Source organism: Kaistia sp. SLG-1, assembly GCF_059699055.1.
In genome coordinates, this window is the sequence record NZ_AP048544.1 from 5,137,647 (window position 1) to 5,193,737 (window position 56,091).

Sequence of the window (56,091 nt, forward strand, 5' to 3'; positions counted from 1 at the left end):
CAACCAGCGTCCGGTAGGCGATCTCGTGACGCTCCAGGACGCCGATACGCTGGATCTCCTGAGGAGCGCCACGCTTGGTCGGCGAGACCTCTTCCCGGTAGCGCTTGAGCAGATCCCCGAGCGTGGTGGACTCGAGGATCTTGGTGTCTGGAGCCAGGCCGTGCTTGTCGACCACGGCTTCCAGCGCGCGTGCCCAGGCTTCGGCCTCGGTCTTCGTATCGAAGCTCTTGGCGCGAGGCTTCGTGCCACGCCTGCGCACCTGAGCCTGCCATCTACCTCTGAGTTTCCGGATCGTCGCCACGTTGTGCTCCTGGTCATTGAGCACATTGCGTAGGACGCCCCCGGAGGCCGTCCAAGGCACATTCCGGAGGCTTGGCTGGGGATACAGGTCAGTCGACTATGCCCTTCAGAGCCGTATCAGCGCTGAAACGGAGAGACTCGATTTTGTCGCTGTCCAGCGGGTAGCAGATCGAGACGATCTTCATGCCATCCTGGATCGCGTCAGGCTGATTAGTCCGCATACTCTGGCAGTGCGACATGGACTGGACGAACGGCATCACCACGACCTGGGGTGCTCGTCCCTCAAAGACAAATACGCTGAGCAGCAAGGCATACATTGTAGCACTCTCCAGTTGCGAACCGACTGCCGGTTGCGCTTCCGAACGTGCTAGGACGGGGTTGGAGGGGTGCCAAGGACTGGTCCTCGCGGTCCACCTGCAGAACGAGAGCCATGAACTCCGACAAGCCGACCCTGACCCAGGTTCAGATCATCCAGTCGCTCGCTGAAGCTCTCTCCTGGTTCGAGAAGGAAATCAGCTGGGGTGTAAGTCCTGGCGAACTCAATCACCTGACCGGACGGATCGGCGAGCTCTACGCCGCCATGATCACGCGCGGGCAGATGGCCCTCGACACCAACCAGCACGGATATGATGTCGTATCCGCAGACAATGAACGGATATCGGTCAAGACGATCACGTCCTCGACCCATGTCAGCTTCAATCAGAACACCTTCCACCACGTCGACCGGATCATGGTGCTGCGGGTCAACGTTGACGACGAAAAGGGCGTCTCGGTCGAAGAGCTGCTCGACACCTCAGTCCTGGACGCCGCGCCGCTCCTACGCGCCCAGGGCGGCAAGCTCGTCTATCCGATCAGTAGCGGAAAAAAGGAACCGCGACCGGTTGAGGATCTGGAGATCACGGCTCGCGCCTCAATCGCCGATCTCGACATCGTCCAATACGAAAGTGGTGCGATCCGGATCTATCGCCATGGCGAGGCCGTGCCGGAAGCTGTGAAGACACTGCTGAGACCGATCGCGACGGAGATCGGCGTGGATCTGGTCAACTCGAAGGGCGGATTAAAGAACACGCAGCAGCTCGGTGCGGACGTCATTCGCACCATCAACGTGAGACGCGCCTCTCGATAGATTCACGGCCTAGGCCGCGATCTGCATCGCCATAAGGGCAACTTAGCTTGCGATCCCCGACAGCCGTGCAAGGATGCACAGGAGAAAACGCTGATACCGGGGGGAACAGCGAATGACACGGACGCTTGTGGAGTGCCTTAAGCTCTTCAACCGTAAGGAGCGCTATTGGCTCATACGCAATGCGCTGGGTGAGACGGGCCAGGAACTGCTCCTCTCAAAATCGTTCCGGCAGGAGCTCGGTCGAGCAACGAACACTGACATTCCCGCGGATGCCTGGTGGGCACTCGACTACCATATAGACTGGCTGTTCGGCGCTCTGCTTCTCGATAGCAAGGCCGATGGGACCGCATCGAAACCAATCGACAATCCCGATTGCCTGATCCGAGGGACTCAAGAGGACTTTGATTTCGTCGTTGCCTTCGACCGGACGATCATTCTTGTTGAAGCCAAGGGGGTCACAGGCTGGGATACTGAACAGATGTCCCGAAAGCGTGGACGGTTGAGCGAGTGGAAGGAGTTTTCGCCCACAGTGAAGAGTGGCAGCCGCGACGGCTACGTTCCGCCGCGCATCATCCTGGCCCTGACATCACCGAATTCCGATGGCAAAACTCGCGACCCCCGCAGGGATCCAGCTTTTTCGGACGAAGACGGCAAAAAACTCCCTCATGTGGATCTCGACTTATTCGGAGACCCGAAGCGTTTTTTGGCGCCTACACGTTGCAACCCGAAAGGGACAGCTTCTAGCAGTGACGGCCTTTGGCACGTGACACGTGCGAAGTAGCCGACCCAACCGACATCCAGAACCACCAAAGTGCCTCGGTCGTGGCCCTCGCGACATCCGCTTAACCAGGCGAACGCCAAAAGCCGCTCTGCGTATCTCGCAAACGGCCAAAAACCCAATAATATCAATTGTTTAAATGGCGGAGAGGGGGAGATTCGAACTCCCGATACCCTTGCGAGTATGCCGCATTTCGAGTGCGGTGCAATCGACCACTCTGCCACCTCTCCGCGGTGGCGCTCAATCGGCGCGATTGGCCTGATACATGGGTCGGCGGAGGATGACAAGGGGCTTCGAATCCTTTCCCACGTCTTGTGGATGAAGTTCGCCTCTCCCGTGGCGATCCGGCCACCAGGCCTGTCGATCGGGGCGACGGGAGCGCGAATGTGTTCCCCTCATGCCGCCCAGGCTTTCGCACGGGTGCCCGGCCCACGGGTGCCCGGCCCAAGAGGCCGCGGGGCCGACGCCTGCCGACAACACGGCGCTCCGAGCCAAGCGCCTCGCCTTCCCTCGGGAAGGCCTGAATGCCGTCGCCCTCCTGGCACCCGCCATGCCCGGCAGCACGGCAACCATCTTTGCCAGAGATCAGGAAGGATCGTAGAACGTCGCCAAGCGCCCCAGCGACGCCTCGATCCCGCTAGGCCGGGTTCAGCCTCCGGCCAGGACGAGACGCATGACGTTAGGGCACCCCGACAGCCCGGCAGATCGCCAAGCTCCCAACCTCCGTTGGTCTTCCGTTCAAATCGGGTTCCCACCCCCCCAAACGCGCAACGCGCCTTCCGCCCCGCGCGGGCTTTCCGATATCACCGAACTGCCGCCTGAGGACCGTCAATGCTTGCGCGCGACAAGGATTTTGGGGCGCGAAAGGGGCGGTTTCGCTTGACAGCGGGCGGGCTGTCCCTATAGATGCGGGCCGAATGGCGGCGCGGCTTTTGGGCTGCGCCATTTCCATTTCATGAAACCCTGACTGAAGAAGCCGATCCTCGAGGTCGAGCTGAACAACGGAAAGAACAATGTTCGCAGTCATTAAGACCGGTGGCAAGCAGTACCAGGTTGCCGCCAACGACCAGATCGAAGTCGAGCTTCTGACCGGCGCCCCCGGCGACCTGGTGACCTTCGAGGAGATCCTTCTCGTCGGCGGCGACAATGGCGTCACCGTCGGTGCCCCGCTCGTGGCCGGCGCCACGGTCTCGGGCGAGATCATCGAGCAGTTCCGCACGCGCAAGATCCTCGTCTTCAAGAAGCGTCGCCGCCAGAATTCGAAGCGCAGCCGCGGCCATCGCCAGAGCCTGACCCTCGTCCGGATCCACGAGATCCTGACCGACGGCGCCAAGGCTTCCGGCAAGAAGGCCACGAAGGCAAAGGCCAAGGTCGCAGCACCCGCGACCGACGTCGCGCCGGCAGCGCTCGCAGGCGGGCTCGACAGCTCCAACCTCTCGCTGATCTCGGGCATCGGCCCGACCATCGAGAAGAAGCTGCGCGCCGCCGGCATCACCTCCTGGGAGCAGATTGCTGCCTGGACCGATGCCGACATCGCCAAGTATGATGAAGAACTCGCCCTGCGTGGCCGGGTTGTTCGCGAAGAGTGGGTCCAGCAGGCCTCCGAGCTTCTCGCCGGCAAGCCGCCGCGCGCCAAGATCGACCAGGCTGAGCTGAAGTCTGGCGAAGATCGGTGAGCCGCGCTTCCTAGCGCGCCCCTAACAACGGATCAGGAGTTCGATCATGGCACACAAAAAGGCAGGCGGTTCCTCGCGCAACGGTCGCGATTCCGCGGGTCGCCGTCTCGGCGTCAAGAAGTTCGGCGGCGAAGCCGTCATTTCCGGCAACATCATCCTGCGCCAGCGCGGGACGCAATGGCATCCGGGCACCGGCGTTGGCCTCGGCAAGGATCACACGATCTTCGCCACCACGGACGGACACGTATCCTTCCGTAAGAAAGCCAACGGCCGTACCTACGTCTCCGTCGCCCCGGCGGCGCTGGAGGCTGCAGAATAACCGGCATTTCCAAGGAACGCCGGTGTCGCATCAGACCCGGCCGACCGAACGGCAAATGATCCGCAAGTGATCAAGGGGAGATGGGGCACCATCTCCCCTTTTTCTTTGGCCCGATGGGAGGCACCAATGCGGGACCATGATGCGGACGAGGCAAGCGAAGACGAAGAACGGAGCGTCCTGACGGCGCGGCTCATGCTCCGACGCCCCAGGACGGACGATGCGGCGATGCTCGCCGCGATGATCGACAATCCGCGCATCGCGAGCCATCTCGTGGCCGGCCCCCATCCCTTCATGCGCGCCGGGGCCGGCATCGTCGCCCATATCGCCGTGTCGCGGCGGACGGGCATGGTGATCGGCGCCGGCTGCCACCGGCCGAGCGCCACCCGGCCCGGCGGCCACGACCTCTCCTTCTTCGTCGCCGAGGAGCACTGGGGCCAGGGTTTCGGCACCGAGATCGCCCATGCGGCGGTCGACCACGCCTTCGAGGCGGGCGCCGTCGAGCGGCTCTGGTGCTCGGTCCGCGTCACCAACGGCCCGGCGCGACGGGTGGCTGCGAAATGCGGCTTCCAGTTCCGCGATACCGGCATGGTGCGGTCGCTCGCGGCGCGCGGCGCCGTGCCGGTCGAGCATTTCGTGCTCGAGCGCGGCATCTGGCAGAGCCTGAAATCCTGGGGCGCGACAGCCGCCCCCGACATGAGACGGACGAGCAACCCCGATCCGGGGAGGGCGAGCGATGATGACGATACGAGCCATGCTGCCTGAGAAGACGATCCAGACGGCCAACGTGTTGCTGCGCCCGCTCCGGCCCGGCGACGGCCCCGCCATCGTGTCCGGCCTCAGCGATTACGAGGTGACGCGCTGGCTGGCGCGCGTGCCCTATCCCTACAGCCTCGACGAGGCGCTGCGTTTCCTCGCCTGGGAACGGGCGCAGCGGCCGGTCAGCGCCGAGCAGGTCTACGCCATCGATCGCGGCGGCATGATCGGGCTGATCTCGCTGCGCGACGCCGGCCCGCGGCCCGTGCTCGGCTACTGGCTGGCGCGGGAGCACTGGGGCAATCGCTACATGAGCGAGGCGGCGGCGGCGCTCGTCGAGGATACCTTCGACGATCCCGACATAATCGAGATCCAGTCCGGCGTGTTCGAGGGCAACGAGCGCTCGCTCGCCATCCAGAAGCGGCTCGGATTCGAGATCATCGGTCGTTCGATCCAGCATAACCTTGCGCTCGGCCGCGATCTTGCGCATATCGACACAGCCCTGACGCGCGCGCGTCACTACGAGTTGAAAACATGAAATTTCTCGACGAAGCCAAGGTCTACATCCGCTCCGGCGACGGCGGCGCAGGCTGCGTCTCGTTTCGTCGGGAAAAGTTCATCGAGTTCGGCGGGCCGGATGGCGGCGACGGCGGCCGGGGCGGCGACGTCTGGGCCGAGTGCGTCGACGGCCTGAACACGCTGATCGACTATCGCTACCAGCAGCATTTCAAGGCCAAGGTCGGCGTGCACGGCATGGGGCGCAACCTCGCCGGCGGCAAGGGCGACGACGTCACGCTCAAGCTGCCCGTCGGCACGCAGATCTATGACGAGGACGGCGAGACGCTGATCGCCGACATGACGCGCATCGGCGAGCGCTTCCTGCTCGCCAAGGGCGGCAATGGCGGCTTCGGCAACGCCCATTTCAAGACCTCGACCAACCAGGCGCCGCGCCGGGCCAATCCCGGCCTCGAGGGGCTGGAGCGCTGGATCTGGCTGCGCCTGAAGCTGATCGCCGACGCCGGCCTGGTCGGCCTGCCGAACGCCGGCAAGTCGACCTTCCTCGCCGCCGTCACCGCCGCGAAGCCGAAGATCGCCGATTATCCCTTCACCACGCTGCATCCGAACCTCGGCGTCGTGCGCAGCGATGGCCGCGAATTCGTGCTCGCCGACATTCCCGGCCTGATCGAGGGCGCGCATGAGGGCATCGGCCTCGGCGTCCGCTTCCTCGGCCATGTCGAGCGCTGCCGCGTGCTGCTGCATCTGGTCGACGGCACGCAGGAAGATCCGGCCGAGGCCTATCGCGTCGTGCGCGGCGAGCTCGACGCCTATGGCGACGTGCTGGCCGAGAAGCGCGAAGTGGTGGCGCTCTCCAAGGCGGACTCCATTCCGGAAGACCAGCTCGACCGGGTGAAGCGCGAGCTGGCCAAGGCCTGCGGGCAGACGCCGCTCGTCCTTTCCGCCGCCACCCGCGTCGGCATGGAAGGCGCGCTGCGCACGATCGGGCGCATCATCGACGAGGGCAAGCTGGAAGACCCGAACCTGCATCCGAGCGCCAAGGACGAGCCCTGGCGACCGTGAAGCTCAATCGCCTTACCGCATTGAGCCTTGCAACGGGGGACCGCCCCCATCGGATCGAAGAGCACAGACACCATGAGCAGGATCGCGGAACAGACCGCCGACATCGCGGCTAAGCTCAAGCCGGAGAATTTTCGCCGCATCGTCGTCAAGGTCGGTTCGGCGCTGCTGGTCGACCGGACGACCGGCAGATTGCGCGAGGACTGGCTGTCGGCCTTCGTCGACGACGTCGCGGCGCTGGCGTCGGGCGGCCGCGAGGTGCTGCTGGTCTCGTCCGGCGCCATCGCGCTCGGCCGCGGCGTGCTCGGCCTGCCCAAGGGCGCGCTGAAGCTCGAGGAGAGCCAGGCGGCGGCCGCCGTCGGCCAGATCGCGCTGGCGCGGGCCTATTCCGAGATGCTCGGCCGGCATGATCTGAAGGCCGGGCAGATCCTGCTGACGCTCGGCGATACCGAGGAGCGGCGGCGCTATCTGAACGCCCGCTCGACCATCGGCACGCTGCTGAAGCTCGGCGCGATCCCGGTGATCAACGAGAACGATACGGTCGCGACCAGCGAGATCCGCTATGGCGACAATGATCGCCTCGCCGCCCGCGTCGCCTCGATGATGGGCGCCGACCTGCTGGTGCTGCTCTCCGACATCGATGGGCTCTACACAGCGCCGCCGCACACCGATCCCAACGCCACCTTCATTCCCGTCGTCGAGCGCATCACGGCGGAGATCGAGGCGATGGCCGGCGGCGCCGGCTCTGAATTCTCGCGCGGCGGCATGAAGACCAAGGTCGAGGCGGCGAAGATCGCCACCGTCGCCGGCGCTGCCATGCTGATCGCGCTCGGCAAGCCGCTGAACCCGTTGAAGCGCATTGCCGACGGCGCGCAGGCGACCTGGTTCCTGCCCGAGGTAAACCCGGTCACCGCGCGGAAGAAGTGGATCTCCGGCCATCTGGAGACGCGCGGCGTGCTGGTGATCGACGACGGCGCGATCCGGGCGCTGCGCTCGGGCAAGAGCCTGCTGCCGGCCGGTGTGCGCCGGGTCGAGGGCCGGTTCCAGCGCGGCGACGCGATCATCGTGCAGGGGCCGAGCGGCGAGGAGATCGCGCGCGGCCTCGTCGCCTATGACGCGGCCGACGCCGAGCGGATCGCCGGCCGCAATACCAAGGAAATCGAAACGATTCTCGGCTTTGCTGGGCGCGCCGCGATGGTCCATCGCGACGACATGGCGCTCCGCGGCGAATAGGATAGCAAGATGACCACATCCCTCCTCCGCGACAGCGAGACCGATACGGTCGAAGCCGTGATGCTGGATATCGGCCGCCGCGCCCGCGCCGCCGCCCGCCGCCTGGCGCTGGCGCCGACGGCGCAGAAGAACGCCGCGCTGACCGCCATGGCAGCGGCCATCCGCGCCCGGGCCGGCGACATCCTCGCCGCCAACGCCAAGGATGTCGCGGCGATGCAGACGGAAGGCGCGCTCGCCTCCTTCCTCGACCGCCTCACCCTGACGCCGGCCCGGATCGAGGGCATCGCGGCGGCGATCGACGAGATCGCCACCCTGCCCGACCCCGTCGGCACGGTGATCTCCGCCTGGGACCGGCCGAATGGCCTGCATCTCGAGCGCGTCCGCACGCCGCTCGGCGTCATCGGCGTCATCTATGAGAGCCGTCCCAACGTCACAGCCGACGCCGGCGCGCTCTGCCTCAAGGCCGGCAATGTCGTGATCCTGCGCGGCGGCTCGGATTCGTTCCATTCGTCGACCGCCATCCACGCCGCGCTGGCCGAGGGCCTGGTCGCCGCGGGCCTCCCCGCCGACGCCATCCAGATCGTGCCGACCCGCGATCGCGCCGCCGTCGGCGCCATGCTGTCCGGCCTCGACGGCGCCATCGACGTGATCGTGCCGCGCGGTGGCAAGAGTTTGGTCGCCCGCGTCCAGGAAGAGGCGCGCGTGCCGGTCTTCGCCCATCTCGAGGCGATCGTGCATCTCTATGTCCACTCCGGCGCCGACCTCGCCATGGCGAAGACGCTGCTGGTCAACGGCAAGATGCGCCGCACCGGCGTCTGCGGCGCCACCGAGACCATGCTGATCGACCGCGCCATCCTCGACACCCATCTGGTGCCGATCCTCGACGCGCTCGTCGCGGCGGGTTGCGCCATCCGGGGCGACCGCGAGGTCTGCGAGCGCTTCCCGGCCGCCACGCCCGCGACCGAGGCAGACTGGTCGACCGAATATCTCGACGCGATCCTCTCGGTGAAGGTCGTCTCCGGTCTCGACGAGGCGATCGACCATATCGAGACCTATGGCTCGCACCATACCGACGGCATCATCACGACGGACGAGGCCGCCGCCGCGCGCTTCCAGGCCGAGGTCGATTCCGCCATCGTCGTGCACAATGCCTCGACCCAGTTCGCCGATGGCGGCGAGTTCGGCTTCGGCGGCGAGATCGGCATCGCGACGGGCCGCATGCATGCGCGCGGCCCCGTCGGCCTGGAGCAGCTGACCTCGTTCAAATACCGCGTCAGCGGCGCGGGGCAGACGCGGCCGTGAGCTCGGACGGGGGGAGCGAGACGGCGGGAGGCAAGATCGATCCGGCGCTGCGTTCGGCCCTGAAGCTGCCCTATGCGGCGCCCGGCCAGCGCATCGGCCTGTTCGGCGGATCCTTCGATCCGCCGCATCAGGGCCACCTGCTGGTGAGCCTGATGGCGCTGAACCGGCTGAAGCTCGATGCCGTCTGGTGGCTGGTGACGCCGGGCAATCCGCTCAAGGGCCACGCGCCGGACCAGCTCGGACGCCGGGTGGCGGCGGCGCGCGACATGGCGCGGCATCCGAAGATCCACGTCACCGCCATCGAGGCGACGCTGAAGTCGCGCTTTACCGCCGATACGCTCGCCATCCTGAAGGACCGGCTGCCGGGGGTCGACCTCGTCTGGCTGATGGGCGGCGACAATCTGCGCCAGTTCCACCGCTGGCGCGACTGGCGCCGCATCGCCGAGCTGATGCCGATCGCGATCTATGACCGGCCGGGCAGCACCTTCACCGGTCCCGCCGCACCGGCGGCGATCGCGCTCCGGCGCTTCCGATTGCCCGAACGCGACGCCGAGCGGCTTGCCACGGCCCCGACACCGGCCTGGACCTACCTGCACGGGCCGCGCATCGCGCTTTCTTCGACGGAACTGCGCGCCAAACGCCGGAACGGCGCCCCGGCGTCTTGAAAGCGCCACAGCGACGTGCCTATGTAATCTTTGCGACGATACCGTCGCGCGGAGCGTCTCGCTCCCGGCCAACAGAAGGCCAAGCACGCCAAATGGCGAAAGGACTGACCACTGACGACGGCAATGCAGCCTGAGGGCGCAATCGAACGCGCGCCTCACCGAGTGGCCGTGCGCCGGCAGATTGCGGCGAACGACGCTCTCACAGCGATCCTCTCCAGCCTCGATGACTCGAAGGCGGAGGACATCGTCTCCATCGACATCGCGGGCAAATCGGCGCTGGCCGACTACATGGTAGTCGCGTCTGGCCGTTCGCAGCGCCATGTCAGCGCGATCGCCGAGCATCTCAGCCGCGATCTCACGCTGGCCGGCGGCCGCGTCGCGCGCGTCGAGGGCGTGCCCCATTGCGATTGGGTGCTGCTCGACGCCGGAGACGTGATCGTGCACATCTTCCGGCCCGAAGTCCGCTCCTTCTACAATCTCGAGAAGATGTGGTCGGCGGACGAGCCCCAGGCGGCGACTGCCGCTGCCAAGGCGCGGGACCTGCCCGGGACCTGACGGCCGCACGATGCGCATCCTGATCGCCGCCGTGGGTCGGCTCAAGGCCGGCCCCGATCGCGCGCTGGTTGATCGCTATGTCGACAGGGCCTCGCAGGCCGGGCGCGGGCTCGGCCTCACCCTTTCCGTCCGCGAATTCGTGGAAAGCCGCGCTGCCCGCGCCGACGAGCGCATGGCGCAGGAGGCGACCACCCTGCTCGCCGCCCTGCCGGACGGCGCCATCCTGGTGGCGCTCGACGAACGGGGCGAGACCCCGTCCAGCGCCGCCTTCGCCAAGCGCGTCGGCGACTGGCGCGACCAGGGCGCGCGCGATCTCGTCTTCGCCATCGGCGGCCCGGACGGCCATGGCGAGGCGATCCGCAAGCGGGCCGACCTGAAGCTCGCCTTCGGGGCGATGACCTGGCCGCACCAGATCGTGCGGATGCTGCTGGCGGAGCAGGTCTACCGGGCGATGACGATTCTCTCCGGCCACCCCTATCATCGCGAATGAACGGTCGCGCTTCGGCCGCAATCCAGCACTACGGTACGTCAATCCCGGTTGACGGTCCGTTAGGATTTCACAGCCATAGCTCTCTGCTGAACCTTCAGCCATAGCCGTCGAGCGCCTGCTCTTGCTTCGAAATTCGGTCTCTTCGTTGCCTCGACAGCTACTTCCCGCGATCGGACGGGTTGCCATCGTAGCCGCCCTCGCCGCCTCGGCGGCGCTGCCGGCGGCGGCGCAGAACGCGCCGAAGCCCGGAGCGCAGGCCGCGAGCGCCGAAAACAGCGACGCCGACGACCAGAGCGCTCAGGACCAGACCACCTCTTCCGGCATGAGCGAGACCGAGCAGCAGCGCGCCGCGCGCCGGGCCGAGCTCGACGCCATCACCCGCGACATCGCGGTTACGGCCGAACGCCAGACGGCGCTCCGTACAGAACTGGACCAGCTCGACAAGGATCGCACCTCGCTCAACAAGTCGCTGATCGAGACGGGCGAGCGCGCGCGCGGGCTGGAGCGCCAGATCGACCAGGCCGAGCAGCGCATGGGCGGCCTCCTCGACGAGGAGAAGGGCGTGCATGCCTCGCTGATCGCGCGGCGCGGCGTGCTGGCCAATGTGCTGGCCGCCCTGCAGCGGATGGGCCGCAAGCCGCCGCCGGCGATCGTCGTCCGCCCGGAAGACGCCCTCGCCTCGGTGCGCAGCGCCATGCTGCTCGGTTCCGTCGTGCCGGAGCTGCGCGAGGAAGCGGAGGCGCTCGCCGCCGACCTGCAGCATCTGGTGTCGCTGAAGGCCGAGCAGGCGCGCGAGCGCGACCGCATGCGCGCCGACGCCAGCGCGCTCGCCGAAGAGCGCACCCGCATCGAATTTCTCGTCGACGACAAGCGCAAGGCGCGCGCCCGCTCCGAGCAGCAGCTGGCCGAGGAGCAGGCGAAATCGCAGGAACTCGCCCAGAAGGCCACCAGCCTGCAGGGCCTGATCGCCGATCTCGAAGGCCAGTTGAAGGCCTCCGCTGATGCCGCCGAGGCGGCGCGCAAGGCCGAGGCGGCCAACCAGGCGGCGATCGCCGACGGCCGCGCCACCAAGCAGCCGCAGAGCCTCGGCGAGGCCGATCGCATCGCGCCCGCCGTCGCCTTCGCCGATACCAAGGGCCTGCTGCCGCGCCCGGCCAACGGGACCCAGCTGAAGGCATTCGGCGATCCCGACGGCCTCGGCGGCACGACGCAGGGCCTGTCGATCGCGACCCGCGCCTCGGCGCGCGTCTCCTCTCCGTCCGATGGCTGGGTGGTCTATGCCGGACCGTTCAGATCCTACGGACAACTCTTGATCATCAATGCCGGCGGCGGGTATCATATCCTGCTGGCAGGAATGGAACGGATCGACGTCGAGCTGGGCCAATTCGTTCTCGCAGGGGAACCTGTGGCGCAGATGGGATCGCGGCTTCTGGCAAGCAGCAGCACCGTCAGCGTTGGCGCGACGCAACCCGTGCTCTATGTCGAATTTAGAAAAGACGGTAACTCGATCGACCCGGCCCCATGGTGGGCCCGATCCAACGACGAAAAGGTTGGCGGATGATACGCAACGCTTCGCTGCTCCTGGCCGGCACCATCATCGGCGCGACGGCAGCCGTGACGTTTACCCAGGTACCGAGCCTCATTCCGGGCGTCGCGCATGCCGCGGTCTCGGATACCTATCGGCAGCTCAATCTGTTCGGCGACGTGTTCGAACGGATCCGCTCCGACTATGTCGAGAAGCCGGATGACACCGCCCTCATCGAGGCAGCGGTGAATGGCATGCTGACGTCGCTCGACCCGCATTCGAGCTACATGAACCCCAAAGACTTCAAGGACATGCAGGTCCAGACCCGCGGCGAATTCGGCGGGCTCGGCATCGAAGTGACCATGGAGGACGGCGTCGTCAAGGTCGTGTCGCCGATCGACGACACCCCGGCGGCCAAGGCCGGCATCCTGGCGGGCGACCTGATCGTCGCGCTGGATGGCGAGGCCATCCAGAACATGAATCTGAACCAGGCCGTCGACAAGATGCGCGGCGCGGTCAACACGCCGATCACGGTCACGATCCAGCGCAAGGGCACCGAGAAGCCCTTCGACGTGAAGATCGTCCGCGACGTCATCCGCGTCCAGTCGGTTCGTTCGCGCACCGAGGGCGACGTCGGCTACCTGCGCATCTCGAGCTTCAACGAGCAGACCTATGACGGTCTGAAGTCGGCGATCGAGAAGCTGCAGAAGGACATCGGCAAGGACAAGGTCAAGGGCTACATCCTCGACCTGCGCAACAATCCGGGCGGCCTGCTCGACCAGGCCGAGCTCGTCGGCGACGCCTTCCTCGACAAGGGCGAGGTCGTCTCGACGCGCGGCCGGCATGCCGACCAGAACATGCGCTACGACGCCCGCCCGGGCGATCTGACCGACGGCAAGCCGATCATCGTGCTGATCAATGGCGGCTCGGCTTCCGCCTCCGAGATCGTCGCCGGCGCGCTGCAGGATCACAAGCGCGCGACCATCCTCGGCACGCGTTCCTTCGGCAAGGGCTCGGTGCAGACGATCATCCCGCTCGGCTCGAACGGCGCCATCCGCCTGACCACGGCCCGCTACTACACGCCGTCCGGCCGCTCGATCCAGGCCAAGGGCATCGATCCGGACATCCAGGTCGTGCAGGAGCTGCCGCCGGAGCTGAAGGACAAGGTCACCGACACCAAGGGCGAAGCCTCGCTCAAGGGCCACCTCACCAACGAGGGCGGCGGCGACGAGGGCACCGGCTCGCAGGCCTATGTCCCGCCGGAGGCGAAGGACGACAAGCAGCTGCAGGAGGCGATCGGCCTGCTGGACGGCCGCCAGGCCAACAGCGCCTTCCCGCCCAATCCTTCGGCGGCAGTCCCGAACTAAGATCCAGAACGGCGCCCCTCGGGGCGCCGTTTTTCTTTGGGCGTTCAGATCCCCCTGCCGCAGGCAGGCCGGTGGCTCGAGCTCGGGCGTTGGCGGTTCCACGGCCCCTTCCGCCGCCGGCAACCTTTGCCGGGAGGCCTCGTTCAATCCACCGGGACAGCCACGTCGCCACCACGCGACCGTTGCTCCGGCCGTGCTATCCTGCCGGCGAACCGCGTCGACGCCGCCATGGCGTCGCTCCGGCCTCCCCTCTGCCAACCGATACGATGGCTCCCCAAATGGCATCCAAGAAGAACATCGACCCCAAGCTCCTCCCCTACCGGCCCTGCGTCGGCACCGTCGTCTTCAACCGCGACGGCCTGGTCTTCGTCGGCGAGCGCTCGCCCAATGCCGAGCTGACGCCGGGCGACCCGGTCTGGCAATTGCCGCAGGGCGGCATCGACAAGGGCGAGGAGCCGCTCCCCGCCGCGCTCCGCGAGCTCTATGAAGAGACCAACATCCGCTCGGCCTCCCTGCTGGAAGAGGCCGAGGGCTGGTTCGACTACGACCTGCCGGCGGAGCTGGTCGGCATCGCGCTCAAGGGCAAGTATCGCGGCCAGCGGCAGAAGTGGTTCGCCTTCCGCTTCGACGGCGACGAGAGCGAGATCGACGTGCTTCAGCCCGGCGGCGGCCAGTTCGAGGCGGAGTTCATCTCCTGGCGCTGGGAGCGTCTCGAGGCGCTGCCGTCGCTGATCGTGCCGTTCAAGCGCCGGGTCTACGAGCAGGTCGTCGACGCCTTCCGCCACCTCGCAGCGCCCTAGCGTTCGGCCCGGAGTTCAACAGCGAGTCCTGTTTTCCCACTCAGCCCGCTTTGCCCGCCACCTCTCCCTGAGGGAGACCTTTGCACAACACCGCCGTCACCGCGCTCATCGGATCTCGCCACCCTCCGCCGTCATCCCGGCGTAGGCCGGGATCCAGACGCACAGGCCTGTGGCCGATAGGCTGAGCCAAGCTTTCCGGGCCGGTGTTCATGGGCCCCGGCCTCCGCCGGGGCGACGGCGCCCTGCCTTTAGGTCTTGGACCGAATGGCGACCTTCGGAGTTCTTGTACGGGCCAGACCTTTAGGACGCGGCGACGGACCGCCATCCGCCCGCCAAAGACAAAAAAACCCGCCAGCGGCGATCGGCCGTTGGCGGGTTTTTCGTTCGGTGACGCGCGGCCGGAGCCGCGCGAAAACTCAGTGGCCGAGCGCGGCGCGCACGTCCTGGAGCTGCGTCAGCTTGGTCTGCGCGACCGTGCGGGCAGCATCGTCGCGCGCGTCGGCGACGTCTTCCTCGGCATTGCGGATCTCGGTCGCGATCTCCTCGGCGCTGAGGCTTTCGACCGGGATCGCCTGCTCGGCGAGGATGGTCAGGCCGGCTCCGTTCACGTCGGCGAAGCCGCCGCGAACGAAGAACTTCTGCACACCGCCACCGACCAGCGTCACGACAACGCAACCGGGCTTGATGGTCGCCATGAAGGGAGCATGGTCCTTGAGGACCGTGAACTCGCCCTCAGTGCCCGGCACCACGACCGACACGACCGACTCCGACAGGAGGAGCCGCTCGGGCGAGACGAGTTCGAACGGGAACGGTTCTGCCATGTTGGGCTCTTTCTCTCGTCAGTCGATCAGGCTGCGGCCGCGAGCTTCTTGGCCTTGGCGATCGCTTCGTCAATGGTGCCGACCATGTAGAACGCGGCTTCCGGCAGGTGATCGTAGTCACCGTTGCAGAGGCCCTTGAAGCCCTTGATGGTGTCTTCGATCTTGACCTGGACGCCCGGCGAACCGGTGAAGGCCTCGGCCACGTCGAAGGGCTGCGACAGGAAGCGCTCGATCTTGCGGGCGCGGGCGACGGTGAGCTTGTCCTCTTCCGAGAGCTCGTCCATGCCCAGGATCGCGATGATGTCCTGGAGCGACTTGTAGCGCTGCAGGATCTGCTGCACCTGGCGGGCGACCGCGTAGTGCTCCTCGCCGACGACGGCGGGGGTCAGCATGCGCGAGGTCGAGTCGAGCGGATCCACGGCCGGGTAGATGCCCTTTTCCGAGATCGCGCGCGACAGAACCGTCGTGGCGTCCAGGTGGGCGAAGGAGGTGGCCGGCGCCGGGTCGGTCAGATCGTCGGCCGGCACGTAGATGGCCTGCACGGACGTGATCGAGCCCTTGTGCGTGGTGGTGATGCGCTCCTGCAGCTGGCCCATGTCGGTGGCCAGCGTCGGCTGGTAGCCCACGGCCGAAGGAATACGGCCGAGCAGTGCCGACACTTCCGAACCCGCCTGGGTGAAGCGGAAGATGTTGTCGACGAAGAACAGCACGTCCTGGCCCTGGTCGCGGAAGTGCTCGGCGACGGTCAGGCCGGTCAGCGCGACGCGGGCGCGGGCGCCCGGCGGCTCGTTCATCTGGCCGAACACGAGGGCGCACTTCGACTTCACCGACGGATCGGGATTGTGCGGATCGGCGTTCACCTTGGCGTCGATGAACTCGTGATAGAGGTCGTTACCCTCGCGGGTACGCTCGCCGACGCCGGCGAACACGGAGTAACCGCCGTGCACCTTCGCGACGTTGTTGATCAGTTCCTGGATCAGAACCGTCTTGCCCACGCCGGCGCCGCCGAACAGGCCGATCTTGCCGCCCTTGGCGTAGGGAGCGAGCAGGTCGACGACCTTGATGCCGGTGACGAGAATGTCGGCCGAGGTCGACTGCTCCGAATACGACGGAGCGGGCGCATGGATCGGACGCAGGCCTTCAGCCTCGACCGGGCCGGCCTCGTCGATCGGCTCGCCGATGACGTTCATGATGCGGCCGAGGGTGCCGGCGCCGACCGGAACCTGGATCGGACCGCCGAGATCCTTGACCTTCTGGCCGCGGACGAGGCCTTCCGAGACGTCCATGGCGATGCAACGGACGGTGTTCTCGCCGAGATGCTGCGCGACCTCGAGGACGAGGCGGTTGCCGTTGTTGTCGGTCTCGAGAGCGTTCAGGATCGCGGGCAGATGGCCTTCGAACTGCACGTCGACGACGGCGCCGATGACCTGGGTGACGCGGCCGGAGCCGGCCTGCTGATTGGTGTTCGCCATGGTGTTAAACCTTCCAAAAATCCGGTCAGAGCGCCTCGGCGCCCGAAATGATCTCGATCAGTTCCTTGGTGATCATCGCCTGGCGCGTCCGGTTGTACCGGAGCGTGTACTTCTTGATCATCTCGCCTGCATTGCGCGTCGCGCTGTCCATCGCCGACATCTTGGCGCCCATTTCGGAGGCCACGTTCTCGAGGAGAGCACCCAGAATCTGCACCGAAACATTGCGCGGCAGCAGATCCTCAAGGATCGCGGCCTCGGCCGGCTCATATTCGTAGTTCGGCGATGCGGCGCCGGCTTCCACTGCGGGAACCTGAGCCGGAATCACCTGCTGCGCCGTCGGGATCTGCGAGATCACCGAACGGAACTTGGCGTAGAACAGCGTCGCGACGTCGAACTGGCCGTCGCCGTAGAGCTGCAGCAGCTTGCGGCCGATCTGGTCGGCGTTTTCGAAGCCGATCTGCTTCACCGTCCTGAGCTCGATCAGCTCGATGATCTCCGTCTGGAACTGGCGACGAAGAACATCATAACCCTTCTTGCCGACGCAGAGGATCTTGACGGTCTTGCCCTCGCGCTGCAGGCGCAGCGCGTGGTCGCGGGCGAGGCGCGAGATCGACGAGTTGAAGGCGCCGCAGAGGCCGCGCTCGGCGGTGCAGACGACGAGAAGATGCGTCTGGTCCGATCCGGTGCCGGCAAGCAGCTTCGGGCCGTCGTCGGTGCTGACGCCGGCGGCGACATTGGCCAGAACGGCGTTCATGCGCTCCGCATAGGGGCGCGCAGCTTCCGCAGCAGCCTGGGCACGACGCAGCTTCGCCGCGGCGACCATCTGCATCGCCTTGGTGATCTTCTGGGTCGCCTTCACCGAGGCGATGCGATTTTTTAGGTCCTTAAGGCTCGGCATGAGCTTCCCTGTCGGTCGGAATGAAACCCGGGTGGCGCGTGGCCACCCGGTTCAGACCTGGATTCAGGCGAACGTCTTGGCGAAGCTGTCCAGGGCGGACTTGAGCTTGGCGCGGGACTCGTCGTTCAGCTCGCGCTTGTCGCGGATGCTGGCGAGGAGTTCCTTGTGCTCGGTCCGCAGCGCGGCCAGCAGGCCGGCTTCGAAAGCGCCGACCTGGTTGACCGGGATGGCGTCGAGATAGCCGTTCACGCCGGCGAAGATCACCGCGACCTGCTCTTCGACCTTCAGGGGCGAGAACTGGGGCTGCTTCAGCAGCTCGGTCAGGCGCGAGCCGCGGTTGAGCAGCTTCTGCGTCGTGGCGTCGAGGTCGGAGCCGAACTGGGCAAATGCCGCCATTTCGCGGTACTGCGACAGCTCGCCCTTGATCGGGCCGGCAACCTGCTTCATCGCCTTGATCTGGGCGGCCGAGCCGACGCGCGACACCGAGAGACCGACGTTCACGGCCGGACGGATGCCCTGGTAGAACAGGTCCGTCTCGAGGAAGATCTGGCCGTCGGTGATCGAGATCACGTTGGTCGGGATGTAGGCCGACACGTCGTTGGCCTGGGTCTCGATGACCGGCAGAGCCGTCAGCGAGCCGTTGCCATTGTCGTCATTGAGCTTGGCAGCGCGCTCGAGCAGGCGGGAATGCAGGTAGAAAACGTCGCCCGGGTAGGCTTCGCGGCCCGGCGGACGGCGGAGCAGCAGCGACATCTGGCGGTAAGCGACGGCCTGCTTCGACAGATCGTCATAAACGATCAGCGCGTGCATGCCGTTGTCGCGGAAGAACTCGCCCATGGCGCAGCCGGCGAACGGAGCCAGGTACTGCATCGGGGCCGGGTCGGAAGCGGTCGCGGCGACGACGATCGAATATTCGAGCGCGCCGCGCTCTTCGAGCACCTTCACGAACTGCGCGACGGTCGAACGCTTCTGGCCGATCGCGACGTAGACGCAATAGAGCTTCTTGGACTCGTCGCCGCCTTCGTTGATCGACTTCTGGTTCAGGATCGTGTCGAGCGCGATCGCGGTCTTGCCGGTCTGGCGGTCGCCGATGATCAGCTCGCGCTGGCCACGGCCGACCGGGATCATCGCGTCGATGGCCTTGAGGCCGGTCTGCATCGGCTCATGCACCGACTTGCGCGGGATGATGCCCGGAGCCTTGACGTCGACGCGGCGACGCTCGGTGAACTCGATCGGGCCCTTGCCGTCGATCGGATTGCCGAGCGCGTCGACGACGCGGCCGAGCAGACCCTTGCCGACCGGCACGTCCACGATGGAGTTGGTGCGCTTGACCGTGTCGCCTTCGGCGATGTCACGGTCGGAGCCGAAGATCACGACGCCGACATTGTCGGTTTCGAGGTTCAGGGCCATGCCACGGGTTCCACCGGGGAACTCGACCATCTCGCCGGCCTGGACGTTGTCCAGACCGTAGACGCGGGCAATACCGTCACCGACCGACAGAACCTGTCCGACTTCGGAAACCTGAGCCTCGGAGCCGAAATTCTTGATCTGCTCCTTGAGGATTGCGGAGATTTCAGCGGCGCGGATGTCCATCAGCCGACCTCTTTCATGGCGATCTTGAGTGAATTGAGTTTGGAACGAACCGACGTATCGATCATGCGGCTACCGACCTTGACGATCAGTCCGCCGATCAACGCCGGATCGACATGCGAAGTAAGCGTGACGTCCTTGCCGATCTGGGCCTTGAGCGCTTCCTTGAGCGCCGCGGTCTGGGAATCGGTGAGCGCCTCGGCGCTCGTCACCTCGGCGGTGACTTCGCCGCGATGCTTGGCAAGCAGCTGGCGGAAGCCAACGATCATGCCCGGCACGGCGAACAGACGACGGTTGCTGGCGGCAACCTTGACGAAATTGGCGACGAGACCGCCGATCCCGGCCTTGGCCAGGACGGCCGTGACAGCGCGAAGCTGGTCGTCGGCTGCGAAAACCGGGCTCTGGACGAGGCGAACGAGATCGTCGCTCTCGCTCAGAAGGGCCGAAAAACGAGACAGATCGGCATCGACGGCGTCGAGCGCGCCGCTCTCGAGGGCCAGATCAAACAGTGCCGTCGCATACCGCTCGGCGACCCCTGATACGAGAGTTTTGTCTTCTGCCACCTGATCCTCGCTCTGTGACGCGCCCCCACTTCCGGGTTAATCCGGGAGCTGCACGCAACGCCTTGAACGTATTGAAGATTTTCTCAACGGTTTGACGCCGTTGAAAACGGCATTCCCCGAAGCCGCGCGTTCGTTAGCACAGCATCCAGCGACTCGCAACACAGGCAGGCGCTTCTATCGTCGAGAAAACCCGGCCGATGAGCCTGTGGACGCTCAGAGGAAGCTTTGCGGATCGATATCGACCTGCACACGGAGACTGCCGCGCGCCTGCGGCGCCCCGGCGAGCCAGTCGCGCAGGAAGCCCTGCAAGTCGACCGCGCGCGGCGCCTGGACCAGCAACCGGAAGCGGTGGCGGCCGCGCAGCACGGCGAGCGGCGCCTCGGACGGGCCCAGCACCATGACCGGACCGCTCTCCGGCGCGGCGCGCCGCAGCGCCATCGCATAGCCGTAGGACGTCGCCCGGTCGGCGGCCGAGACGATGATGCCGGCGAGCCGGCCGAAGGGCGGCAGCACGGCGACGCGGCGCGCCTCGATCTCGCGGGCGTAGAACGCCTCGCGGTCTCCCGAGGCGATCGCGGAGATCACCGGATGCTCCGGCGCATAGGTCTGCAGCAGCGCCCGACTGTCGCCGCCGGCGCGACCGGCTCGGCCCGTCACCTGCGCCAAGAGCTGGAAGGTGCGCTCGGCGGCGCGCGGGTCGCCATGGGCGAGGCCGAGATCGGCGTCGACGACGCCGACCAGCGCCAGGAGCGGGAAGTTGTGGCCCTTGGCGACCAGCTGCGTGCCGATGATGATGTCGGCGCCGCCGTTTCGGATGGTGTCGAGCTCGTCGCGCATCCGCTTGACGCCGCCGAGGAGGTCGCTCGACAGGATCACCCTTCGAGCCTCCGGGAAGTGCTTCGCCACCTCCTCCGCCACGCGCTCGACGCCGGGCCCGCAGGCGACCAGGCTGTCCTCCGCGTCGCAGACCGGGCACTGGTCGGGGCGGCGCTCGCTATGGCCGCAATGATGGCAGACGAGCTGGCCCCGAAAACGGTGATCGACCAGCCAGGTCGAGCAATTGGGGCACTGGAAGCGATGGCCGCAGCTTCGGCAGAGCGTCAGCGGGGCATAGCCGCGCCGGTTGAGAAAGAGCAGCGCCTGGCCCTTGTTGCCGACGGTCTCGCCAATCGCCTTGATCAAGGACGGCGCCAGGAATTCACCGCGCTCCGGCGGATCGATGCGGAGGTCGACCGGCGTGATCTCCGGCAGCTTGGCGGCCGCATAACGCGCCGACAGCACGATGCGGCGATAGCGGCCCTGGTCGGCGTTGACCCGGCTCTCGATCGACGGCGTCGCCGAGGCGAGCACGACGGGGAAGCCGCCGAGATGGCCGCGCACCACCGCCATGTCGCGGGCGTTGTAGATGACACCCTCTTCCTGCTTGTAGGCGGTGTCGTGCTCCTCGTCGACGACGACGAGCCCGAGTTTCGCAAACGGCAGGAACAGCGCCGAACGGGCTCCGACGACGGCCTGCACCTCGCCGGTGGCGACACCGCGCCAGACGCGCTCGCGCAGCCTTGGCTGCATCTCCGAATGCCATTCGGCCGGGCGATGGCCGAAGCGGCGGGCGAAGCGATCGAGGAAGTCGCCGGTGAGCGCGATTTCCGGCAGCAGAACCAGCGCCTGCTTGCCGGCCCGCAGCGTCTCGGACACGGCCTCGAAATAGACCTCCGTCTTGCCCGAGCCGGTAACGCCATCGATCAGCGACACCGAGTAGGCGTTGGCCGCGACAGCCTCGCGCAGGAGCTCCGCCGCGTCGGCCTGGCCGGGATCGAAGGTCGGGCGGGCATGATCGGGCTCGGGCGGCAGGGTCAGGGCCGGAGGCGGCAACTGGATCGCTTCCAGCACGCCCTGCTCGACCAGCCCGTTCACGACGCTGGACGAGACCGCGGCGAAGCCGGCGACGGCGCTTTTCGGCATCGGCTCGCCGCCGGCGAGCGCGTCGAGCACGCGCTGGCGTGCCGCCGTCATGCGGTCGGGCATCTTGCCGGAGAGTTTCAGCGCCGGCACGGCGCGCGGCGGCTCCAGCGCGTCCGGCGCCCGCAGCACCATGCGGAGCACCATGCCGCGCTGCGTCAGCGTGTAGGATGCCACCCAGTCGACGAAACGGCGGAGCGTCGGATCGAGCGGTGGCGAATCATAGCGATGCAGAACGGCGCGCAGCCGGTTGTGGCCGACGGAGGGATCGACCGGATCATCCCAGACGGCGCCGATCATCTCTCGCGGCCCAAGCGGCACGCGCACGACGTCGCCCGGCGCCAGATCCAGGCCGGCCGGAACCTTGTAGGTATAGGGTCCATCTACCGCCAGCGGCAGCAGCACGGACACGGTGCGGCCCAGTTCCAATGCGAATCCCCGGAACGACGAAGCGTCAGGCGTGTTCTTGACCCATATCGAGCCCATCACTCAAGCGGATGTCCCCATGATCCTCGAACATGCCCTTCTCAAGGTGAAGCCCGGCCGATTTGCGGCCTTCGAGACGGCGATGGCCGAAGCCGCGCCGCTGATCGCCGCCAGCCCCGGATTCCTTGGCCTGGAGGTGCGGCCTTCGGTCGAGAACCCCGGCACCTATCTGCTGCTGGTGCGCTGGGAGAACCTGATCGATCACGATCCCGGCTTCCGCCGCTCCGACCGCTACCAGCGCTGGAAGGAACTGCTGCACGATTTCTACGAGCCGTTCCCGGACGTGCTGCATTTCGCCGACCCATTGCCGCTTTGAGGGAATCGGGCAAGGCAAACGCCTTCGACTCCGCGGGCGATGGCCGGCGGAGGTGAAGAGGCGCGCGGGGCGCATCGGTCCGCCGACGGCGAGCGGCTGCCGGCGAAAGGGATACAAGTTCGGTGCTCGCACCGCCCGCCAGGACGATCCGAGGCCCCGCGCGGCGAAGGTCTCCATCACGGTCGCAGTGGCTCCGGGTGCTTACGCTTCTCTTTTCCACCCGCCAACGCGCGGGGATCGCTCCCGGCCCGCCTCGGACCCCGGCGTTTGCGAGGCCCAGCGCCTGCGTCCGCGACGCCGCGACGACCCGGTTCGTTACACCTGTCGCCTCGGCCTCCGCATTCCCGTCCGCGCCTCGGAACGACCGGTTCGCCCTCTTCAGGGGCGGGAACGAACGGATCATCGCATGGCGCGGGAGAGCGGAGATGGATGGCGAGACTATCCCCGCCCGGCGATCCCTTTAAGGGTTCTCTAACCATGGCGGCGGTTTGATCCATCCATGTCCTCCGCACCGCTCGTCATCGCCGCCCGCGACACGCTCGACCAGATCGAGGCGTGGGGCGAACATCTGCGCGGCGAGAAGCGGCTGTCGCCGAAGACGCTGGAAGCCTATTCGCGCGATCTCGAGCAATTCCTGTCGTTCCTGACCGGCCATATCGGCAACCCGCCAACGGTCGCCGACATCGCCGCCCTGCGCACGGCGGACCTGCGCGGCTTTATGGCGACGCGGCGCTCGGCCGGCGCCGGCGCGCGGACGCTGGCGCGCGGCCTCGCAGGTATCCGCTCCTTCATCGGCTTTCTGGAACGCGAGGGCCTCGCCAATGGCGCCGCCTTCCGCGCCATGCGCGCGCCGCGCCAGCCCAAAACCCTGCCCCGCCCGATCGCCGCCCCGGTGGCGCTCCGTGTCGTCGAGGCGGACGAGCAGCTCGACGAGGAGCCCTGGGTGGCGGCGCGCAACGCCGCCGTGCTGGCGCTCTGCTACGGCTCGGGCCTGCGCATTTCCGAAGCGCTCGGCATTCGCCGCGCCGAGGCGCCGCTCGATGCCACGGCCACGCTGCGCGTCACCGGCAAGGGCGGCAAGACGCGGCTCGTGCCGGTGCTGCCCGTGGTGGCGGAGGCGGTTTCAGAATATCTCCGCCTCGCGCCGTCGCAGTCGAAGCCGGAGGGACCGCTCTTCCTCGGCGTGCGCGGTGGCCCGCTCAAGGCGCGCATCATCCAGCTCGCCATGGCGCGGCTGCGTGGCGCGCTCGGTCTGCCCGACAGCGCCACGCCGCATGCGCTGCGGCACTCCTTCGCGACGCATCTGCTCGCCAATGGCGGCGACCTTCGCGCCATCCAGGAGTTGCTCGGCCATGCCAGCCTGTCGACGACGCAGGTCTATACCGCCGTCGACATGGAGCGCCTGCTCTCCGCCTTCGAAAGCGCGCACCCGCGCTCCGACGGTAATCGGGCGGATTGAGGGTCAGCGGCGAGGCCGCTCCTCGCTTCCCTCCACAGCTGACCTTTCTTCAGACGGCATTCCCAGGCCCCGACCTTCATCCTGAAGGTGCCCGGCAAAGCCGGGCCTCGAAGGAGGGTCCAGGGAACGCCGGACTTCATCCACAAACTGGAGTGCCTCGCTGGATCCTCCTTCGAGGCTTCGCTCACGCGAAGCACCTCAGGATGATGGCGGAGCAAGCCATTGGGTCCGAAGACGCAAACGCCCGAGCGGAATGGCGAGGAACCGCCCTACACCGCGACGAGCTCGTACACCGCCTGGTCGATCACGAAGGAGCCGTCCGCCGCGATCTCGAAATGCCGGCGAACCGGCTCGGCCATCGCCGCCTGCAGCGCGCGGATCGCCGCGACCTGAACCTCGGGCGTCCGCATCCGGCCGACCCAGGCGGCAAAATCGAGCGGCAGGCGGCGGCGGGTCACGCCGGTGACGGCGAAGCCGGCCTCGGCTGCGATCGCCACCCATTCGGCGGTGGAATAGTCCCGCACATGCGAGGGATCGCGCAGCATCTCGAAGGTCTGCAGGAAGGTGTCGCAGACCGGGCTCTCCGGCGCGATGATATCGGAGATCACAGCCGTGCCGCCGGTCCGCAACACACGGCGCGCCTCGCGAACACCCTTGCGGACATCCTGCCAGTGATGCGCCGAATAGCGCGACAACACGACGTCGAACGACCCGTCCTCGAAGGGCAAGGCCTCGGCCGCGCCCTGCCGCGTCGACAGATTGGCGATGCCGCGCTTCGTCGCCTCGGCCGCGACGGCCGCCAGCATTTCCGCCGACAGATCATAGGCGACCACCGAGCCGACCACCGGCGCGACGCCGTAGCTGACATGGCCGCCGCCACAGCCGAGATCCAGCGCCGTCGCGCCCGGCGTCCGGCCGGCGATCGCGACCATCTGGCCGAGATCGTCACCGGCGGCATGCACGGCGCTGGCGACATAGGCGGAAGCCTGCGCGCCGAACTGCTGCACGACCAGCGCCTCATGGCTGGCATTGGCGACAGGTTTGGAAGCTTCGGCGGAGGGTGGCGACGATTGGGTCATGATGCGGGTTCCTGCGGTCGAGCGGTGGGTGGTGAAGATCTTCGACCGTCGGAAGCGTGATTGCCAGCGCTGATAAACCCGTACCAGATCCAAGTTTATCCTGGTATAAACACTGCCATGATCCCGGAAACCGAGACTGTCCGCCGCCAGGAACTGGGCGAGTTCGTCCGCGCCCATCGCGAGCGCCTGCAACCCTCCATGTTCGGGCTGGAGCCGGGCCGGCGACGGCGCACGCCGGGCCTGCGCCGCGAGGAGCTGGCGCAATTGTCCGGCGTCGGCGCCACCTGGCTGAGCTGGATCGAGCAGGGCCGCGACATCGCCGTCTCGGCCAATGCGCTGGCCCGACTGGCGCGGGTGATGCGGCTGACGCCGGCCGAGCGCGCCTATCTGTTCGACCTCGGCGGCCGGCGCGATCCGCAGGCGGCCGGGAACAGCGGCGCGGACGCCCTGCCCGCCGGCCTCGCCGCCACGCTGGAAGCGCTGCCGACGCCGGCCTATGTGCTCGACCGGTCGTGGACGGCGATCGCCTGGAACGCCGCCGCCGCGCATCTCTTCACCGGCTGGCTCGAAAGCGCGCCGGCGGACGCGCAGCCGACGGCCGCCGGCGACGAGACCGTTTCATGTGAAAACAATCTGCTGCGCTACATCTTCCGCGTGCCCGCGGCGCGGGATGTCATCCACGACTGGGAGACGCGCGCCAGGCGGGTCGCGGCGGAGTTCCGCGCCGACTACAGCCGGCATCTGGAATCGCCGGAAATGCGCGCCCTCGTCGAGGAGCTTTCCCGCGCCAGCCCGTTCTTCGCCGAGGCTTGGGAAGCGCATGCCGTCGTCGACCGCGAGGGCGGCCTGCGCACCTTCGACCATCCGGAGGATGGCTTCCTGCGCTACGAGCAGGCGACCTTCCTGCTCGCGCATCATCCCGATATCAAGCTGGTGCTGCTGACGCCGGCGAACGGCGTGGACGATCAGGCCGCGACGGCGCCGTAGCGGGTCGCCGCCTCGATGGTGAGGCCGGTGCCGACCGAACCGAACGTGTCGCCGTCGACGACGCGGGCGCCCGGCACGGTGCCGAGGATCGCCGCATGGACATGGGCGAGCCGGGTCGAGCCGCCGGTCAGGAACACGGCGTCGATGGCGTCGCGGGCGAGGCCCGCGTCGCGCAGGCAGTCGTCGATCCGCGCCGCGATGCGATCGGCGAGGCCGCGCGTCTTCTCGACCAGCACGCCGCGATCGACCGTCATGGCGAGGCCGCTCTCGATCCAATTCAGCAGCACTTCCACCTTCGGTTCGTCCGAGAGCGCGATCTTCGTCGCCTCGATATCGATGGCGAGGCGATGGCCGCCCTGCTCCTCGACGACATGGATCAGCCGCTCGATCAGTTCCGGGTGCTGCGCCTCGCGACGAACCTCGTGCAACTGCCGCATGATGCCGCTCTCATAGAGCCGGTTGATCGACGACCAGGTGGCGAGGTCGTGATAGTAGCCGGACGGAACAGGAAGGCCGGCGCGCTTCATGCCGGAGCCGAAGCCGAGCAGCGGCATCGCCGTGCCGATCGAGAGATAATGATCGAAATCCGTGCCGCCGATGCGGATACCGTCATTGGCGAGGATGTCGTCGAGCCGGTCGGCCTTGTGGCGGCGTTCCGGTCCGAGACGGACGATGGAGAAGTCGGACGTGCCGCCGCCGATATCGGCGATCAACGCGATCTCCTCGTCGCCGACCTGGCGCTCGTAGTCGAGCGCCGCCGCGATCGGCTCGTACTGGAAGGAAATGTGCCTGAAGCCGACTTCCTGCGCGATGGCCTCGAGCGCTTCCTCGGCCTTACGATCGCCATCCGGATCGCTATCGACGAAATGTACGGGACGGCCATGCACGACGGCATCGATCGCAAGGCCCGACACCGCTTCGGCGCGCTGCTTGATGATCCCGACATATTGCGAGATCACGTCGCGAAACGAGACGCGGCCGCGACCGATTGCGGTCGATTCGTTGATCAGCGAGCTGCCGAGCACCGACTTCAGGCTGCGCATCAGCCGGCCGTTGGTACCCTCGACATAGGCGCGGATGGCGGCGCGGCCGACGGCGGGCTCCGCCCCGTTCGGCGTGTAGAAGATCGCGCTCGGGATCGTCACGCTCGAGCCCTCGAGGGCGATCAGCGCCGGGCCGTCGGCGGAGGACACGCCAAGCGTGGTGTTGGACGTGCCGAAGTCGAGGCCGCAGGCTGTCATGATCGAGAACTCCGTGAAGGGCCGGTCTGGTTAAGGGGTCGGCGCGCCGCGATCAAGGCCGCGGACCCAGAAAAACGCCGCAGTGCAGCATGATCTTTCACGATGAAACCAATGTTGATTTGGTCGCATGGATTGCATGTCGGATTGACGCAGCGTCGGAGGGGGTGTCGATTCGCGACGCCGGGAGACGGGGAGTGACGATGCGCAATCTAACCATCGACGAGGGGCTGAACGCCGCCGGGACGGGCGCCTTCCAGCGCCGCCTGTTCCTGATCTTCGGCCTCGTCTGGACGGCCGACGCCATGCAGGTGCTGTCGATCGGCTTCACGGCGCCGTCGATCGCCAAGAGCTTCGGGTTGAGCCTGCCCGTCGCGCTGCAGACCGGCACGATCTTCTTCGTCGGCATGCTGATCGGCGCCGCCGGCTTCGGCCGCCTCGCCGACCGCATCGGCCGCCGCAATCTCCTGATCATCACCGTGCTGATGGACGCGCTGTTCGGCCTCGCCTCGGCCTTCGCTTCCGACTTCACCATGCTCCTGGTGTTCCGCTTCCTGACCGGCCTCGCCGTCGGCGGCACGCTGCCGGTCGACTACGCCATGATGGCCGAGTTCCTGCCCGCCAACCGCCGCGGCCGCTGGCTCGTCGGCCTGGAGGGTTTTTGGGCCGTCGGCACGGTGATCGTCGCGCTCGCCGCCTGGTATGCCGCCGCCAACGAGATGGGCGACGCCTGGCGCTTCATCTTCGTCATCACGGCGCTGCCGGCGCTGATCGGCCTGGCGCTGCGCTTCTGGGTGCCGGAATCGCCCTTCTACCTGCTCCGCACCGGCCGGCCGGACGAGGCGAAGAAGGTGCTCGACCAGATCGCCACCACCAATGGCAAGCCCGTGCTTGCCGGCCGTCTGACCGAAACGCGCGAGCCGCGCCTGCCGCTGTCGGCGATCTTCGCCGGGCCCTATGCCCGCCGCTCCTGGCTGATCCTCGCCGCCTGGCTGCTGGTGTCGATCTCCTATTACGGCATCTTCGTCTGGCTGCCGGGCAAGCTGGTCTCGGGCGGCGAAGGCTATGGCTATCTGCGCGGCTACGGCTTCCTGGTGCTGCTGGCGCTGGCGCAGATCCCCGGCTACGCGCTCGCCGCCTGGGGCGTCGAAAGCTGGGGCCGCAAGCCGACGCTAATCGCCTTCCTGCTGCTCTCGGCCGCCGGCTGCTTCCTCTATGCCGTGCTGGCCGACCCGGTCTGGATCGGCGCGGCGATGATGCTGATGAGCTTCGCGCTGCTCGGCACCTGGGGCGCCCTCTACGCCTTCACGCCGGAGCTCTACCCGACCCCGCTGCGCGCCAGCGGCATGGGCCTCGCCGGCGCCATGGCGCGCCTCGGCGGCCTGCTGGCGCCGACGCTGGTGGGCGCCGTCGTCGCCTATTCCTTCAACGTGGCGCTCGGCCTGTTCGCCGTGATCCTGCTCCTCGGCGCCCTCGCCACCTGGGCGATCGACGTCGAGACCAAGCAGAAGCCGCTGACCTGAGGCGAGGCCCTCACCCCAACCCTCTCCCGCACGCGGGAGAGGGAGTACGCCTGAGCCCGCTGGGTCGCGGGTGACAGCTTCCCGATCCATGAAGGCCGCCGGCCGAAAAGCCCTCGCCCGCTTGCGGGAGAGGGTTGGGAGAGGGTCTTTCGGCGACCAACGCAGCAAAAAGCCGGCGCCCATTTCGAGCGCCGGCTTTTTCTTTGGGATCACCGTCCATCTTCCGGTGAGGGCGTATCCCCTCACCCGCCGGCCTGCGGCCGTCGACCTCTCCCCATGGGAGAGGTGAAGAAACTCACATGTGGATCGGCTTGAACCAGGCGGCGAGCGCCGCTTCCTTGATCGATTCCGACATGGTCGGATGCGCGTGCGTCGAGCGGGCGAGATCCTCGGCAGAACCCGCGAACTCCATCAGCACGACCGCCTCGTGGATCATCTCGCCGGCGCCCTTGCCGACGATATGGGCGCCGAGCAGGCGATCGGTCGCGGCGTCCGACAGGATCTTGACGAAACCGTCGGTCGCCAGCATGGCGCGGGCGCGGCCGTTCGCCGAGAACGGGAACTTGCCGACCTTGTAGGCGATACCGGCGGCCTTCAGCTCTTCCTCGGTCTTGCCGACGGTGGCGACTTCCGGGCTCGTGTAGACGACGCCGGGAATGGCGTCATAGTTCACATGGCCGGCCTGGCCGGCGAGGATCTCGGCGAGCGCGACGCCCTCATCCTCGGCCTTGTGCGCCAGCATCGGGCCGGCGATGACGTCGCCGATCGCGTAGATACCGGGAACATTGGTCTGGTAGTGGCCGTCAACCTTGACGCGCTTGCGCTCGTCGAGCTCGACGCCGACCGCCTCGAGGCCGAGCCCCTCGGTGAAGGGACGGCGGCCGATCGCCACCAGCACGACGTCAGCCTCGATCGTCTCGGCGGCGGCTTCGCCGGCCTTGGCCGGCTCGACCGTCACCTTCAGCGTCTTGCCGCTGGTGTCGACGGCGCTGACCTTGGTGCCGAGCTTGAACGAGAAGCCCTGCTTCTCCAGGAGGCGCTGGAACTGCTTGGCGACCTCGCCGTCCATGCCGGGCAGGATGCGGTCGAGGAACTCGACCACGACCACCTCGGCGCCGAGGCGACGCCAGACCGAGCCGAGCTCGAGGCCGATGACGCCGGCGCCGACGACGACGAGCTTCGACGGGACCTTCTGGAGCTCGAGCGCGCCGGTCGAGGTGACGACGCGCTTCTCGTCGATCGGAACGCCCGGCAGCGGGGCGGAATCGGAGCCGGTGGCGATGACGATCGCCTTGGTCTCCAGCGTCTCCGAGGTGCCGTCTTCCTTGGTGACGACGACCTTGCCGGGCGCGGCGATCGAGCCGGTGCCGATATGACCGTCGATCTTGTTCTTCTTGAACAGATAGGCGACGCCGTCGACGTTCGACTTCACCGTCGCATCCTTGTGCGCCAGCATGCCGGGCAGATCGAGCTTCGGCTTGGCGACCTTGATGCCGAACGCGTCGAGATGGCCGACTTCGTCGAACAGCTCGGAGGCGTGCAGCAGCGCCTTGGACGGGATGCAGCCGATGTTGAGGCAGGTGCCGCCATAGGTGGCCCGCTTCTCGACGACGGCGACCTTCAGGCCGAGCTGCGCTGCCTTGACGGCGCAGACATAGCCACCCGGACCGGAACCGATGACGATGAGATCGTAGGACATGGGGACTCCCGGACGATTTTTGGCGTTAGCCAGCGGCGCATTCCGCGCAAATGAAAATGGCCGGAGGCGTGGCGGCGGCGCGCGATGCGCCTATCCGTTGCTCCGGCCGGCTTGATGGAGAAGCGCGCCCGGAACGGGCGCGCTGAATTCGCGGGCCTCCGCCCCCGCCACCAGAAGGCCGCCCGGAACGCGGGAGCGCGCCGGGACTGCCTGGGGTTGGGGGACGAAAGCCATCGGGTTCCGTCCTCGCGATCAGAGATCGAGAACGAGGCGCTGCGGATCCTCGAGGCACTCCTTGACGCGCACCAGGAAGGTCACGGCTTCCTTGCCGTCGACGATGCGGTGATCGTAGGAGAGCGCCAGATACATCATCGGGCGGATCTCGATCTTGCCGCCGACGACCATCGGCCGCTCCTGGATCTTGTGCATGCCGAGAATGCCCGACTGCGGCGCGTTCAGGATCGGCGTCGACATCAGCGAACCGTAGATGCCGCCATTGGTGATCGTGAAGGTGCCGCCCTGCATCTCGTCGATCTTGAGCTGGCCGTCACGGGCGCGCTTGCCGAGGCCGGCGATCGTCTTCTCGATGCCGGCGAGCGACAGCTGGTCGGCGTCGCGCAGGACCGGAACGACGAGGCCCTTATCGGTGCCGACGGCGATGCCGATGTTGTAGTAGTTCTTGTAGATCAGGTCGGTGCCGTCAATCTCGGCGTTGACCGCCGGGATTTCCTTCAGCGCCTGGATCACGGCCTTGGTGAAGAAGCTCATGAAGCCGAGCTTCACGCCGTGCTTCTTCTCGAACAGATCCTTGTACTGGCTGCGCAGCGCCATCACCGCGCCCATGTCGACCTCGTTGAAGGTCGTCAGCATGGCGGCGGTGTTCTGCGCATCCTTCAGGCGGCGCGCGATCGTCTGGCGCAGCTTGGTCATGCGGACGCGCTCTTCGCGCGAGGCGTCGTCGGCCGAGACCGGGGCGCGGACCTGAACCGGGGCGGCAGGAGCCGGCGCGGTGGCGCCGCCGGCGATGGCGCCGATGAGGTCGCCCTTGGTGACGCGGCCGTCCTTGCCCGTACCGGCAACGGCGGCGACGTCGATGCCGCTCTCGGCGGCGAGCTTGGCGACGGCCGGGCCGTTGGCATCGGCGGCGGCCGACTTGGCGGGCGCCGGAGCCGGTGCGGCGGGGGCTGCGGCCGGAGCGGCGGCCTTGGGAGCCTCGGCCTTGGCGGGCGCGGCGGCGGCGCCGGAAGCCGCGATGGTGCCGAGCAGCGCGCCGACGCCGACCGTGTCGCCATCCTTGGCGGCGACGGCCTCGATCACGCCGGCGACCGGCGACGGAACCTCGATCGTGACCTTGTCGGTTTCGAGCTCGACAACCGGCTCGTCGACCGCGACGGTCTCGCCGACTTTCTTGAACCACCGTCCAATAGTGGCCTCAGTCACGGACTCGCCGAGGGTCGGGACACGGATTTCGGTTGCCATGGCTTGGTCTCTTACCGTTCGAACTTGGGTGGGCGTTCTGGATGAAACGAGAGGCAGCCGGCGCGCGGGGAGCGCGCCGGCCTGGATGATTTACGCGAGCGCGTCTTCGAGGAAGGCGTTCAGCTGGGCCAGATGCTTGGACATCAGGCCCGTCGCCGTCGCCGCCGAAGCCGGACGACCGGTGTAGCGGGCGCGGGCCGACTTGCCGCCGACCTGGCCGAGCACCCATTCCAGATAGGGCTCGACATGCGCCCAGGAACCCTGGTTCTTCGGCTCTTCCTGGCACCAGACGATCTCGGCGTTCTTGAAGCGCGAAAGCTCCTGCACGAGCGCCTTGAGCGGGAACGGATAGAGCTGTTCCACGCGCAGCAGGTAGACGTCGTTGATGCCGCGCTTCTCGCGCTCCTCGTAGAGGTCGTAATAGACCTTGCCGGTGCAGAGCACGACGCGGCGCATCCGCTCGTCGGTGGTGAGCTGGATCGGCTCGTCCTTCAGGAACTCGGCGTCATCCCACAGCAGGCGATGGAACGAGCTATCCGGGCCGAGCTGCGCCAGCGTCGACACGGCGCGCTTGTGGCGCAGCAGCGACTTCGGCGTCATCAGGATCAGCGGCTTGCGGATGTCGCGCTTCAGCTGCCGGCGCAGGATGTGGAAGTAGTTCGCCGGCGTCGTGACGTTGGCGACCTGCATGTTGTCTTCCGCGCACATCTGCAGGAAGCGCTCGAGGCGGGCGGAGGAGTGCTCCGGACCCTGGCCCTCATAGCCGTGCGGCAGCAGGCAGACGAGGCCCGACATGCGCAGCCACTTGCGCTCGCCCGACGAGATGAACTGGTCGAACACCACCTGGGCGCCGTTGGCGAAATCGCCGAACTGCGCTTCCCAGAGCGTCAGCGCGTTCGGCTCCGACAGCGAATAGCCGTACTCGAAGCCGAGCACCGCTTCTTCCGAGAGCATCGAGTTGATGACCTCGTAGCGCGCCTGGCCCTCGCGGAGATTGTTGAGCGGGATGAAGCGCTCCTCGTTCTCCTGGTCGTAGAGCACCGAATGGCGCTGCGAGAAGGTGCCGCGCTCGACGTCCTGGCCCGAAAGACGGATCGGATGGCCTTCGTTGGCGAGGGTGGCGAAGGCGAGCGCCTCGGCGGTCGCCCAGTCGATGCCGACGCCGGTCTCGATCGCCTTCTTGCGGTTGTCGAGGAAGCGCTGGACGGTGCGGTGGACGTGGAAGTCCGCCGGAACGTCGGTCAGCTTCGCGCCGAGCGCCTTCAGCGTCTCGATGTCGACGCCGGTCTTGCCGCGGCGCGGCTCGTCGTCGGCGGCGGCGGCCTTCAGGCCCGCCCAGGCGCCGTCGAGCCAGTCGGCCTTGTTCGGCTTGTAGGACTGGCCTGCTTCGAACTCGACCTCGAGGCGCGAGCGCCAGGCAGCCTTGGCCGCCTCGACTTCCTCCGCCGTCATCAGGCCTTCGGCGATCAGCTTCGACGAGTAGATCTCGACGATCGCCGGATGGCTGCGGATGTTCTTGTACATCAGCGGCTGGGTGAAGCCCGGCTCGTCGCCTTCGTTGTGACCGAAGCGACGGTAGCAGAACATGTCGATGACGACCGGCTTGTGGAACTTCTGCCGGAACTCGATCGCGATCTTGGCGGCGAAGACGACCGCTTCCGGATCATCGCCGTTTACGTGAAAGATCGGCGCCTCGATCATCTTGGCGACGTCGGACGGATAGGGCGACGAGCGCGAGAAGCGCGGATTCGTCGTGAAGCCGATCTGGTTGTTGACGATGAAGTGGATGGAACCGCCGGTGCGATGGCCCTTCAGGCCCGACAGGCCGAAGCACTCCGCCACGACGCCCTGGCCGGCAAAGGCCGCATCGCCATGGATCAGCAGCGGCAGCGTGCCGGTGCGGATGTAGTCGTTGTGCAGGTCCTGCTTGGCGCGCGCCTTGCCGAGCACGACGGGATCGACGATCTCGAGATGCGACGGGTTGGCGGTCAGCGACAGATGCACCTTGTTGCCGTCGAACTCGCGGTCGGACGAGGCACCGAGATGGTACTTCACGTCGCCCGAGCCCTCGACGTCGTCGGGTGCGTAGGAGCCGCCCTTGAACTCGTGGAACAGCGCGCGGTGCGGCTTCGCCATCACCTGCGTCAGCACGTTCAGACGGCCGCGATGCGCCATGCCGACGACGATCTCGTGCACGCCGAGATTGCCGCCGCGCTTGATGATCTGCTCGAGCGCGGGGATCAGGCCCTCGGCGCCGTCGAGACCGAAACGCTTGGTGCCAGTGTACTTGACGTCGAGGAACTTCTCGAAGCCCTCGGCCTCGATCAGCTTGTTCAGGATCGCCTTCTTGCCTTCCGGCGTGAAGGTGATCGCCTTGTCCGGGCCCTCGATGCGCTCCTGGATCCAGGCCTTCTCGACCGGATCGGAGATGTGCATGAACTCGACGCCGAGCGTCGAGCAATAGGTGCGCTTCAGGATCTCCAGCATCTCGGGGATGGTGGCGAATTCGAGCCCGAGCACGTTGTCGATGAAGATCTTGCGGCTGTAGTCGGCCTCGGTGAAGCCGTAGGAGGAGGGATGCAGCTCCTCGTGGTCGCCGACGGTGGCGATGTGCAGCGGGTCGAGATCGGCATGCAGATGGCCGCGCATGCGGTAGGCGCGGATCATCATGATCGCGCGGACCGAATCGCGGGCCGCCTGCTGGATCGCGGCTTCCGACAGCACGGGGGCGGCGGCCTGGCCGTTGGCGGCAGGCGCCGCGGCGGCCTGCGCCGCCTTGGCCTTCAGCTTGTCGGTGACCGTCTTCTCGATCTGGCCCCAGTTGCCGTCCATGGCCGAGACCAGCTCGCCATTGGCGTGCAGCGGCCAGTCGGCGCGCTGCCACGGCGCACCGCGCGCTTCCGCCACCACGGCCTTCGGATCATCCTTCAGCGCTGAAAAGAACGTCTGCCATTCGGGATCGACCGAAGCAGGATCGCTCTGATAGCGGGCATATAGATCCTCGATATAGCTGGCATTGCCGCCATACAGAAAGGATGAGGTCGCAAAGGCCGCGTTGGCTTGCTCGCGTGACATGTGCTGGTTGAGGAGCGCCGCGCTCCTCTCTCCCTTATCGCGCGGCCACGCGCCGCGCTCTTGTTGAAAAACCGACATTCCGGCAGTCGGAATGTCGGTCTTGCCTCTTAGCCCTTCAAGACCTCAACCAAGGTCTTTCCAAGGCGCGCCGGCGACGGCGACACCCGGATTCCGGCTGCTTCCATCGCCGCGATCTTGTCTTCCGCGCCGCCCTTGCCGCCGGAGATGATCGCACCGGCATGGCCCATGCGACGTCCCGGAGGCGCCGTGCGGCCGGCGATGAAACCGACCATCGGCTTCTTGCGGCCGCGCTTGGCCTCGTCAGCCAGGAACTGCGCCGCTTCTTCTTCGGCCGAACCGCCGATTTCACCGATCATGACGATCGACGTGGTCTCATCATCGGCCAGGAACATTTCCAAAACGTCGATGAATTCGGTTCCCTTGACCGGATCGCCGCCGATGCCGACGGCCGTCGTCTGGCCGAGGCCTTCCTGCGTCGTCTGGAACACGGCCTCGTAGGTCAGCGTGCCGGAGCGCGAGACGATGCCGACCGAGCCCTTCTTGAAGATGTTGGCCGGCATGATGCCGATCTTCGAGGCGTCGGCGGTGACGATGCCGGGGCAGTTCGGGCCGATCAGGCGCGACTTGGAGCCGGCGAGCGAACGCTTGACCCGCACCATGTCGAGGACGGGGATGCCCTCGGTGATGCAGACGATCAGCGGGATCTCGGCGTCGATCGCCTCGCAGATCGCGTCGGCGGCGCCCGGCGGCGGCACGTAGATCACGGAGGCGTCGGCGCCGGTGGCGTCCTTCGCCTCGGCGACGGTGTCGAACACCGGCAGGCCGAGATGGGTCTGGCCGCCCTTGCCCGGCGACGTGCCGCCGACGACCTTGGTGCCGTAGGCGAGCGCCTGCTCGGAATGGAACGTGCCGTTCTTGCCGGTGAAGCCCTGGGTGATGAGTTTCGTGTTCTTGTCGATCAGGATGGACATCAGACGGCTTCCTTCACGGCCTTGACGATCTTCTGGGCAGCGTCGTCGAGATCGTCGGCCGGGATCACGTTCAGGCCGCTCTCGCGGATGATCTGCTTGCCGAGCTCGACATTGGTGCCCTCGAGGCGCACGACGAGCGGAACCTGCAGGCCGACCGTCTTCACCGCGGCGATGACGCCGCGCGCGATGACGTCGCACTTCATGATGCCGCCGAAGATGTTGACGAGGATGCCCTTCACCTTCGGATCGGAGGTGATGATCTTGAACGCCGCCGTGACCTTCTCCTCGGAAGCGCCGCCGCCGACGTCGAGGAAGTTGGCCGGGCTCTCGCCGTAGAGCTGGATGATGTCCAGCGTCGCCATGGCGAGGCCGGCGCCGTTGACCATGCAGCCGATCGAGCCGTCGAGCGCGATATAGGCGAGGTCGAACTTCGACGCCTCGATCTCCTTGGCGTCTTCCTCGGTCTCGTCACGCAGCGCGACGACGTCGGGATGACGGTAGAGCGAGTTCGAATCGAACGACACCTTGGCGTCGAGCACCTTGAGGTTGCCGTCGGTCGTGACGATCAGCGGGTTGACCTCGAGCATCGCCATGTCCTTGGCGACGAAGGCGGTGTAGAGCTTGGCGACGACGTCGTTCGCCTGCTTGGCGAGCGGGCCGGAGAGGCCGAGCGCCTTGGCGACGGTCAGGCCGTGATGCGGCATGATGCCGGTCGCCGGATCGACGGAGAAGGTCTTGATCTTCTCGGGCGTCGAATGGGCGACTTCCTCGATGTCCATGCCGCCTTCGGTCGAGACGACGAAGGCGATGCGCGAGGTTTCGCGGTCGACGAGCAGCGAGAGGTAGAATTCCTTCTCGATGTCCGAGCCGTCCTCGATGTAGAGGCGGTTGACCTGCTTGCCAGCCGGGCCGGTCTGGATGGTCACCAGGGTGTTGCCGAGCATCTGGCCGGCGAAGGCCTTGACCTCGTCGATCGACTTGGCGAGGCGGACGCCGCCCTTCTCGCCGGCAGCGGCTTCCTTGAACTTGCCCTTGCCGCGACCGCCGGCATGGATCTGCGACTTGACGACCCAGAGCGGGCCGCCCAGTTCCTTCGCAGCCGCTTCAGCCTCTTCCGGGGTGAAGATGGCGATGCCGCGCGATACGGGGGCGCCGAATTCCTTCAGCACCGCCTTCGCCTGATATTCATGAATATTCATAGATGACGTTCCGCCTTTTGGGGCTGTCTCTGAGCTTGGTTCGAGCGATCAGGCGCCGAGCGCCGGAGCGATCTTGACGCAGGCCTCGACCAGGCTCTCGACCGAGGCGACCGACTTGTCGAGCATCGCCTGCTCGGCCTTGTTCAGCTCGATCTCGATGATGCGCTCGACGCCGTTCTCGCCGATGACGATCGGCACGCCGATGTAGCGGCCCTTGATGCCGTACTGGCCATCGAGCAGGGCGGCGGCCGGCAGGACGCGCTTCTTGTCGCGGAGGTAGGACTCGGCCATCACGATCGCCGAAGCGGCCGGGGCGTAGAAGGCGGAGCCGGTCTTCAGGAGGTTGACCACCTCGGCGCCGCCGTCACGGGTGCGCTGGACGATCTCTTCCAGGCGCTTCTCCTCGATCCAGCCGAGCTTGACCAGATCGGTCAGCGGGATGCCGGCGACGGTGGAGTAGCGGGTGAGCGGCACCATGGTGTCGCCGTGGCCGCCGAGCACGAAGGCGGTGACGTCCTCGACCGAGACCTTGAACTCTTCGGCCAGGAAGTAGCGGAAGCGGGCGCTGTCGAGCACGCCGGCCATGCCGACGACCTTGTTCGCCGGCAGGCCGGAGAACTTCTGCAGCGCCCAGACCATGGCGTCGAGCGGATTGGTGATGCAGATGACGAAGGCGTTCGGGGCGTACTTCTTGATGCCGGCGCCGACCTGCTCCATCACCTGGAGGTTGATGCCGAGCAGATCATCGCGGCTCATGCCCGGCTTGCGCGGCACGCCGGCCGTCACGATGACGACGTCGGCGTCCTGGATCGCGGCATAGGAGGACGCGCCCGAGAGATTGGCGTCGAAACCTTCGACCGGGGCTGCTTCGGCGATATCGAGCGCCTTGCCCTGGGGAACGCCGTCGGCGATGTCGAAGAGGACGATATCGCCCAGTTCCTTCAGGCCGGCGAGAAGGGCGAGCGTGCCGCCGATCTGACCGGAACCGATCAAAGCAATCTTGGCTCGAGCCATGTGCGAGGTCTCCCGATGGAGGTTTACCTAAACGTAATGCGACAGTTTGACTCTGTCGGAACGCCGGTGGTCTAACCCCAATGTGCGACAGGCGCAAGTCGCTCGCGCACCTTCCGTGGCGGCAATCCGCCAATTCGTCCAGCAGTTTACGTGAACGTCATGTCTCGACGATAAAGCCGCGATGCGGCTGGGCGAGATACTCCTCGGACCGCATCTCGGTGAGGCGCGAGGCGGTGCGGGCGAATTCGAAAGCCTCGATGCCGTCCTCGGCCGTATAGAGCCCGGCCGGCTCGGCGGCGGCCGAGACGACGATCTTGACGTGACCGTCATAGAGCGCATCGATCAATGTAATGAAGCGCTTGGCTTCATTCCGCCTGGCATCGCCCATCACAGGGATGTGATCGATGATCACGGTATGGAAGGCATGCGCGATGGCGAGATAGTCACTCGCGCCGAGCGGCTTGGCGCAGAGATCGGCGAAGCCGAACCGGGCGACGCCATCCACGGCCTGCGGCACGAAGACGTCGCGGCCGAGCACGGCAAGGGTCGACGCCTCGCCACCTGACGTTGACGTAAGCTGGAACCATGCCGCATCGAGCGCCGCGTCCGACTCGGGCCCAAGCGGCGTCAGATAGACCGGCGCGCGCGACGTCTTCTCGTGCCGATAGTCGGTCCGCGCCGCCAGCCGCACCACCTCGACCCGCGTCTTCAGCAGGTCGATGAAGGGCAGGAACAGGGTCCGGTTGAGGCCGCCCGAATAGAGATCGTCCGGCGCGACATTGGAGGTCGCGACCAGCACGACGCCACGGGCGAACAGCTGCGTGAAGAGCCGGCCGAGGATCATCGCGTCGGCGATGTTGGTGACGGTGAACTCGTCGAAGCAGAGAAGCTGCGTCTCGGCCGCGATCGCCTCGGCGACCGGCGGGATCGGGTCCTCGCCGGAAACCTCGCCGGCCTTGATCGCCTCGCGCATCCTGAAGATGCGGGCATGCACGTCGGCCATGAAGTCGTTGAAATGGGCCCGGCGCTTGCGCTGCGGCGCGGCGCGCTCGAAGAACAGGTCCATCAGCATGGTCTTGCCGCGGCCGACATCGCCATGGACGTAGAGGCCGCGGATTTCCGGCGTCGCCGCCTCGCGCTTGCCGAACAGCCAGCCGAGCGCGCTCGACTTGCGGGCAAGCCGTCGCTCGGCGAGGCGGGCGTTGAGCGCGTCGAGCTTGCCGACCAGCAGGCGCTGGGCCGGATCTTCCTCGATCGTGCCGCTCGCGACGAGTTCCCGATAGGCGTCAGCGACGCGCGAAACGACCGGCAGGCCCTGGCTCACCCGAATACCCCCGGCCGCCGCGCCGAAACGCGACCGGCTCCGTCAGCGATAGAAGGAAACGGCCTGGCCGCCATGGATCTGGCCGTTGAACTGGGTCTTGCCGGTGGCGGACAGGCTGGCGACGGAAACGCCGTTGGCGCCGGCCAGGACCACCTGCGAGCCGGAGAGGCTCCAGGCCGAGATCGACTTCAGCGTCGGCGACTGGCAGCCGCGCGTCGAGGCGCGATAGCCGCCGGTCCAGCTCGTCAGCGTCATGAACAGCTGGCAGCTCTCGCCGCCCGACTGCAGCGTCCAGCCGCCGAGTAGGTCCGTGCGGCCGATCTCGGCGCCGGACGCGGTCGAGACCGGCGGCGGGGTCGCCGGCGCGCCCGTGCCGGGAAGCGGCTCGGCGCCCGGCAGCGTGCCGGCGGCGGTCTGCGGCGGCAGCTGGGCGTTCGGGTCGGTCGGCGGCGGCGGCAGCGCGGTCGAGGTGACCGGCGCGGTGGCGACCGGCGGCAGCGTGTCGCTCTCGACCGGCTTGGCGGAACGCTCCATCGGGCCCAATCCGATCGCCCCGAACGAGCCGCAACCGCTCAAGGCGGCCGCCAGAAGGGCGACCAGGCCGATCGGCGCGATACGGCGGGACATGAGCTTCTCCATCATCGAAATCCTCGGTGCCTTACGACGTTAGGGGCACAATCGAGCCGCTTTGAGGCAGGCGGAAATTCGCACAACCGACCGCGAGGCGCGGGGCATTTGCGCGCGAGGCGCAAAAGCCGTCCGTGCGGGCGGGTTGGATGAAGGGAAACCACTCGAAATTCCGCAGCCTGTCTTATTTGGCGCAATACGGCATTACGCCCGCAACGACAAGCCTCGTTAAGACACGGTTAACCAAGAAAGCACGACGTGTGACGCTTCCGCCTATTCCGGCCGATGGCAGACGGCTTCGATGTTGTGGCCGTCGGGATCGAGCACGAAGGCACCGTAGTAATTGGCGTGGTAGTGCGGCCGGATGCCGGGCCCGCCATTGTCGGTGCCGCCAGCGGCAAGCGCCGCGGCGTAGAACGCATCGACGGCGGCGCGGCTCGGCGCGACGAGGGCGATATGGACGTGCGGCTCGGTGCGGGCACCGCCGCTCAGCCAGATCTCCGGCTTGCCGCCTGCGCCATAGCCGACGACGTCGCCATAGCCGGTGAGTTCGCCGGGCACCCGCATCTGCTCGGTCACGCCGAGTGGCGCAAACGCCGCGTTGTAGAAGGCGATCGCGCGATCGAGGTCGCTGACCGTGATGCCGATGTGATCCAGAACGCCCATGAAACTCCCCCGACTATGCCCCAACGGCCCTCCCGGACGGGCCGCGCGGCAGGGGAGCCGAACGCCGCGGCGGCGTCAAGCCTGTCGGCCTGCCGACGCCGTCGCGGGAGAGGAATGGGCGGAATTCTTCACCGCTTCCGCGAAGCGGCGAGCGGGCCTACGGGGTCTGGGGCTCGATTTCGAGCGCGAGGCCGAGCTCGGCCGCCTTCTGCCGGATCTCGGTGACGGGACGGTGCATCGCGGTCGCGATGATGTCCGCCGGCACATGCTCCACCGCCAGTTCCCGCAGCCTGTCGATTGCCTCGATGGTCCAGGTCGGCTCCATATCCTGCTTGATGGTCATGATCGTCTCCTTCCGAAAACGCGATCGGTCGACGGAAACGAAAACGGCGCGGAAGGGTTCCGCGCCGTTCGACTGAAAATCGTCTTAAGGGAGGGCCGATCAGACGCGGCGCTCGACCATCATCTTCTTGATCTCGGCGATCGCCTTGGCCGGGTTCAGGCCCTTCGGGCAGGTCTGCGCGCAGTTCATGATGGTGTGGCAGCGATAGAGGCGGAAGGGATCTTCCAGATTGTCGAGGCGCTCGCCGGTCGCCTCGTCGCGGCTGTCGATCAGCCAGCGATAGGCCTGCAGCAGCACGGCCGGGCCGAGATAGCGATCGCCGTTCCACCAGTAGCTCGGGCACGAGGTCGAGCAGCAGGCGCAGAGGATGCACTCGTAGAGGCCGTCGAGCTTCTCGCGGTCGGCATGGCTCTGCAGCCATTCCTTCTGCGGCTGCGGCGTCGCCGTCTTCAGCCAGGGCTCGATCGAACGGTGCTGGGCGTAGAAATTGGTGAGGTCGGGAACGAGGTCCTTCACCACTTCCATGTGCGGCAGCGGGTAGATCGCGACCGGACCCTTCACCTCGTCGATGCCCTTGGTGCAGGCGAGCGTGTTCGAGCCGTCGATGTTCATCGCGCAGGAGCCGCAGATGCCTTCACGGCAGGAACGGCGGAAGGTCAGCGTCGGGTCGATCTCGTTCTTGATCTTGATCAGCGCGTCGAGAACCATCGGCCCGCAATCGTCGAGGTCGATGAAATAGGTATCGACATGCGGGTTCTTGCCGTCGTCCGGGCTCCAGCGATAGACGCGGAACTCCCGGACATTGTTGGCGCCGGCCGGCCGGTCCCAGACCTTGCCTTCGGTGAGCTTCGAGTTCTTCGGGAGGGTCAGCTGGACCATAGTGAGCGTCCTCGGGCGTAAAATTCGTTCAGCGACGGTCCTTGCGGACCATGAGTTTCAAACCGGACCAGACGGCGTCGACCGCCGCGACCTTGATGTCGACGAGATCGAGCCGGAGCGCCGCGTCGCGGACGACATCCTCGGTCACGTCGGTTTCGACCTTCGAGGCCTTCTTCGGCCACGACACCCAGATCATGCCGTCGCGCCGGATGGCATCCTGCAACCGCGCCAGCTCGCCCTCGACCTCGGCGCGGCTCGCCGTGAAGGCGTGGACCGCATCGAGTTCGCGATCCGGGCCGAGCGGCTCGGCCCAGTTCGCCGTGCGGACGACGCGCCCGAACGGAACACAGTCGGCGAGCGCCTCCAGCTCCGGCGGCAGCGAAACGAAGGCCACCGCCATGCCCGGCTTGAAGCCGAGCTTTTCCGGGAGCGAACGCCCGGAATAGCCGGCTGCGGGAGGGCTCGCGGGGGCCATCATCCGCCCTTAGTAAACGCGAGCCTTCGGCTCGATGTACTGGATGTCGTTCGACATCGTGTAGGTGTGCACCGGCCGGTCGTCGAGCTTCACCGTCTTCTTCTCGGCGTCGATGAAGGCGAGCGAATGCTTCATCCAGTTGACGTCGTCGCGCTCGGAATAGTCCTCGCGGGCGTGGGCGCCACGCGATTCCTTGCGGTTCTGCGCGGAATCCATGGTGACGACCGCCTGGACGATCAGGTTCTCGAACTCGAGTGTCTCGACCAGGTCGGAGTTCCAGATCAGCGAGCGGTCGGTGACCTTGACGTCGTCCGAGCCCTTCCAGACCTGGTGGATCAGCTCGTGGCCCTCGTCGAGGACTTCGCCGGTGCGGAACACGGCGCAGTTCGACTGCATCACCTTCTGCATGCTGAGCCGCATCTCGGCCGTCGAGGTCGAGCCGCTGGCGAAGCGCAGGCGGTCGAGGCGGGCGATCGCGTCCTCGCCGGCGCCCTTGGCGAGCTCGCGCTGCGCCTGGTTCGGCTGCACCGTCTCGATGCAGTGCAGCGCCGCGGCACGGCCGAACACGACGAGGTCGGTCAGCGAATTGGAGCCGAGGCGGTTGGCGCCATGCACCGAGACGCAGGCGGCCTCGCCGACGGCCATCAGGCCCGGCACGATCTGGTCGGGATCGCCGCCGACCTTGTTCAGCACCTCGCCGTGATAGTTCGTCGGGATGCCGCCCATGTTGTAGTGGACGGTCGGCAGGACCGGGATCGGCTCCTTGGTCAGGTCGACGCCGGCGAAGATCTTGGCGCTCTCGGAGATGCCGGGCAGCCGCTCATGCAGCAGCGCCGGATCGAGATGGTCGAGGTGAAGGTGGATGTGGTCCTTCGCCTTGCCGACGCCGCGGCCCTCGCGGATCTCCATGGTCATGGCGCGCGAGACGACGTCGCGCGAGGCCAGGTCCTTGGCGGAGGGGGCATAGCGCTCCATGAAGCGCTCGCCTTCCGAATTGGTCAGATAACCGCCCTCGCCGCGCGCGCCCTCGGTGATCAGGCAGCCGGCGCCGTAGATGCCGGTCGGGTGGAACTGCACGAATTCCATGTCCTGCAGCGGCAGGCCGGCGCGCAGCACCATGCCGCCGCCGTCGCCGGTGCAGGTATGGGCCGAGGTGGCGGAGAAATAGGCGCGGCCATAGCCGCCGGTCGCCAGGATGGTCTTGGCGGCGCGGAAGCGGTGCAGCGTGCCGTCCTCGAGGCAGAGCGCCACGACGCCCCGGCACTCGCCGTCTTCCATGATCAGGTCGATGGCGAAATATTCGATGAAGAACTCGGCGGCGTAGCGCAGCGACTGGCCATAGAGCGTGTGCAGGATGGCGTGGCCGGTGCGGTCGGCGGCGGCGCAGGTGCGCTGGGCGATGCCCTTGCCGAAATTCGTCGTCATGCCGCCGAACGGCCGCTGGTAGATCTTGCCCTCTTCGGTGCGCGAGAACGGCACGCCGAAATGCTCGAGCTCGTAGACGGCAGCCGGCGCGTTGCGGACGAGATATTCGATCGCGTCCTGGTCGCCGAGCCAGTCCGACCCCTTGACGGTGTCGTACATGTGGAAGCGCCAGTCGTCCTCGCCCATGTTGCCGAGGGCCGCCGAAATGCCGCCCTGCGCGGCAACCGTATGGGAACGGGTCGGAAAAACCTTGGTAATGCAGGCCGTCTTCAGGCCGGCCTCGCTGGCGCCGAGCGTGGCGCGGAGGCCCGCGCCGCCGGCGCCGACGACGACGACGTCGAAGGTGTGGTCGACAAAATTGTAGGCGCGGCCGTTGATGGACGCGCTGGCGTTGGCTTCAGCCATGGCTTCAGCCTCCGAAGCTGATCTTGAGGAAGGCGAGGATGGTCGCCACGCCGATGGCGACCGCGAAGAACGTGTTGGCGACGAGCGCGAGGATCTTCAGGCCACCGTGGACATAGTCCTCGATGATGATCTGCATGCCGAGCTTCATGTGCCAGACGCCGGTGCCGATCATCAGGATCATCAGGAGCGCGACGAACGGGTTGGCCAGCGTCGCGACGACTTCCGGATAGGGCTTGCCGGCGAGCACGATGACCAGGATGACGAACAGGACGGCGAGGATGGCGAGCGCGGCGCCGGTGAGGCGCTGGTGCCAGAAGTGGCCCGTGCCTTCCTTGGCCGAGCCGAGTCCGCGAACGCGGCCGAGCGGTGTACGCATGTGATTGCCCCTCAGCGAATGGCGAGCGCCACGACCCAGATCAGGATCGTCAGCACGGCGGAACCGATGATGTTGGCCCAGGCGAGATTGTCGCGCGACGACTTGGAGAAGCCCGCGCCGAAATCCCAGACGAAGTGCCGGAGGCCGCCGAGCAGGTGCTGCATCAGCGCCCAGCTGTAGCCGAACAGCACCAGGAGGCCGATCCAGGAGCCGAACACCCACGACACGTAGGAGAACGGCCCCGGCCCCGCGGCGGCCGCGATCGCCCACCAGGCGAGGAGCAGCGTACCGAAATAGAGAGCGCCTCCCGTGACACGCTGCAGGATCGACACCGTCATGGTGACCGGCCAGCGGTAGACCTGAAGGTGCGGAGAAAGCGGTCGGCTCTTCTTCGCCGCGGCATTCGACATCGTGTTCATCCTCAATCGCTTACGTAAACGTAAGCATTTAGGGTCGAGAGTTTGGACCGGTTCTAACCCCATTGTGCGACGCGGTCAAAACGGTCTTTTGCATGACGCAACGTGAGACGTTGACTTTTCGCGACTCGCGCCGGCGGCATGTAATCATCCCCGCATTGACACCCTGGCGGAAGCTTTCGCAAGCGGCTCTCGCAGCGGCAAGCGAGCCGCCGGACCCGGAGAAACCAGGAGAAGCCCATGTCGCGTCAACGGATCTCGACCGGATCGCCCTTCGAGAAGGAAGCCGGCTATTCGCGCGCCATCGTCCAGGGTCCCTGGTGCTTCGTCGCCGGAACCACGGGCTATGACTATAAGACGATGACCATGCCGGACGGCGTCGCCGAGCAGGCGGCAAACGCCATGGCGACGATCGCGGCCGCGCTCTCAGAAGCCGGCTTCGCGCTCGGGGACGTCGTGCGCGTGCATTATCATGTCACCGACGCCGTCTTCGCCGACGCGGTCTTTGCCGTCGTCGGCCCCCTCTTCCGCGACATCCGCCCGGCGGCGACGATGACAGTCACGGGCCTGATCCGGCCCGAAATGAAGGTCGAGATCGAGGTGACGGCGCTCAAAGCCTGATTCGCGGCTGAGATCGGCTTGCATCGCCGCTTTGGCGCGGCTATCGCTGCCCGCGCATTCATCCGCCCGCAGACCCGCTCGACAAGAGAACCCGCGACATGACCAGCTACAAGCTTCTCCTTCTCCCCGGTGACGGCATCGGCACGGAAATCATGGCCGAAGTGAAGACGGTCATCGACTGGTTCACGAAGCGCGGCACCGCCGCCTTCGAATACGAGCAGGATCTCGCCGGCGGCGCCGCCTATGACGCGCACGGCAAGGCGATCTCGGAAGCGACGATGAAGCTGGCGCAGGAATCCGACGCCGTCATCTTCGGCGCGGTCGGCGGCCCGAAGTGGGACAGCGTTCCCTATGACGTCCGCCCCGAGGCGGCGCTGCTGCGCCTGCGCAAGGATCTGGAACTCTTCGCCAACCTGCGTCCCGCGATCTGCTACCCGGCGCTCGCCGATGCCTCGTCGCTGAAGCGCGAGCTGGTCGAGGGCCTCGACATCCTGATCGTGCGCGAGCTGACCGGCGGCGTCTATTTCGGCTCGCCGAAGGAAATCGTCACGCTCGAGAGCGGCGAGAAGCGCGCCGTCGACACCCAGCTCTACACGACCTCCGAGATCGAGCGCATCGCCCGCGTCGCCTTCGACCTCGCCAAGACCCGTTCGAGCCGCGTCGCCTCGGCCGAGAAGCGCAACGTCATGAAGTCGGGCGTGCTCTGGAACCAGGTCGTCACCAAGGTCGGCAAGGAAGAGTATTCCGACGTCGCGCTCGAGCATGTGCTCGCCGACAATTGCGCCATGCAGCTCGTCCGCCGGCCGAAGCAGTATGACGTCATCGTCTGCGACAACCTGTTCGGCGACATCCTCTCCGACGTCGCGGCGATGCTGACCGGCTCGCTCGGCATGCTGCCGTCCGCCGCCCTCGGCGCGCCCGACGCTTCGACCGGCCGCCGCAAGTCGATGTACGAGCCCGTGCACGGCTCGGCCCCGGACATCGCCGGCAAGGGCATCTCCAACCCGATCGCCATGATCGCGTCCTTCGCGATGGCGCTGCGCTACTCCTTCGGCCTCACCCAGGAAGCCGACCTGCTCGACCGCGCCATCTCCGGCGTGCTCAGCAAGGGCCTGCGCACCGGCGACATCTATACCGAGGGCACGAAGAAGGTCGGCACGAAGGAAATGGGCGCCGCGATCGTCGCGGAACTCGACCTGCTGTCGGCCTGAGACGACCTGCAAATCGCCCGAGCCTTTCACCGTTTCGATGAAAGGCTCGGGCCGAAACGCGGCTGAATCTTTTTGCCGGGCTCTGACTGGTCAAGCCCCGGTGATCTCTGTATAAGGCCGCATTCAGATTGGATTGCTATGCCCGGCCGGGCGGCACGCCGCCGGTTCGACGGCATATGACGAAGGAAGAGTACAATGGCAGTTCCGAAGCGAAAGACGTCGCCGTCGAAGCGTAACATGCGCCGTTCGCACGACGCCCTGACGCAGCCGGCTTACACCGAGGACAAGAACTCGGGCGAGCTCCGCCGTCCGCATCACATCGACCTCAAGACCGGCATGTATCGCGGCCGTCAGATCCTGACGCCGAAGAGCGAAGGTTAATCCTGACAGGCGTTCGCGCCTGGCGGGCTGGCTAGCCAGCGATGGAAGTTCAAGGGTCGGCCCAGCGCCGGCCCTTTTCTTTTGCGCGCGCCTTCTGACCGCTCGGGATAAGCCGAAAGATGGGTCCGGCCCCCCATGGCGTTCGCGCAAACGTTTCACTAGGCTTGCCTAAATCGCCGTCTGGCAGCAGCGGCCTGCGCAAAGGACATGCCCATCGTGGAGACTGTGGTGAACGGCTCCGATCAGACCGAGCGCCCGGACGGCACCGCCGCCATTCTCTCCACCATCGGCGAGGTCGCCTATCGCTGGACGCGGGAAGGCGACCGGCTCGAATGGGGCGGCGACGCGCTCGCCCTGTTCGGCATCGCCTCGGCCGAGGCGATCGCCACCGGCCATGCCTTCGACACGCTGCTCGACGACGCCAGCCCGCTCGCCCGCCACGACAGCCTGCTGATCGGCAGCGACCATGGCGGCGGCGTGCCCTACCAGATCGAATATGCCCTGCGCCCGTCCGGGCCGCGCGGCCCCGTGCTCTGGATCGAGGATACCGGACGCTGGTACGCCGATGGCGGCGAGACCGCGCGGCGGGCCGAAGGGGTGATGCGCGTCATCAACGAGCGGCATGCGCGCGAGCAGCGCCTCGCCTTCCTCTCCGGCTATGACGACGTCACCGGCCTCTACAACCGCTCCGCCCTGCTCGACATTCTCGACCAGACCATCTGCGACGCGAAGGAGCGCGACGTCAACGCCGCCTTCCTGCTCGTCGCCATCGACGATTTCCGCCTGATCAACGACGCCTATGGCTATCGCGCCGGCGACCGCGTGCTCGCCGCCGTGGCGCGGCGGATCCGCGGGCGGCTGCGCGACGGCGACATCATGGGCCGCTTCTCCGGCCACAAGCTCGGCCTGGTCCTGATGGGCTGCGACGAGAACGAGATGGCCTTCGCCGCCGAGCGGTTCCTGGCCGCCGTTCGCGACGACGTGGTGGCGACCGCCGACGGCACGGTGTCGATCACCATCTCGGTCGGCGGCGTCGCGGTGCCGCACGACGCCGGCAACCGCGAGGAGGCGATGGAGCGGGTGCAGGAGAGCCTTGGCGTCGCGCGCGATTCCGGCCGCGGCCGTTTCGTCGGCTACAGCCCCTCGCCCGAGCGCGACGCCCAGCGCCAGACCAACATCACCCTGTCGCAGCAACTGATCGGCGCCCTGTCCGAACAGCGGCTGCGGCTGGCGTTCCAGCCCGTCGTCGACATCCATAGCCGCGAGACGGTGTTCCACGAATCGCTGCTGCGGCTGGCCCAGCCCGACGGCAGCATCGCCTCGGCCGGGCAGATCGTGCCGCTCGCCGAGCGCCTCGGCCTGTCGCGCCTGTTCGACCTCGCCGTGCTCGACCGCGTGCTGGAGACGCTGGCCCGCCATCCGGACGCCCGCCTCTCGCTCAACGTCGCGCCCGAAACGGCGGCCGGGGCGGACTGGCTCGCCAAGTTCGCCAAGACCGTCAGCCAGCGCCCGGACATCGGCAGCCGGCTGATCGTCGAGATCACCGAGACCAGCGCCATCCGCAATCTCGACGAGACGGCTTATTTCGTCTCCACCGTGCACGACCTCGGCGCCCGCCTCGCCATCGACGATTTCGGCGCCGGCTTCACCTCGTTCCGCAATCTCCGGGCGCTCCGGATCGACATGGTCAAGATCGACGGCAGCTTCATCGCGACGCTGCCGACGAGCCCGGACGACCAGATCTTCGTGCGCCGGCTGGTCGAGCTCGCCCAGGATCTCGGCATCGAGACGGTGGCCGAATGGGTGCAGGACGAGGAGACGGTCGCGCTGCTGTCGTCCTGGGGCGTCAACCGCATCCAGGGCCACCTCAGCGGCGCCGCGACCCTGTCGCCGCCCTGGAAGTAAGACGGCAGGTCCATCCTTCAGTCACGGAGCCGGATGCCTGAACCCTCCCCTTGAGGGACCTCTGCAAAACACCGCCTCCATCCCGTCGATCGGACCCACCCTCCGGCGTCATCCCGGCGAAGGCCGGGATCCATACACACCGGCCTGTGGCCGACAGGCTCGGCCAAGCTATCTTGGGCGGTGTTCATGGGCCCCGGCCTCCGCCGGGGCGACGGTGCCCTGCCCATGGCCCCGAGCCGGCAGGGCGACCTTTCGGTGTTCTGCAAAGGCCTCCCTCAGGGAGAGGTGAAGAACGGCCGCCCGCCCCTACCCCGCGAAACGGTCCATCGCCTCCGCCAGCGCGATGTCGCGCTCGGTAAGGCCGTCGACGTCGTGCGTCGCCAGCGTCACCGTGACGGTCCGGTAGATGTTGGCCCATTCCGGGTGGTGGTTCATCCGCTCGGCGAGCAGCGCCACCCGCGTCATGAAGGCGAAGGCCTCCTGGAAATCGCCGAAGACGAATGTCTTGGTGATGGCGTCGCGGCCCTCGACCAGGGTCCAGCCGTCGAGGCCGGCCAGCGCCGTCGTCCGTTCCGTTTCTCCCAGCCGCGCGATCATCCCCTTGCCTCCGAATATTCGGCCAGCGGATAGGCCTGTTCGACGATATAGGGGCCGCCGCCCGTTGACGCCTTGGACGAGAACAGCACGAAGCGGCCGACATGGAACGGCGAGGCGACGAGCCCGCCGCGAAGCGTCAGATAATCCGCGACGTCGCGATGCGGCGTGTTGCGCAGGCGCGCCAGCGTCACATGCGGCGTGTATTTGCGCCCCTCGGGCGGCAGGCCGATGCGCTGGATGATGCGCTCCTGCTCGGCCTGGAGCTCGGTGAGCGCCCGCGACGGCGCGATCCGCGCGACGATCGAATGCGGCTTGGCGGTGCCGAACGAATCGAGCCCGGCCAGCTGCAGGTCGAACTCGCGGCGGCGGACGCGGGCCATCGCATCGGCGATCTCGTCGGCGGTGCGATCGTCGATGTCGCCGATGAAGCGCAGGGTGACGTGGTAGTTCTCCGCGTCGATCCAGCGCGCGCCGGCGAGGCCGCCGCGCAGGAGCGAGAGCCGTTGGGCGAGGTCCGCCGGGATCTCGAGACCGGTGAACAGGCGCGGCATGGTCGCCCTCCTTTTTCGGGTGGCGGGAGCCTCAAGGGTCGCGGTTTGCCGGCCGGCTGTAAAGCCCTTTCCGGTCGCCTCAGGGGCAGGGGTTGCCGCGCCACTGGTGAACGGCGTCGATCTTCGCCTCCAGCTCCGGCGTGATCACTACGTCCGCCGCGGCGATATCGACCTTGAGCTGCTCCAGCGTCGTGGCGCCGATGATGTTCGAGGTGACGAAGCAGCGGCTCGTCGCGAAGGCAATGGCGAGCGCCGCCGGATCGATGTTGGCCTCGCGGGCAATCGCCAGATAGGCGTCGATCGCCTCATGCGCGCCGGGCGTCTCGTAGCGGTCGCCGCGCTTGAACAGGGTCGTGCGCGCGCCTTCCGGCCGGGCGCCGTTCTGGTACTTGCCGGTCAGATAGCCCTGGGCGAGCGGCGAATAGACCAGCAGGCCGACCTGCTCGCGCATCGTCACCTCGGCGAGGTTCACCTCATAGGTGCGGTTCAAGAGGTTGTAGGCGTTCTGGATCGAGACGACGCGCGGTCCCTTGCCGGCCTCGGCGGCGGAAAGGAAGCGCATCGTGCCCCAGGCGGTCTCGTTGGAGAGGCCGACATGCCGGACCTTGCCTTCCCTGACCAGCTCGTCGAGCGCGGCGAGCGTCTCCTCGATCGGCACCTCGTCCGCCGCCGGCTGGGGGTGGCGGTAGACGGTCGGGTTGGAACCCCATTGCGGCACGTGCCGATCGGGCGAATGCAGCTGGTAGAGGTCGATATAGTCCGTCTGCAACCGCTTCAGGCTCTTCTCGATCGCGTCGCGGATATGGGCGCGCGACAGCGTCGGCGTGGCGCCGTCGCGGAACCAGGTGAAGCCGTTGCGGCCGACCACCTTCGAGGCGAGGATGACCTTGTCGCGATTTCCGCGCGCCTTCATCCAGTTGCCGATGATCCGCTCGGTCGAGCCCTGGGTCTCCGGCTTCGGCGGGATCGAGTAGAGCTCGGCGGTATCGAGGAAATTGACGCCGTTTTCGAAGGCGTAATCCATCTGGGCGTGGCCCTCGGCCTCGGTGTTCTGCTGGCCCCAGGTCATGGTGCCCAGGCAGATGGCGGACACGCGGAGGTCGGTCCGACCGAGCGAACGATATTCCATGGCGAAGAGCTCCGGGGAGTGGGCGCGGCGATAGGCCGGAAACAGCGGGCTGACGATGCGGACGACCGGTCAGCGCTTGGCCTGCGCGACCAGTTCCTCCACGGCGGGAAGGATCTTCTCGACGATCACCGCGACGCCGGCCGCGTTGGGATGCATCCCGTCGGCCAGCAGCAGTTCCTGGTCGGCGACGACGCCGTCGAGGAAGAAGGGATATAGCATCGCGCCGTGGCTCGCGGCCAGATCCGGATAGAGGGCGTCGAAGCGTTTTGCGTAGTCCGGCCCGAGATTGGGCGCGGCGCGCATCCCGGCAAGGAGCACCGGCAGCTTGCGCTCGCCAAGCCGGGTCAGGATGGCGTCGAGCGCCTGGCGCGGCTGGTCGGGATCGAAACCGCGCAGCATGTCGTTGGCGCCGAGCTCGACGATCACCGCCTGCGCATCCGGGCCGACGGACCAGTCGAGCCGGGCGAGGCCCGCGGCGGCGGTGTCGCCGGAGACGCCGGCATTGACGACCGCGACATCATGCCCCTTCGCCACCAGCGCCTTCTGCAGCTGGTCGGTGAACCCTTCGCCGGGACCGAGGTTGTAACCGGCCGAAAGGCTGTCGCCGAGCACGACCAGGCGGAGCGGCGCGGCCGATGCCGACGCTCCCTCGGCCAGCGCCGCCGAGCCGAACAGGGCCAGGCACAGCGAGATTGCGAGCGTCAGGGTCTTTATCATGGGTCGTTTGCCACCATATTGAGCCGAACGCGCCGCGATCGGCAGGACGCCGGCGTTCGACGGCTTCCTCCGATCGACGAGCCTGCCCGTCGCACGATATAGGGTCCGCGCGTGGCTGATACACTCCCGAATGGTTCCGATGCCGTCATTCAGCTTTCTTCAGTCGAACTGGCGCTCGGATCGGGGGCTGCGCGGGTCCAGATCCTGAAAAAGGTCTCGCTCGCCGTCGAGGGCGGCGAAAGCGTCGCGCTGGTCGGGCCGTCCGGCTCCGGCAAGTCGACGCTCCTGATGACGATGGCCGGGCTCGAACGGGTCGACAAGGGCCGCGTAGAGGTCGCCGGCACCAATCTCGCCGCCCTCGACGAGGACGGCCTCGCCCGCTTCCGCGGCCTGAATGTCGGCATCATCTTCCAGTCGTTCCACCTGATCCCCAACATGACGGCGCTCGAGAACGTCGCCGTTCCGCTCGAGCTCGCCGGCCGGCGCGACGCTTTTGAACGGGCGGCGGAAGAGCTTGCCCTGGTCGGGCTCGGCCACCGGATGGAGCACTATCCCTCCGCGCTCTCCGGCGGCGAGCAGCAGCGCGTCGCCATCGCCCGCGCCCTCGTCGCCCGCCCCGCCATCCTGTTCGCCGACGAGCCGACCGGCAATCTCGACGAGGCGACCGGCCACGAGATCGCCGACCTGCTTTTCGCCACCTGCGCCGAGCGCGGCACCACGCTGGTGCTCGTCACGCATGACAACGGCCTCGCCGGCCGCTGCGACCGGCGGATCCGCATCCATTCCGGCGTCATCGACGCCGGCGATGCGACGGCCGCCGTCGCCCGGAGCGTGGCGGTATGACGAGCCAGGCCAGCCTCACCGCGGCGGCGCCGCTGCTCCGCCCGTCCCTCGCCCTGCCGCTGCCGCTTCGTTTCGCGCTGCGCGAGCTGCGCGGGGGCCTGCGCGGCTTCGTCGTCTTCCTCGCCTGCATCGCGCTCGGCGTCGCGGCGATCGCCGCCGTCGGCTCGGTGTCGCGCGCCATGACGGATGGCCTCGCCCGCCAGGGCCAGTCGATCCTCGGCGGCGACATCGCCTTCACGCTGGTGCAGCGCCAGGCCGCGCATGATGAACTCCGTTTCCTCGAACACCATGGCGCGGTTTCCGAGATCGCCTCGCTGCGCGGCATGGCGAGGCTTCCCGACGGCTCCGACCAGGCGCTGGTCGAGATCAAGGCGGTCGACGCCGCCTATCCGCTCTACGGCACGCTCAAGGCGGCCGAGGACGTCGACGCCACCGCCGCGCTCAACGCCGGCCGTGCCCTCGCCGATCCCGAACTCTTCACCCGCCTCGGCCTCAAGCCCGGCGACGAGATCTCGATCGGCGCGACGCGCCTGACGCTTGCCGGCGCGATCGCCGACGAGCCCGACAAACTCGCCACCGGGCTCGGCTTCGGGCCGCGTCTTCTGATGTCGAAGACGGCGCTGGAAGCGACGGGCCTGGTCCAGCCCGGCAGCCTCGTGCAATGGAGCTACCGGCTGCGCCTGCCGCACGGCGCGCCGGACAGCGCCGTCACCAGCCTGACCGATACCGCCAATGCCGATTTCCCCAAGGCCGGCTGGCAGATCCGCAGCCGCGACGACGCCTCGCCGGGCCTCAAGCGCAACATCGGCCAGTTCGCCCAATATCTGACGCTGGTCGGCCTCGCCGCGCTGATCGTCGGCGGCGTCGGCGTCGCCAACGCGGTCGGCGCCTTCATGGAGGTGAAGCGGCCGGTCATCGCGACGCTGCGCTCGCTCGGTGCGCCGGGCCGGCTGATCACCCAGATCTACCTGATCCAGATCCTGCTGATCGCCCTGATCGGCGTCGCCATCGGTCTCGCCATCGGCGCCATGGTGCCGGTGATCGCGCTCCGCTTCCTGGCCGACGTCCTGCCCGTCGGCGCGCAGACCGGCTTCTATCCCGGCGCCCTCGCCTATGCCGCCCTCTACGGGCTGATGACGGCGCTGACCTTCGCGCTCGTGCCGCTCGGCCGCGCCGGCGACATCGCGCCGACGGCGCTGTTCCGCGACGGCGCCGCCTACGGCAAGTCGCGCCCGCGCCTCGCCTTCCTCGGGCTCGCGATCCTCTCGGCCGCCGTGCTCGCCGGCCTCGCCGTCCTGCTCGCCTATGACCGCCGGATCGCGATCTATTTCGTCGTCGCCGTCGCCGGCGCCTTCCTGCTGCTTCGGGTCGTCGCCCTCGTCGTCACCGCGCTCGCCCGCCGCGCCCCCCGCGCCCGCTCGGCCGAATGGCGGCTCGCCATCGGCAACATCCACCGCCCCGGCGCGCTGACCGGATCGGTCGTGCTGTCGCTCGGTCTCGGCCTCACCGTCCTCGTGACGATCGCGCTGATCGACGGCAACCTGCATCGCCAGCTGACCCAGTCGCTGCCCGACCGCGCGCCGAGCTTCTTCTTCCTCGACGTGCAGAATTCCGAGGCGCCGGCCTTCATCGACTTCCTCAAGAAGGAAGTCCCGACCGGCACCGTCGAGAGCGTGCCGATGCTGCGCGGCCGCATCATCGCGCTGAACCAGACGCCGGCCGACCAGGTGACGCCCGCGCCGGATGTCGCCTGGGCGCTGAAGGGCGATCGCGGCGTCACCTTCTCGGCCGAGCCGCCGAAGAACTCGCGCCTCGTCGAGGGCGAATGGTGGGCGGCCGACTATGCCGGCCCGCCGCTCGTCTCGATGGAGGCGGGCGTCGCCCGCGGCCTCGGCGTCAAGCCCGGCGACACCGTCACCGTCAACGTGCTCGGCCGCGAGATCACCGCGACGATCGCCAACCTGCGCGAGGTCGCCTGGGAGAGCCTCGCCATCAACTTCGTCATGGTGTTCTCGCCGTCGACCTTTGCCGGAGCGCCCTATTCGGTGCTGGCGACGCTGTCCTATCCGGGCGGCGCGGAACCGGCGCGCGAGGCGGCGCTGATGCGCGACACCGGCAAGGAATTCCCGGCCGTCACTGCGATCCGCGTCCGCGAGGCGCTCGACCGCATCTCGTCGATCCTCGACCAGCTGATGCTGGCGATCCGCGTCGCCTCGTCGATCGCGCTCGCCGCCTCGGTGCTGGTGCTCGCCGGCGCGCTCGCCGCCGGCCACCGGCAGCGCCTCTATGACGCGGTGATCCTGAAGACGCTGGGGGCGACGCGCCGCCAGCTGCTCTACGCCTTCGGCCTCGAATACGGGCTGCTCGGCCTCGCCACGGCGATCTTCGCCGTGCTCGCCGGCTCGCTCGCCGCCTGGGGCGTCGTCGCCGGCGTGATGAAGCAGCCCTTCGAGGTCTTCCCGGTCACCGCCATCGCGGCGGCGCTGATCGCGGTCGCGCTGACGATCGGCCTCGGCCTCGCCGGAACCTGGCGGCTGCTCGGCCAAAAGGCCGCCCCGGTACTCAGAAACCTGTAGGCGCAGCCAGCATCATCGATTACCATTGCGACAGTTGAGCCACGCTGACTTTCCGAATTGAATGGGAGGGTCTCTTGCGGGGTAAGATCGGGATGCCCATATCGCATGAGCACCCGAGGGCTTGTCGACCGGCGGAGCCGAAGCGGTTCTGACGCCGGACGACGGAAACGGGGGTTTCGCGGCACAGAGTCCGCGGATTTATTGGTTCGGAGAGGGAGTTCGATGGCAGATTTCGACAATCGCGTCTCACCGTTTGGCGCAGCGCGTGCCGAAACCGGTGTTATCGACCAGGGCCTGCGCAGCCACATGCT

The 56,091-nt window shown here is 67.2% G+C and carries 55 protein-coding genes and 1 tRNA gene (2 of these 56 running past the window's edge); 26 read left to right on the forward strand and 30 right to left on the reverse strand.

Going from position 1 to position 56,091, the window contains the following annotated elements:
- Together AC6HZP_RS23740 and AC6HZP_RS23745 are read right to left on the reverse strand one after the other, a co-directional pair.
- Positions 1–301: the 5' end (the start) of a site-specific integrase gene (locus AC6HZP_RS23740; protein WP_497524838.1), read on the reverse strand. The gene continues 692 nt to the left of window position 1, outside the view; the window shows 301 of its 993 coding nt (coding positions 1–301); its start codon is at positions 299–301; its stop codon lies off the left edge, out of view.
- An 88-nt stretch (positions 302–389) separates the two neighbouring features.
- Positions 390–617, reverse strand: a complete 228-nt coding sequence (locus AC6HZP_RS23745; protein WP_497524839.1) for a hypothetical protein — start codon at positions 615–617, stop codon at positions 390–392.
- Between the two features lie 113 nt (positions 618–730).
- Between AC6HZP_RS23745 and AC6HZP_RS23750 the strand changes: the two genes are divergently transcribed.
- Together AC6HZP_RS23750 and AC6HZP_RS23755 are read left to right on the forward strand one after the other, a co-directional pair.
- A complete protein-coding gene (locus AC6HZP_RS23750; RefSeq protein ID WP_497524840.1) occupies positions 731–1,426 on the forward strand; it encodes a DUF6998 domain-containing protein in 696 nt (231 codons plus the stop codon).
- Positions 1,427–1,538: 112 nt separating this feature from the next.
- Complete coding sequence (locus AC6HZP_RS23755) at positions 1,539–2,207, forward strand: hypothetical protein (RefSeq protein WP_497524841.1); 669 nt, start codon at positions 1,539–1,541, stop codon at positions 2,205–2,207.
- 137 nt (positions 2,208–2,344) lie between these two features.
- On the opposite strand, the gene AC6HZP_RS23760 is transcribed toward AC6HZP_RS23755, so the two are convergent.
- A tRNA-Ser gene (locus AC6HZP_RS23760) sits at positions 2,345–2,434 on the reverse strand.
- A 783-nt stretch (positions 2,435–3,217) separates the two neighbouring features.
- Here AC6HZP_RS23760 and AC6HZP_RS23765 point away from each other — a divergent pair.
- From AC6HZP_RS23765 to AC6HZP_RS23825, 13 genes are all read left to right on the forward strand, one after another.
- Positions 3,218–3,880 carry a 50S ribosomal protein L21 gene (locus AC6HZP_RS23765; RefSeq protein ID WP_497524842.1) on the forward strand — a complete coding sequence of 221 codons (663 nt, stop codon included), beginning with the start codon at positions 3,218–3,220 and terminating at the stop codon, positions 3,878–3,880.
- Between the two features lie 46 nt (positions 3,881–3,926).
- A complete protein-coding gene (rpmA, locus tag AC6HZP_RS23770; protein WP_018183092.1) occupies positions 3,927–4,199 on the forward strand; it encodes a 50S ribosomal protein L27 in 273 nt (90 codons plus the stop codon).
- Positions 4,200–4,325: 126 nt separating this feature from the next.
- The gene (locus AC6HZP_RS23775; protein ID WP_497524843.1) at positions 4,326–4,961 is read left to right on the forward strand and encodes a GNAT family N-acetyltransferase; all 636 of its coding nucleotides are present in this window, start codon (positions 4,326–4,328) and stop codon (positions 4,959–4,961) included.
- Entirely contained in the window at positions 4,951–5,490 is a 540-nt protein-coding gene (locus AC6HZP_RS23780) for a GNAT family N-acetyltransferase (RefSeq protein WP_201401383.1), read from the forward strand. Before AC6HZP_RS23775 ends, AC6HZP_RS23780 begins: the two co-directional genes overlap by 11 nt.
- Positions 5,487–6,530 carry a GTPase ObgE gene (gene obgE / locus AC6HZP_RS23785; RefSeq protein ID WP_201401384.1) on the forward strand — a complete coding sequence of 348 codons (1,044 nt, stop codon included), beginning with the start codon at positions 5,487–5,489 and terminating at the stop codon, positions 6,528–6,530. Before AC6HZP_RS23780 ends, obgE begins: the two co-directional genes overlap by 4 nt.
- A gap of 72 nt (positions 6,531–6,602) precedes the next feature.
- Positions 6,603–7,760 carry a glutamate 5-kinase gene (proB, locus tag AC6HZP_RS23790; protein WP_201401385.1) on the forward strand — a complete coding sequence of 386 codons (1,158 nt, stop codon included), beginning with the start codon at positions 6,603–6,605 and terminating at the stop codon, positions 7,758–7,760.
- Positions 7,761–7,769: 9 nt separating this feature from the next.
- Complete coding sequence (locus AC6HZP_RS23795) at positions 7,770–9,062, forward strand: glutamate-5-semialdehyde dehydrogenase (RefSeq protein ID WP_497524844.1); 1,293 nt, start codon at positions 7,770–7,772, stop codon at positions 9,060–9,062.
- Positions 9,059–9,727: a nicotinate-nucleotide adenylyltransferase gene (locus AC6HZP_RS23800; protein WP_497524845.1), complete on the forward strand. Its 669-nt coding sequence runs from the start codon at positions 9,059–9,061 to the stop codon at positions 9,725–9,727. Before AC6HZP_RS23795 ends, AC6HZP_RS23800 begins: the two co-directional genes overlap by 4 nt.
- A gap of 168 nt (positions 9,728–9,895) precedes the next feature.
- Positions 9,896–10,282 carry a ribosome silencing factor gene (gene rsfS, locus AC6HZP_RS23805; RefSeq protein WP_244669667.1) on the forward strand — a complete coding sequence of 129 codons (387 nt, stop codon included), beginning with the start codon at positions 9,896–9,898 and terminating at the stop codon, positions 10,280–10,282.
- Positions 10,283–10,292: 10 nt separating this feature from the next.
- Positions 10,293–10,772 (forward strand): 23S rRNA (pseudouridine(1915)-N(3))-methyltransferase RlmH, encoded by a 480-nt coding sequence (gene rlmH, locus AC6HZP_RS23810; RefSeq protein ID WP_497524846.1) that lies wholly within the window; start codon positions 10,293–10,295, stop codon positions 10,770–10,772.
- A 145-nt stretch (positions 10,773–10,917) separates the two neighbouring features.
- Entirely contained in the window at positions 10,918–12,333 is a 1,416-nt protein-coding gene (locus tag AC6HZP_RS23815) for a murein hydrolase activator EnvC family protein (RefSeq protein WP_497524847.1), read from the forward strand.
- Positions 12,330–13,664, forward strand: a complete 1,335-nt coding sequence (locus AC6HZP_RS23820; protein ID WP_201401389.1) for a S41 family peptidase — start codon at positions 12,330–12,332, stop codon at positions 13,662–13,664. The genes AC6HZP_RS23815 and AC6HZP_RS23820 overlap by 4 nt, the downstream gene beginning before the upstream one ends.
- A gap of 278 nt (positions 13,665–13,942) precedes the next feature.
- Positions 13,943–14,464 (forward strand): RNA pyrophosphohydrolase, encoded by a 522-nt coding sequence (locus AC6HZP_RS23825; RefSeq protein ID WP_497524848.1) that lies wholly within the window; start codon positions 13,943–13,945, stop codon positions 14,462–14,464.
- Positions 14,465–14,880: 416 nt separating this feature from the next.
- Here the strand turns inward: AC6HZP_RS23825 and AC6HZP_RS23830 are convergent, their stop codons facing one another.
- The 6 genes from AC6HZP_RS23830 to AC6HZP_RS23855 form a co-directional block, all read right to left on the reverse strand.
- Complete coding sequence (locus AC6HZP_RS23830) at positions 14,881–15,285, reverse strand: F0F1 ATP synthase subunit epsilon (protein ID WP_201401391.1); 405 nt, start codon at positions 15,283–15,285, stop codon at positions 14,881–14,883.
- A gap of 26 nt (positions 15,286–15,311) precedes the next feature.
- Positions 15,312–16,757 (reverse strand): F0F1 ATP synthase subunit beta, encoded by a 1,446-nt coding sequence (gene atpD, locus AC6HZP_RS23835; RefSeq protein ID WP_497524849.1) that lies wholly within the window; start codon positions 16,755–16,757, stop codon positions 15,312–15,314.
- Positions 16,758–16,782: 25 nt separating this feature from the next.
- On the reverse strand, positions 16,783–17,655 hold the full coding sequence (locus AC6HZP_RS23840) for a F0F1 ATP synthase subunit gamma (RefSeq protein WP_201401393.1): 873 nt from the start codon (positions 17,653–17,655) through the stop codon (positions 16,783–16,785).
- 63 nt (positions 17,656–17,718) lie between these two features.
- Positions 17,719–19,248 carry a F0F1 ATP synthase subunit alpha gene (gene atpA / locus AC6HZP_RS23845; RefSeq protein ID WP_201401394.1) on the reverse strand — a complete coding sequence of 510 codons (1,530 nt, stop codon included), beginning with the start codon at positions 19,246–19,248 and terminating at the stop codon, positions 17,719–17,721.
- A complete protein-coding gene (locus AC6HZP_RS23850) occupies positions 19,248–19,808 on the reverse strand; it encodes a F0F1 ATP synthase subunit delta (RefSeq protein ID WP_201401395.1) in 561 nt (186 codons plus the stop codon). The genes atpA and AC6HZP_RS23850 overlap by 1 nt, the downstream gene beginning before the upstream one ends.
- A 213-nt stretch (positions 19,809–20,021) precedes the next feature.
- Positions 20,022–22,190 carry a primosomal protein N' gene (locus AC6HZP_RS23855; RefSeq protein WP_497526847.1) on the reverse strand — a complete coding sequence of 723 codons (2,169 nt, stop codon included), beginning with the start codon at positions 22,188–22,190 and terminating at the stop codon, positions 20,022–20,024.
- 82 nt (positions 22,191–22,272) lie between these two features.
- Here AC6HZP_RS23855 and AC6HZP_RS23860 point away from each other — a divergent pair, with 82 nt between their 5' ends.
- Positions 22,273–22,569, forward strand: coding sequence for an antibiotic biosynthesis monooxygenase family protein (locus AC6HZP_RS23860; RefSeq protein ID WP_201401396.1), 297 nt, complete (start codon positions 22,273–22,275; stop codon positions 22,567–22,569).
- A gap of 499 nt (positions 22,570–23,068) precedes the next feature.
- A complete protein-coding gene (locus AC6HZP_RS23865) occupies positions 23,069–24,028 on the forward strand; it encodes a tyrosine recombinase XerC (RefSeq protein WP_497524850.1) in 960 nt (319 codons plus the stop codon).
- A gap of 269 nt (positions 24,029–24,297) precedes the next feature.
- Here AC6HZP_RS23865 and AC6HZP_RS23870 read toward each other — a convergent pair whose 3' ends face one another.
- Positions 24,298–25,107: a class I SAM-dependent methyltransferase gene (locus AC6HZP_RS23870; RefSeq protein WP_497524851.1), complete on the reverse strand. Its 810-nt coding sequence runs from the start codon at positions 25,105–25,107 to the stop codon at positions 24,298–24,300.
- Positions 25,108–25,224: 117 nt separating this feature from the next.
- Between AC6HZP_RS23870 and AC6HZP_RS23875 the strand changes: the two genes are divergently transcribed.
- Complete coding sequence (locus AC6HZP_RS23875; protein WP_497524852.1) at positions 25,225–26,094, forward strand: helix-turn-helix transcriptional regulator; 870 nt, start codon at positions 25,225–25,227, stop codon at positions 26,092–26,094.
- On the opposite strand, the gene AC6HZP_RS23880 is transcribed toward AC6HZP_RS23875, so the two are convergent.
- The gene (locus AC6HZP_RS23880; protein ID WP_497524853.1) at positions 26,073–27,335 is read right to left on the reverse strand and encodes an Hsp70 family protein; all 1,263 of its coding nucleotides are present in this window, start codon (positions 27,333–27,335) and stop codon (positions 26,073–26,075) included. The two genes, AC6HZP_RS23875 and AC6HZP_RS23880, sit on opposite strands and share 22 nt — an antisense overlap.
- 200 nt (positions 27,336–27,535) lie before the next feature.
- On the opposite strand from AC6HZP_RS23880, the gene AC6HZP_RS23885 reads away from it, so the two are divergent.
- Positions 27,536–28,855: an MFS transporter gene (locus tag AC6HZP_RS23885; protein WP_201401401.1), complete on the forward strand. Its 1,320-nt coding sequence runs from the start codon at positions 27,536–27,538 to the stop codon at positions 28,853–28,855.
- A 295-nt stretch (positions 28,856–29,150) separates the two neighbouring features.
- Here AC6HZP_RS23885 and lpdA read toward each other — a convergent pair whose 3' ends face one another.
- The 15 genes from lpdA to sdhC all read right to left on the reverse strand — a co-directional run bounded on the left by lpdA (position 29,151) and on the right by sdhC (position 45,243).
- Positions 29,151–30,554 carry a dihydrolipoyl dehydrogenase gene (gene lpdA / locus AC6HZP_RS23890; RefSeq protein ID WP_497524854.1) on the reverse strand — a complete coding sequence of 468 codons (1,404 nt, stop codon included), beginning with the start codon at positions 30,552–30,554 and terminating at the stop codon, positions 29,151–29,153.
- Between the two features lie 252 nt (positions 30,555–30,806).
- Positions 30,807–32,033, reverse strand: coding sequence for a 2-oxoglutarate dehydrogenase complex dihydrolipoyllysine-residue succinyltransferase (odhB, locus tag AC6HZP_RS23895; RefSeq protein WP_497524855.1), 1,227 nt, complete (start codon positions 32,031–32,033; stop codon positions 30,807–30,809).
- A 90-nt stretch (positions 32,034–32,123) separates the two neighbouring features.
- Positions 32,124–35,108 (reverse strand): 2-oxoglutarate dehydrogenase E1 component, encoded by a 2,985-nt coding sequence (locus AC6HZP_RS23900; RefSeq protein ID WP_497524856.1) that lies wholly within the window; start codon positions 35,106–35,108, stop codon positions 32,124–32,126.
- Between the two features lie 107 nt (positions 35,109–35,215).
- Positions 35,216–36,100, reverse strand: coding sequence for a succinate--CoA ligase subunit alpha (gene sucD, locus AC6HZP_RS23905; protein WP_201401405.1), 885 nt, complete (start codon positions 36,098–36,100; stop codon positions 35,216–35,218).
- Entirely contained in the window at positions 36,100–37,299 is a 1,200-nt protein-coding gene (gene sucC / locus AC6HZP_RS23910) for an ADP-forming succinate--CoA ligase subunit beta (RefSeq protein WP_497524857.1), read from the reverse strand. Before sucC ends, sucD begins: the two co-directional genes overlap by 1 nt.
- A 48-nt stretch (positions 37,300–37,347) precedes the next feature.
- Positions 37,348–38,313, reverse strand: a complete 966-nt coding sequence (mdh, locus tag AC6HZP_RS23915; RefSeq protein ID WP_201401407.1) for a malate dehydrogenase — start codon at positions 38,311–38,313, stop codon at positions 37,348–37,350.
- Between the two features lie 157 nt (positions 38,314–38,470).
- Positions 38,471–39,643: a cell division protein ZapE gene (zapE, locus tag AC6HZP_RS23920; RefSeq protein ID WP_497526848.1), complete on the reverse strand. Its 1,173-nt coding sequence runs from the start codon at positions 39,641–39,643 to the stop codon at positions 38,471–38,473.
- 36 nt (positions 39,644–39,679) lie between these two features.
- On the reverse strand, positions 39,680–40,264 hold the full coding sequence (locus AC6HZP_RS23925; protein WP_497524858.1) for an AprI/Inh family metalloprotease inhibitor: 585 nt from the start codon (positions 40,262–40,264) through the stop codon (positions 39,680–39,682).
- Between the two features lie 273 nt (positions 40,265–40,537).
- Positions 40,538–40,930, reverse strand: a complete 393-nt coding sequence (locus tag AC6HZP_RS23930) for a VOC family protein (protein ID WP_201401410.1) — start codon at positions 40,928–40,930, stop codon at positions 40,538–40,540.
- Positions 40,931–41,087: 157 nt separating this feature from the next.
- Complete coding sequence (locus AC6HZP_RS23935) at positions 41,088–41,273, reverse strand: hypothetical protein (RefSeq protein ID WP_201401411.1); 186 nt, start codon at positions 41,271–41,273, stop codon at positions 41,088–41,090.
- Positions 41,274–41,372: 99 nt separating this feature from the next.
- Positions 41,373–42,152, reverse strand: coding sequence for a succinate dehydrogenase iron-sulfur subunit (locus tag AC6HZP_RS23940; protein ID WP_201401412.1), 780 nt, complete (start codon positions 42,150–42,152; stop codon positions 41,373–41,375).
- 28 nt (positions 42,153–42,180) lie between these two features.
- Positions 42,181–42,630 (reverse strand): DUF3052 domain-containing protein, encoded by a 450-nt coding sequence (locus tag AC6HZP_RS23945; RefSeq protein ID WP_201401413.1) that lies wholly within the window; start codon positions 42,628–42,630, stop codon positions 42,181–42,183.
- 6 nt (positions 42,631–42,636) lie between these two features.
- Positions 42,637–44,457 (reverse strand): succinate dehydrogenase flavoprotein subunit, encoded by a 1,821-nt coding sequence (gene sdhA, locus AC6HZP_RS23950; protein WP_497524859.1) that lies wholly within the window; start codon positions 44,455–44,457, stop codon positions 42,637–42,639.
- Positions 44,458–44,461: 4 nt separating this feature from the next.
- Positions 44,462–44,833 (reverse strand): succinate dehydrogenase, hydrophobic membrane anchor protein, encoded by a 372-nt coding sequence (sdhD, locus tag AC6HZP_RS23955; RefSeq protein WP_201401415.1) that lies wholly within the window; start codon positions 44,831–44,833, stop codon positions 44,462–44,464.
- 11 nt (positions 44,834–44,844) lie between these two features.
- Complete coding sequence (gene sdhC / locus AC6HZP_RS23960; protein WP_211201070.1) at positions 44,845–45,243, reverse strand: succinate dehydrogenase, cytochrome b556 subunit; 399 nt, start codon at positions 45,241–45,243, stop codon at positions 44,845–44,847.
- A 246-nt stretch (positions 45,244–45,489) separates the two neighbouring features.
- Between sdhC and AC6HZP_RS23965 the strand changes: the two genes are divergently transcribed.
- The 4 genes from AC6HZP_RS23965 to AC6HZP_RS23980 all read left to right on the forward strand — a co-directional run bounded on the left by AC6HZP_RS23965 (position 45,490) and on the right by AC6HZP_RS23980 (position 49,367).
- On the forward strand, positions 45,490–45,870 hold the full coding sequence (locus AC6HZP_RS23965) for a RidA family protein (protein WP_497524860.1): 381 nt from the start codon (positions 45,490–45,492) through the stop codon (positions 45,868–45,870).
- A gap of 98 nt (positions 45,871–45,968) precedes the next feature.
- Positions 45,969–47,081 (forward strand): 3-isopropylmalate dehydrogenase, encoded by a 1,113-nt coding sequence (leuB, locus tag AC6HZP_RS23970; protein ID WP_497524861.1) that lies wholly within the window; start codon positions 45,969–45,971, stop codon positions 47,079–47,081.
- 195 nt (positions 47,082–47,276) lie between these two features.
- Positions 47,277–47,462 carry a 50S ribosomal protein L32 gene (rpmF, locus tag AC6HZP_RS23975; protein WP_018183050.1) on the forward strand — a complete coding sequence of 62 codons (186 nt, stop codon included), beginning with the start codon at positions 47,277–47,279 and terminating at the stop codon, positions 47,460–47,462.
- A 228-nt stretch (positions 47,463–47,690) separates the two neighbouring features.
- On the forward strand, positions 47,691–49,367 hold the full coding sequence (locus tag AC6HZP_RS23980; protein WP_497524862.1) for an EAL domain-containing protein: 1,677 nt from the start codon (positions 47,691–47,693) through the stop codon (positions 49,365–49,367).
- Between the two features lie 306 nt (positions 49,368–49,673).
- Here AC6HZP_RS23980 and AC6HZP_RS23985 read toward each other — a convergent pair whose 3' ends face one another.
- From AC6HZP_RS23985 to AC6HZP_RS24000, 4 genes are all read right to left on the reverse strand, one after another.
- On the reverse strand, positions 49,674–49,964 hold the full coding sequence (locus AC6HZP_RS23985; RefSeq protein ID WP_497524863.1) for a 4a-hydroxytetrahydrobiopterin dehydratase: 291 nt from the start codon (positions 49,962–49,964) through the stop codon (positions 49,674–49,676).
- A complete protein-coding gene (gene thpR, locus AC6HZP_RS23990) occupies positions 49,961–50,515 on the reverse strand; it encodes an RNA 2',3'-cyclic phosphodiesterase (RefSeq protein ID WP_201401421.1) in 555 nt (184 codons plus the stop codon). Before thpR ends, AC6HZP_RS23985 begins: the two co-directional genes overlap by 4 nt.
- Before the next feature lie 79 nt (positions 50,516–50,594).
- Positions 50,595–51,644: an aldo/keto reductase gene (locus AC6HZP_RS23995; RefSeq protein ID WP_497524864.1), complete on the reverse strand. Its 1,050-nt coding sequence runs from the start codon at positions 51,642–51,644 to the stop codon at positions 50,595–50,597.
- 69 nt (positions 51,645–51,713) lie between these two features.
- Entirely contained in the window at positions 51,714–52,361 is a 648-nt protein-coding gene (locus AC6HZP_RS24000; RefSeq protein WP_497524865.1) for an arylesterase, read from the reverse strand.
- Between the two features lie 111 nt (positions 52,362–52,472).
- Between AC6HZP_RS24000 and AC6HZP_RS24005 the strand changes: the two genes are divergently transcribed.
- From AC6HZP_RS24005 to AC6HZP_RS24015, 3 genes are all read left to right on the forward strand, one after another.
- Positions 52,473–53,204 (forward strand): ABC transporter ATP-binding protein, encoded by a 732-nt coding sequence (locus AC6HZP_RS24005; RefSeq protein WP_497524866.1) that lies wholly within the window; start codon positions 52,473–52,475, stop codon positions 53,202–53,204.
- Entirely contained in the window at positions 53,201–55,780 is a 2,580-nt protein-coding gene (locus AC6HZP_RS24010) for an ABC transporter permease (protein WP_497524867.1), read from the forward strand. Before AC6HZP_RS24005 ends, AC6HZP_RS24010 begins: the two co-directional genes overlap by 4 nt.
- 222 nt (positions 55,781–56,002) lie before the next feature.
- Positions 56,003–56,091, forward strand: partial view of a Bax inhibitor-1/YccA family protein gene (locus AC6HZP_RS24015; protein WP_497524868.1) — the 5' portion only. 688 nt of this gene lie beyond the right edge of the window; 89 of the gene's 777 nt are visible here — the first part of the coding sequence; its start codon is at positions 56,003–56,005; its stop codon lies beyond the right edge, outside the window.

Coding starts and splice junctions, on each gene's coding strand:
- AC6HZP_RS23745 (WP_497524839.1), bottom strand. CDS start 617: ATGTATGCCTTGCTGCTCAGCGTATTTGTCTTTGAGGGACGAGCACCC.
- AC6HZP_RS23750 (WP_497524840.1), top strand. CDS start 731: ATGAACTCCGACAAGCCGACCCTGACCCAGGTTCAGATCATCCAGTCG.
- AC6HZP_RS23755 (WP_497524841.1), top strand. CDS start 1,539: ATGACACGGACGCTTGTGGAGTGCCTTAAGCTCTTCAACCGTAAGGAG.
- AC6HZP_RS23765 (WP_497524842.1), top strand. CDS start 3,218: ATGTTCGCAGTCATTAAGACCGGTGGCAAGCAGTACCAGGTTGCCGCC.
- rpmA (WP_018183092.1), top strand. CDS start 3,927: ATGGCACACAAAAAGGCAGGCGGTTCCTCGCGCAACGGTCGCGATTCC.
- AC6HZP_RS23775 (WP_497524843.1), top strand. CDS start 4,326: ATGCGGGACCATGATGCGGACGAGGCAAGCGAAGACGAAGAACGGAGC.
- AC6HZP_RS23780 (WP_201401383.1), top strand. CDS start 4,951: ATGCTGCCTGAGAAGACGATCCAGACGGCCAACGTGTTGCTGCGCCCG.
- obgE (WP_201401384.1), top strand. CDS start 5,487: ATGAAATTTCTCGACGAAGCCAAGGTCTACATCCGCTCCGGCGACGGC.
- proB (WP_201401385.1), top strand. CDS start 6,603: ATGAGCAGGATCGCGGAACAGACCGCCGACATCGCGGCTAAGCTCAAG.
- AC6HZP_RS23795 (WP_497524844.1), top strand. CDS start 7,770: ATGACCACATCCCTCCTCCGCGACAGCGAGACCGATACGGTCGAAGCC.
- rlmH (WP_497524846.1), top strand. CDS start 10,293: ATGCGCATCCTGATCGCCGCCGTGGGTCGGCTCAAGGCCGGCCCCGAT.
- AC6HZP_RS23820 (WP_201401389.1), top strand. CDS start 12,330: ATGATACGCAACGCTTCGCTGCTCCTGGCCGGCACCATCATCGGCGCG.
- AC6HZP_RS23825 (WP_497524848.1), top strand. CDS start 13,943: ATGGCATCCAAGAAGAACATCGACCCCAAGCTCCTCCCCTACCGGCCC.
- AC6HZP_RS23830 (WP_201401391.1), bottom strand. CDS start 15,285: ATGGCAGAACCGTTCCCGTTCGAACTCGTCTCGCCCGAGCGGCTCCTC.
- atpD (WP_497524849.1), bottom strand. CDS start 16,757: ATGGCGAACACCAATCAGCAGGCCGGCTCCGGCCGCGTCACCCAGGTC.
- AC6HZP_RS23840 (WP_201401393.1), bottom strand. CDS start 17,655: ATGCCGAGCCTTAAGGACCTAAAAAATCGCATCGCCTCGGTGAAGGCG.
- atpA (WP_201401394.1), bottom strand. CDS start 19,248: ATGGACATCCGCGCCGCTGAAATCTCCGCAATCCTCAAGGAGCAGATC.
- AC6HZP_RS23860 (WP_201401396.1), top strand. CDS start 22,273: ATGATCCTCGAACATGCCCTTCTCAAGGTGAAGCCCGGCCGATTTGCG.
- AC6HZP_RS23865 (WP_497524850.1), top strand. CDS start 23,069: ATGTCCTCCGCACCGCTCGTCATCGCCGCCCGCGACACGCTCGACCAG.
- AC6HZP_RS23870 (WP_497524851.1), bottom strand. CDS start 25,107: ATGACCCAATCGTCGCCACCCTCCGCCGAAGCTTCCAAACCTGTCGCC.
- AC6HZP_RS23875 (WP_497524852.1), top strand. CDS start 25,225: ATGATCCCGGAAACCGAGACTGTCCGCCGCCAGGAACTGGGCGAGTTC.
- AC6HZP_RS23880 (WP_497524853.1), bottom strand. CDS start 27,335: ATGACAGCCTGCGGCCTCGACTTCGGCACGTCCAACACCACGCTTGGC.
- AC6HZP_RS23885 (WP_201401401.1), top strand. CDS start 27,536: ATGCGCAATCTAACCATCGACGAGGGGCTGAACGCCGCCGGGACGGGC.
- lpdA (WP_497524854.1), bottom strand. CDS start 30,554: ATGTCCTACGATCTCATCGTCATCGGTTCCGGTCCGGGTGGCTATGTC.
- odhB (WP_497524855.1), bottom strand. CDS start 32,033: ATGGCAACCGAAATCCGTGTCCCGACCCTCGGCGAGTCCGTGACTGAG.
- AC6HZP_RS23900 (WP_497524856.1), bottom strand. CDS start 35,108: ATGTCACGCGAGCAAGCCAACGCGGCCTTTGCGACCTCATCCTTTCTG.
- sucD (WP_201401405.1), bottom strand. CDS start 36,100: ATGTCCATCCTGATCGACAAGAACACGAAACTCATCACCCAGGGCTTC.
- sucC (WP_497524857.1), bottom strand. CDS start 37,299: ATGAATATTCATGAATATCAGGCGAAGGCGGTGCTGAAGGAATTCGGC.
- mdh (WP_201401407.1), bottom strand. CDS start 38,313: ATGGCTCGAGCCAAGATTGCTTTGATCGGTTCCGGTCAGATCGGCGGC.
- AC6HZP_RS23925 (WP_497524858.1), bottom strand. CDS start 40,264: ATGTCCCGCCGTATCGCGCCGATCGGCCTGGTCGCCCTTCTGGCGGCC.
- AC6HZP_RS23930 (WP_201401410.1), bottom strand. CDS start 40,930: ATGGGCGTTCTGGATCACATCGGCATCACGGTCAGCGACCTCGATCGC.
- AC6HZP_RS23935 (WP_201401411.1), bottom strand. CDS start 41,273: ATGACCATCAAGCAGGATATGGAGCCGACCTGGACCATCGAGGCAATC.
- AC6HZP_RS23940 (WP_201401412.1), bottom strand. CDS start 42,152: ATGGTCCAGCTGACCCTCCCGAAGAACTCGAAGCTCACCGAAGGCAAG.
- AC6HZP_RS23945 (WP_201401413.1), bottom strand. CDS start 42,630: ATGATGGCCCCCGCGAGCCCTCCCGCAGCCGGCTATTCCGGGCGTTCG.
- sdhA (WP_497524859.1), bottom strand. CDS start 44,457: ATGGCTGAAGCCAACGCCAGCGCGTCCATCAACGGCCGCGCCTACAAT.
- sdhD (WP_201401415.1), bottom strand. CDS start 44,833: ATGCGTACACCGCTCGGCCGCGTTCGCGGACTCGGCTCGGCCAAGGAA.
- sdhC (WP_211201070.1), bottom strand. CDS start 45,243: ATGTCGAATGCCGCGGCGAAGAAGAGCCGACCGCTTTCTCCGCACCTT.
- AC6HZP_RS23965 (WP_497524860.1), top strand. CDS start 45,490: ATGTCGCGTCAACGGATCTCGACCGGATCGCCCTTCGAGAAGGAAGCC.
- leuB (WP_497524861.1), top strand. CDS start 45,969: ATGACCAGCTACAAGCTTCTCCTTCTCCCCGGTGACGGCATCGGCACG.
- rpmF (WP_018183050.1), top strand. CDS start 47,277: ATGGCAGTTCCGAAGCGAAAGACGTCGCCGTCGAAGCGTAACATGCGC.
- AC6HZP_RS23985 (WP_497524863.1), bottom strand. CDS start 49,964: ATGATCGCGCGGCTGGGAGAAACGGAACGGACGACGGCGCTGGCCGGC.
- thpR (WP_201401421.1), bottom strand. CDS start 50,515: ATGCCGCGCCTGTTCACCGGTCTCGAGATCCCGGCGGACCTCGCCCAA.
- AC6HZP_RS23995 (WP_497524864.1), bottom strand. CDS start 51,644: ATGGAATATCGTTCGCTCGGTCGGACCGACCTCCGCGTGTCCGCCATC.
- AC6HZP_RS24000 (WP_497524865.1), bottom strand. CDS start 52,361: ATGATAAAGACCCTGACGCTCGCAATCTCGCTGTGCCTGGCCCTGTTC.
- AC6HZP_RS24010 (WP_497524867.1), top strand. CDS start 53,201: ATGACGAGCCAGGCCAGCCTCACCGCGGCGGCGCCGCTGCTCCGCCCG.